Raw genomic sequence first — 57,085 nt, 5'->3', positions numbered from 1 at the left:
CCGCCCTCGTGTGGCAGATACAGCGGCAGGACGCCCGCTCCGAAGGCCTCCTGGCACGCCGCGATCGCGGCATCGACATCCGCACGGGGTTGATCGAGACGGGAGAGCACCACGGCCCGGGGCATGGCCACGCGTGCGCACTCGTGCCAGAGGGTTCGCGTGGCGGCATCGATGCCCTCGGCGGCGGCGATGACGAACAGGGCCGCATCCGCCGCGCGCAGCCCGGCCCGGACCTCACCGATGAAGTCGGCATATCCGGGGGTGTCGATCAGGTTGATCTTGGTGGTGTCGTGCTGCAGCGGCGCCACCCCGATGCAGACCGACCGCTGTTGCTCGATCGCCGCGGGCTCGTGGTCGCAGACCGTGGTGCCCTCGGTGACCGAGCCACGCCTGCCGGTTGTCGCCGTGGCCGCAAGCAGTGCTTCGACCAGGGTGGTCTTGCCCGAAGCGGAAGGGCCGACGAGTGCGACATTGCGAATGGCGGTCGGGTCCGCGGGAGCCGGTGCCGCGTGGTTTCCGCCGCCGTTGCTGCTGTGCTTGCTGCCCATGAGTGCCCCCGACCCGGTCCCGCTGTCCACCAGGATTGTGCCACCGATCACACACCGCTCGGGCGAGTCGTGCAAGAGCGTTCCTCGCCGGAAGTGGGCAAGTGTTCCCGGTGAGGCCGGTGCGGACCGTGCTCGATGCCCAAGTGGCCTACTCGAAAACCCCCGCAGTGGACCGTGGGAAAGGGCCACTTCGCTCGTAAGCTGGTCATGCGGCAGAGATGCGCTGCTCTGCTCGGCAGCGCCGATGCCCGCGATCTCGATGACTGCGCCACCAGTGCGCTACCGGTGACTGCGTCGCCAGTGACCGGCTACCGATGACGGAGAGGAAAGGTCGAACGTGACTACCGGCCCCACCCCAGCCAACAACACCGCCCGCGGCGCTGTGACCGGCACCGATGGGGTGAAACGCGGCATGGCCGAGATGCTCAAGGGCGGAGTGATCATGGATGTGGTGACTCCGCAGCAGGCCGCGATCGCCGAAGAAGCCGGCGCTGTGGCCGTGATGGCTCTGGAGCGGGTGCCCGCCGACATCCGGTCACAGGGTGGTGTGGCGCGCATGTCGGATCCGGACATGATCGAGCGCATCGTGGAGTCCGTGTCGATCCCGGTGATGGCCAAGGCCCGCATCGGGCATTTCGTCGAGGCCCAGGTGCTGCAGTCGGTCGGTGTCGACTACATCGACGAGTCCGAGGTGCTCACGCCCGCCGACGAGGCCAACCACATCGACAAGTGGCCGTTCACCGTGCCGTTCGTGTGCGGCGCCACCAATCTCGGTGAGGCGCTGCGGCGCATCTCCGAAGGTGCGGCCATGATCCGCTCCAAGGGTGAGGCGGGCACCGGTAACGTCGTCGAGGCCACCCGGCACATGCGCCGGATCCGCGCGGAGATGCGGCAGTTGTCGGTGCTGGAAAGCGACGAGTTGTATGCGGCGGCCAAGGAGCACCGGGTGCCGGTGGAGCTCGTGCGGGAGGTTGCCGAAACGGGCAAGCTGCCGGTCGTGCTGTTCACCGCCGGCGGTATCGCCACCCCGGCCGATGCGGCGATGATGCGCAGGCTCGGAGCCGAGGGCGTGTTCGTGGGGTCCGGGATCTTCAAGTCCGGCGACCCGGCGCGCCGTGCCGAGGCCATCGTCAAGGCCACCACCTTCTACGACGACCCGGACGTGGTCGCCAAGGTCTCGCGCGGACTCGGTGAGGCCATGGTCGGGATCAACGTCGAGGATCTGCCGGAGGGGCAGCACTACGCCCAACGCGGATGGTGATTCAGCGCGGCCGGTGATGCGAGCGGGCGTTCGCGGGCGACATGTTCGTCCGGGCGCCCGCTGCTCGGCTCGGGAATCGCGCGGTCGGGTCGTCGGTCAGTTCGCCGAGCGGAGTTCGCCCTTCGCCTGGTGGCCGTTCGATCCGGCAGGAATGAAGTCCGAGCGGGCTCAGGCGTGCTCCATGACCAGGACGGCCGTGGTGCCGGGCTCCAGCGCCTCGTACAGGTGCGGCACGTTGCCGGAGAAGGAGACGTAGTCGCCCGGGCCGAGTTCGACGGGGTTCTCCTCCGGACCGGTGCGCATCCTTCCCGCGGTGACGATCGTGTGCTCGACGGTCCCGGGAAGGTGTGCCGTGGCATGCCGGACGCCTCCGGGTTCCAGCGTCAGCAGGTGCAGATCCCGCCGCGCGCCCGAGGGGCATGCCGAAAGCAACGCTGCGGCGAACGGGGACTGCTCCGACCGGACCAGAGACGCCTGACCGGAGCGGATGACCCGCACCTGGGGCGTGGGTGGATCGACGAGCCTGCTGAAGGGAACGCCGAGTGCCACTCCCAGCGCCCACAGGGTCTCGATACTGGGGTTGCCGCTGCCGGCCTCGAGCTGGGACAGGGTCGACTTGGCCACCCCGGCTCGTTTGGCCAGTTCGGACAGGGACACCCCGGCGCGGTCGCGCTCCCGGCGTAGCGACTCGGCGATGATGTCCAGCGGGGCGGATCTGCCGGGATCCGCGTCGGCTTCGCTCATCACTGCTCGACCATCGTTCGGTTTAGCGATCAATTCGTTCGACTTGACGAACGATCCTGTGCTGTTCAGAATAGTGAACCATGGGTTCGTCAAACCGAACACATGGGGGCTTGGACGGTGCTTTCCTGGGGAAAGTGCTGTCGATGGGAACGGCGCTGGCCGTCGTCGGCTGTTCGCTCGGCGCCATCGCGGTGGGCAAGGGAGTTCCGCTGTGGCTGGTGACTCTCATGGGGCTGCTGGTGTTCGCGGGCGGTTCCGAATTCATGGCGGTCGGCCTGATCTCCGCGGGTGCGGCACCGGTCACTGCGGTCGTGGGTGGCCTGATGCTCAACGCCCGACACTTCCCGTTCGGTCTGGCGGTCGGCGACGTGCTGGGGCGCAGCCGGCTCGCCCGGCTGTTCGGCAGCCACATCATGGTCGACGAGGCGGTCGCGTTCGCGCTGGCCGAGCAGGAGCCGCAGCGCAGGAGACGTGCCTACTGGATCGCCGGGCTCACCGTGTACGGCGTCTGGGCTCCCTCGATTCTTCTCGGCGGGTTGCTCGGCGGGCAGATCGGCGATCCGGCCACTTTCGGGCTCGACGCGGCCCTGCCCGCCGCGCTGCTGGCACTGGTGATGCCCTCGCTGCGGGACCGTCCGACCCTGCGCGCCGTCGTGATCGGCGCGGTCATCGCGGTGGTGGCCACGCCGGTACTGCCGGAAGGGCTGCCCGTGATGGCCGCTCTGCTCGGCGTGGCCGCCGCCCTGCCGACACCGAAACGGACATCGAAAGCCGGGACATCGAAGACCGGGGAGCCGACGACCGTGCAGCCGGCGGAGACCTCGGGGAGGGGGAATTCGTGACCCTCGGTGTGGTGTTGATGCTGGCGGCCGGCACCTACGCACTACGAGCGGCCGGGCCGCTGTTGCGGGGTCGGGTGCGGTTGTCCGAGCGGTGGGAGCGACTGCTGTCGATCGCCGCGATCACCTTGCTCGGTGCTTTCGTGGTGACCAGTGCCCTGATCGAGTCCGGTGATTTCGCAGGATGGGCGCGCGTGTCCGGAGTTGCCGTCGGCGGCGTGCTGGCATGGTGTCGAGCTCCCTTCGTCGTCGTCGTGCTCGCGGCGGCTGCGACCACCGGGTGCCTGCGCCTCCTCCTGCCGGGATGAACCCACCGTGCACCGTCGAGTCGGGTGGATCCGGGACAATGGTGGTGTGACCACGACTCGACCGGTAATCGGTGTGCTCGCTCTGCAGGGAGGTGTGGCCGAGCACCTGGCGGCGTTGGAGCGCGGTGGTGCGGTGCCCAGACCCGTCCGCCGCCCGGAGGAACTCGCCGGCGTGCACGGTCTCGTCCTGCCCGGTGGCGAGTCCACGACAATGACACGCCTGCTCGACGGTTTCGAACTCTTCGAACCGGTCCGCCGGCGCCTGGCGGCCGGGATGCCCGCATACGGATCGTGCGCGGGTATGGTGCTGCTGGGCAGTCGGGTTCTCGACGACCACCGGGGCCGGGGCGGTGCCGACAGCGCCACTCCGGCTGTCGGCGTTCGGCCCCTGGCAGCGCTCGATGTCGTGGTGCGGCGCAACGCTTTCGGCAGGCAGGCGGACTCGTTCGAGGCCGATCTGGACGTCGAGGGGATCGACGGCGGCCCGGTGCACGCCGTGTTCATTCGGGCTCCCCTGGTCGAGAAGGTCGGCTCGGACGTGCAGGTGCTGGCCACCGTGGAACCGGTGGGGCAGGGCCCGGCGGAGCCGGGCGGGCGAGAGCCGCACCGGCCCGACCCGGACGGCGCACCGGCGGAGGCATCCGTCGGTACGATCGTCGCGGTGCGGCAGGGGCCGGTGCTCGCCACCGCCTTCCATCCGGAACTGGTCGGCGGCGACGAGCGTGTGCACCGCCAATTCGTGCAGATGGTCCGCGCGTGCTGAGGTCACTCACCTGTGGCGCGGAGTCGTGCGGTCGTAGAAAGACGGAGGAGAGATGAGCGGCCACTCCAAGTGGGCCACCACCAAACACAAGAAGGCCGCCCTCGATGCCAAGCGCGGCAAGCTTTTCGCGAAGCTGATCAAAAACGTCGAGGTTGCCGCGCGCACCGGCGGGGGAGACCCGGAAGCGAACCCGACTCTGTACGACGCCATGCAGAAGGCGCGCAAGAATTCGGTGCCGCAGGACAACATCGAACGGGCGCGCAGGCGTGGGGCCGGCGAGGAAGCCGGTGGCTCCGACTGGCAGACGGTGATGTACGAGGGGTACGCACCGAACGGTGTCGCCGTGCTGATCGAGTGCCTGACCGACAACCGCAACCGCGCGAGCAGTGAGGTACGCACCGCGATGAACCGCCACGGCGGTTCCATGGCCGACGCGGGGTCGGTGGCCTACCTGTTCACCCGCCGTGGTGTGGTGATCCTGCCGAAGAACGGGCTGAGCGAGGAGGACGTGCTCGGTGCCGTGCTCGATGCGGGTGCCGAGGAGATCAACGACCTCGGCGAGAGCTACGAGGTGTTGTCCGAGCCGGGCAACCTCGTCGACGTGCGCAAGGCACTGCAGGCCGAGGGTATCGAGTACGACTCGGCGGACACCAATTTCCTGGCCTCGGTCAACGTGCCGCTGGACGCCGAGGGGGCGCGCAAGCTGTTCAAGCTCATCGACGCGCTGGAGGATTGCGACGACGTGCAGAACGTCTTCGCGAACTTCGACGTGAGCGATGACGTCATGGCCGAGGTCGGCTGAGGTCGGTCGCATACCACCGGTTGCCTGCTCGGGAGTCGATCCCGAGCAGGCTCTCGGAGAGAGTGCCTGCGCGGCGGCTCCCGGTCGCAAGGCGTGTCGATGCAGGCATGTGATCGCCGGGCCGATAGGGTTCGAACGAATGTTCACGAACTCCGGCGGGAGGGAACGGCGGCGTGCGCGTACTCGGAGTCGATCCCGGGCTGACCCGGTGCGGGGTCGGCGTGATCGAGAGCGGCCGGGCACACGAGGTGACGTGCCTGGCGGTGGGCGTCGTGCGTACTCCCGCAGGCAGTGAGCTGCCCGCCAGGCTGATGACGGTGGCCGACACGGTCGAGCAGTGGATGCACACGCACCAGCCCGACGTCGTCGCCATCGAGCGGGTCTTCAGTCAGCAGAACGTGCGCACCGTGATGGGGACCGCCCAGGTGTCCGGCGTCGTCGCGCTCGCGGCGGCACGCCGGGACGTGCCCGTCGCCTTCCACACGCCCAGCGCGGTCAAGGCGGCGATCAGCGGATCGGGCACCGCGAACAAGAAGCAGGTCACCGCGATGATCACGAAGATCCTCGGACTCGAGTCCCCGCCCAGGCCCGCCGATGCCGCGGATGCCCTGGCGCTGGCGGTGTGCCACCTGTGGCGCTCCCCGATGGCCGGGCGTCTCGCCGAGGCCGAAGCCAAGGCCGCCGAACTGGCGCGTCACCATCGTGCACGATTGAAAGAGGCGGGGCGGTCCCGCTCGGCCCGGCAAGCAGGAGGATCGTCACGATGATCGCATCGGTCCGGGGCACCGTCCTCTCGGTCAGCTTGGACCACGCCGTGGTCGAAGTCGGCGGGGTGGGCTTCGCGGTGTACGCGACGCCGGCGACCCTGGCCGGTCTGCGTCGCGGCGAGGAGACGCACCTGGCGACGTCGCTGGTGGTCCGCGAGGACTCGTTGACGCTGTACGGCTTTGCCACGGCGGAGGCACAGGAGCTGTTCGGCCTGTTGCAGAGCGCCTCCGGAGTCGGGCCGAGGCTGGCGCTGGCCACGCTCGCGGTCCTGGACCCGGAACAACTGCGCCACGCGCTCGCCGATGGCAATCTGACCTTGCTCACCCAGGTTCCCGGCATCGGCAAGAAGAGCGCCGAACGGTTGACCCTGGAACTGCGGGACAAGGTCGGTGCGCCTGGCGGATCCGTCCCGGAGAACGGACAGATCGGTGCTGCAGGCGGCGGGCGGCTGCGCTCGGAGGTGTGCGATGCCCTCGTCGGACTGGGCTTCTCCGCCAAGCAGGCCGAACAGAGCGTGGAATCGGTACTGGCCGCGGACGGGACGGAAACCGACACCTCGGCGGTACTGCGGAAGGCTCTGGCGAAGCTGGGGCCGCAATGACGGACGTGAGTGTCGCGGGGCCGCGCTCGTGCCGCTGCGAACGACGGTACTGGTGACGAGATGCACGACGATTCGCCCGCAACGGGCGCGGGAGACGGCGCGGACGTGACGCTGTCGCCGCACCAGGTGTCCTCCGAGCAGGACGTCGAGAACAGCCTGCGACCGCGCAAGCTCGACGACTTCGTCGGCCAGCCCAGAGTCCGCGAGCAGCTGCAACTCGTCCTGCACGGCGCGCTCGGGCGCGGCGAGCAGCCCGACCACGTGCTGTTCTCCGGGCCTCCGGGGCTGGGAAAGACGAGCCTGGCCATGATCATCGCGGCCGAGCTGGGAGCTGCCATCCGGGTGACCTCGGGACCCGCGCTGGAGCGTCCGGGTGACCTCGCCGCAATGCTGTCCAACCTCACCGAAGGCGACGTGCTGTTCATCGACGAGATCCACCGCATCGCTCGTCCGGCCGAGGAAATGCTCTATCTGGCGATGGAGGACTACCGCGTCGACGTCGTCGTCGGCAAGGGGCCCGGTGCGACCAGTATCCCGCTGGAGATCGCACCGTTCACCCTGGTGGGGGCGACCACACGTTCCGGTTCGCTGACCGGCCCGCTCCGGGACCGGTTCGGTTTCACCGCGCACATGGAGTTCTACGCCCCTTCCGAGCTCGAAGAGGTCATCCGGCGCTCGGCGGGCATTCTGCACGTGGACCTGCGCGACGACGGGGCGCGGGAGATCGCGCGGCGTTGCCGGGGAACTCCGCGCATCGCCAACCGCCTGTTGCGCCGCGTCCGCGACTATGCCGAGGTCCGGGCCGACGGCGTGGTCACCCTGGAGGTCGCACGGGCCGCGCTCGAGGTTTACGACGTCGACGAGTTCGGCCTCGACCGCCTCGATCGTGCCGTGCTCGGCGCTCTGGTGCGTTCGTTCAACGGAGGCCCGGTCGGCATCTCGACGTTGGCGGTGGCCGTGGGCGAGGAACCCACCACGGTCGAGGAGGTGTGTGAGCCGTACCTGGTCAGGGCGGGAATGCTCGCACGGACCCCGCGAGGCCGGGTGGCCACCGTGGCCGCCTGGCACCATCTCGGTGCCGTGCCACCGCCCGACACCCCCGGTGAAGCCACCCCGAGTCTGTTCGACGCGTGATCGTCGGTAGTAGGGTTCCCGCCACTGCCGGTGAAGCTGGCACACTGTTGGTGAAACATCCGAACAATCCGGACGTCGGATGGCTCGGCGAAGCCGGGGCCGTGGAGCCGCGGTTTTCGCATACATGACGGCGTCCGCCGGACGGAGCACGATGGAACAGCTGATTTTTCCCATTCTTCTCATCGGCATCGCCCTGATGCTGTTCTTCCAGATCCGCAAGCAGAAGCGGTCGATGCAGGAGCAGCAGAAGCTGCAGAACTCGCTGGTCGAGGGTGATCGCGTCATGACCACCTCCGGCCTGTTCGGCACCATCGTGGAAACCTCGGACGATTCCATCGAACTGGAGATCGCACCGGGTGTGACCACGACTTGGCTGCGCCAGGCCATTCGCGAGAAGGCGAACACGGCAGGCGATGCCGAGGACGCCTCCGCCGACGAGGACCACGACCCGGCGGCCGACGAGGCCGTGAACGGCGACGCCTCGGCTGAGCAGGCGGAACGGCAGGACACGGAATCGGTCGAGAAGCAGAAGGCCAACTGAGGCTTCCGCATGCGGGCGGCGAGTGACCACAGCGTTGCGGTCGTCACCGGGCTGCGGGCACGTTCGCTCGCCGCGTGATCAATGTCGGCCATGCAGGCACCGGGCATGCCGTGCGAGGCAGGCATGTCCCGGTGGCTTCGCATGCCGCTTCTTTCGGCGCCGTAGCGGCGGTGAGGATTGTCGGCGAGAAGTCGCCATCGTTCCTCCCGGCGCAGTGGGCCCCGCCTGCGCCCTGTCAGACTGGGTGGTGCAGCATGCTGGGGCCGCTGCGCCCGCTGTGGCGGTCGAGCCAGAACACCCGCTTGTGCGCCGGCCGGGTCTCCGGTCGGTTGCCGAGCTTCGACACAGACTTCGATGAGGAGACGGACGCACCGTGGCACCTCCGGCCGGGCAGATCCGCCCAGGGCGTTATCTCGCGGCTTTTGCGCTGATTCTGCTGGGTATCTACGCCCTCGTCTTTTTCACCGGGGACCGGAAACCGACCCCGGAATTGGGTATCGATCTGCAAGGGGGGACTCGGGTCACCCTGACCGCCCGGACGCCCAGCGGACAGCCTCCCAGCCAGCAGTCGCTGCAGCAGGCTCGCCAGATCATCGAGCAGCGCGTCAACGGCCTCGGCGTCAGCGGCTCCGAGGTCACCATCGACGGGCAGAACCTGATCATCACGGTGCCCGGCCAGAACGGTGAGCAGGCCAAGCGACTGGGGCAGACCGCCGAGCTGAACTTCCGCAAGGTTGTGCAGGTCGTCCCGGCCGGCTCCGCACCACCGGGGCAGGGACAGGCACCACCGGGACAGGGACAGGCACCGGCGCCCGGGGCGGGCCCCTCGAACACGGCGCCGCAGTCCTCGGGTGCAGACGGCGCTCCTGCGCAGCAGCCACCATCCGGGGAACCTGATCCCGACTCGCAAGCCGCGGCCATCGAGCAGGCGAAGAAGCTGCGGCAGAGCACGAAGCCCCAGGTGCAGATGCAGGCCCTCCAGGCACTGGACTGCAGTGCTCCGGACCCGCTGCGCGGCAATGCCGACCCGGAAAAACCGCTGGTGACCTGTAACCAGGACGGTACCAAGAAGTACGTCCTCGGCCCGGTGTTCCTCGAGGGCGAGCAGGTCCAGACCGCCAATGCGGTACCGCCGAACCAGCAGTACACCGGCTGGACGGTCAACCTGCAGTTCAAGAGCCAGGGCGCGCAGAAGTGGGCCGACTTCACCTCGGCCAACGTCGGCAAGCAGGCCGCTTTCGTCCTGGACACCCAGGTGGTCTCCGCGCCACAGATCCAAGACGCCCTGCTGGGCGGCCAAGCCACCATCAGTGGCGACTTCACCCAGCAGAGCGCGACCAACCTGGCCAACACCCTCAAGTACGGCTCGCTGCCCCTGGCTTTCGACCAGTCCACGGCCGAAACGGTCTCGCCCACGCTCGGCATCGCCTCCATGGAGGCGGCCCTGCTGGCAGGCGGCCTCGGCCTGCTGCTGGTGGCCGTCTACTGCCTGATCTACTACCGCGTTCTCGGTCTGCTGACGATCCTGTCCCTGGTGCTGTCCGGCGCGGTGGTCTACGGCGTGCTGGTGCTGTTCGGCCGTTGGATCGGCTTCACGCTGGACCTGCCCGGCATGGCCGGCTTCATCATCGCGATCGGGATCACCGCGGACTCGTTCATCGTCTTCTTCGAACGGCTCAAGGACGAGATCCGGGAGGGCCGGACTTTCCGATCGGCGGTTCCGCGCTCCTGGGCGCGAGCGCGCCGGACGATCCTGTCCGCGGATGCGGTGAGCTTTCTGGCCGCTGCCGTGCTGTACATCCTCGCGGTCGGCCAGGTGAAGGGCTTCGCGTTCACGCTCGGGATGTCCACGGTGCTGGATCTGATCGTGGTCTTCCTCGTCACACACCCGCTGGTGGCGCTGGCCTCGAGGAGCAGGCTCCTGGCCAATCCCGCGTTGTCCGGGCTGGGTGCGGTGCAGCGCATGGGCGAGCAGGCGCGTGCCGCTCGTAAGCGGGTTTCCCGGAAGGATTCCTCGGCCACTCCGAAGGAGGCGTGAGGCGTGAGCACTCCCGACAGCCACAGCAGCAACGGCACGTCCTCGAGTGCCACGGAGAGCACGGCAGCGCGCAGCACCGTGCTGCATCGCCTCTACACCGGCACCGGGGCTTTCGACATCGTCGGCAAGCGCAAGCGCTGGTACATCGCCCTGGGCCTGCTCGTGCTCGTCTGTGTTGCCTCGATCGGGTTCAAGGGCTTCAACCTCGGCATCGAGTTCACCGGCGGTACCAAGGTCTCGATGCCCGCTGCGGGGGCGCAGGGTCAGATCACCGCCGACGAAGCCGAAGAGGCGTTCCGGGACGCCCTGGGCCACCCGGCGGACTCCGTGCAGCTGGTGGGCAGTGGCGACAGCCGGACGATCCAGATCCGCACCGACAAGCTCAGCGTCGACGAGCTCACCACACTCAAGCAGGGTTTGGTCGAGGATCTGCAGCCGCTGGGCACCAACGGTCAGCCGACGGTGGACGCGATCAGTGACAGCGCCGTCAGCGGGACCTGGGGCGGAGAGATCACTCAGCAGGCCCTGATCGCCCTCGGAGTCTTCCTGGCTCTGGTCGCGGTGTTCCTCGCGTTCTACTTCGAGCGCTGGATGGCCGTGGCCGCCCTGATCGCGTTGCTGCACGACGTGGTGGTCACGGCCGGGATTTACTCGCTCATCGGTTTCGAGGTCAGCCCGAGCACGGTGATCGGCCTGCTGACCATCCTCGGGTTCTCGCTCTACGACACGGTGGTCGTGTTCGACAAGGTCAAGGAGAACACCCGCGGCATCCTCGGGCTGACACGCAGGACCTATCCCGAGGCGGCCAACCTGGCGCTCAACCAGACCCTGATGCGCTCGATCAACACCACGGTGATCGCACTGCTGCCGGTGCTGGGGCTGCTGATCATCGGTGCGGGCGTGCTGGGTGTCGGCGTGCTGCGCGACCTCGCCCTGGTTCAGGGAATCGGCATGCTCGCCGGTGTCGTCTCGTCGATCCTGCTGGCGACCCCGTTGCTGGTGGACTTCAAGATGCGCAATCCGAAGTACCGGGCCCAGGCCGGGAAGGTGCGCCAACGACGGGCGCGAAGGAGTGCGGAGACGTCCTCCGACGCGGAACGAGCAGCAGCGGACACCGAGGAGCCGCTGGACGAGAGCGTCGACGCCGTCTCGCGACGCGAGCGCACGATGGCCGCCGCGATCAGCGCCTCGGCACGCACCGGTAAGGGACCGGCCGAGCGCGGCAGCGGCGGTCGTCCCTCGGGCAAGTCCGGCCACCCCACCGGGAAGAAACGGCGCTGAGGTACCGATGACCACGAACGATTCCTTTCACGTGAGTGCCGACCTCGACGCCGAGCTCGGTCGTGCTGCCGGGTTGGTGCGTGAGGTTCCGGACTTCCCCGAGCCCGGGGTGCTGTTTCGCGATATCGGTCCGGTGCTGGCCGATCGGGATGCCTTCCGCGTGGTCGTGGACGCGCTCGGCCGGAGCCACACCTTCGACGTGGTCGTCGGTATCGAGGCGCGGGGATTCCTGCTGGGCGCGGCCGTGGCTCATGCCTACGGAACGGGCTTCGTCGGTCTGCGCAAACCGGGCAAGCTCCCGGCCGTGGCCGACCGCGTGGACTATGCGCTGGAATACGGGACGGCGGCGCTGGAACTGCCCGCCGAGTCGCTGATCGCCGGGCAGCGGGCGCTGGTCGTCGACGACGTGCTCGCCACGGGAGGAACGCTGGCCGCGTCCCGGAAGCTGGTGGAGCGGGCCGGCGCCGAGGCCGTGGGGGCCTCGCTGGTGCTGGAGCTGTCCCCGCTGGATGGTCGCCAGGCCGTGTCAGACTGGAACGTGCGAACCCTGTTCACCACCTGAAGCCGGGGCATGACCGGCTTCCGGGCCTGCGAGTGACCCTCCCGGGAAGGGTTCGCGGTCACGTGGCGTTATGCTCGGTGTCCGGGTCCTGGCGTCAGGACTCCTCGGCGGCAGCTCCACGATGGCACCGGACCCGACGGACGGACAGTTTCCCCAGTGCCCGGGAGCGTGTGGTGAGCCAAGAAGTCGAGTCTCCTGCTTCGGCGACCGAGGCGTTTTCCACGCCCCGCCCGGCCTCGGCGACCCGGCGGGTCCGTGCGCGCCTGGCCCGCCGGATCACGGCCCAACGTCCCGCGCAGGTCAAGCAGGTTCTCGAGCCCCTGGCCGCAGTACATCGGGAGATGCATCCGCAGGCCGACCTCGGGTTGCTGCAGCGGGCCTACGACGTCGCCGAGGACAAGCATCACCATCAGCAGCGCAAGTCCGGCGACCCCTACATCACGCACCCGCTGGCGGTGGCCACGATCCTCGGTGAGCTCGGGATGGACACCACCACCCTGGTGGCCGCGCTCCTGCACGACACGGTCGAGGACACCGAGTACTCGCTCCAGCGTCTGGAAGGGGACTTCGGCGAGGAGATCTCGCACCTCGTCGACGGGGTCACGAAGCTGGACAAGGTCAAGCTGGGGGCCGCGGCGGAGGCCGAGACCATCCGCAAGATGATCATCGCGATGGCCCGGGACCCGCGGGTGCTCGTCATCAAGCTGGCCGACCGGCTGCACAACATGCGCACCATGCGGTTCCTGCCGCCGGAGAAGCAGGCCCGCAAGGCGAAGGAGACCCTGGAGGTGCTCGCCCCCCTGGCACACCGTCTGGGGATGGCCACGATCAAGTGGGAACTGGAGGATCTGGCCTTCGCCATCCTGCAGCCCAAGAAGTACGACGAGATCGTCCGCCTCGTGGCCAACCGTGCCCCCTCGCGGGACACGTACTTGCGCACCGTGGTCGACGAGCTGTCCGGTCAGCTCAATACCGCGCACCTGTCGGCCAAGGTGGAGGGCAGGCCCAAGCACTACTACTCGATCCACCAGAAGATGATCGTCCGTGGCCGCGACTTCGACGACATTCACGACCTGGTGGGTGTGCGCATCCTGGTCGACGAGGTGCGGGACTGCTACGCGGCGATGGGGGTCGTGCACGCGCTGTGGCAGCCGATGCCCGGCCGGTTCAAGGACTACATCGCCCAACCCCGGTTCGGGGTGTACCAATCCCTGCACACCACCGTGATCGGGCCGGAGGGCAAGCCGCTCGAAGTCCAGATTCGCACCGAGGAGATGCACCGTACCGCCGAGTACGGTATTGCCGCGCACTGGCGCTACAAGGAGACCAAGGGTCGCAACGGCGCAGGCGGCGGGGTCGAGGTCGACGAAATGGCCTGGATGCGCCAGTTGCTGGACTGGCAGCGCGAAGCCGCCGACCCCGGCGAGTTCCTGGAATCGCTGCGCTACGACCTGAACACCCGGGAAATCTTCGTGTTCACTCCCAAGGGGGACGTGATCACGCTGCCGTCCGGTTCGACCCCGGTGGACTTCGCCTACAGCGTGCACACCGAGGTCGGGAACCGCTGTATCGGGGCCCGGGTCAACGGCCGGCTGGTCGCGCTGGAGCGCAAGCTGGAAAACGGCGAGGTCGTCGAGATCTTCACCTCCAAGGCCGAAGGATCCGGACCGAGCCGCGACTGGCTGTCGTTCGTCGCTTCCCCGCGGGCCAAGGCCAAGATCAAGCAGTGGTTCGCCAAGGAACGTCGCGAGGAATCGATCGAGTCCGGCAAGCAGGCGATCGCCAAGGAGGTCCGCAGGCTCGGGCTGCCGGTCCAGCGCCTGATCTCGGCCGATTCCATCGGCGCGGTGGCCAAGGAACTGCACTACGCCGACGTGACGGCGCTGTACGCGGCGGTGGGGGAGCGCCAGGTTTCGTCCCACCACGTGGTGCAACGGCTGGTCGCCTCGATCGGCGGAGTGGAGCAGGCCGAGGACGAGATCGCCGAACGGGCCACGCCTTCCACGGTGGAGCGCAGGCGCAGCACCGGGGATTCCGGGGTGATCGTCGGGGACACCGCCAACGTCTGGTCGAAGCTGGCGAAGTGCTGTACCCCGGTACCCGGTGACGAGATCCTCGGGTTCGTCACCAGAGGTGGTGGTGTCAGCGTGCACCGCACCGACTGCACCAACGCCGACGACCTGCGCACATCACCGGAGCGGTTGGTGGAGGTCCACTGGGCGCCGTCGAACTCCTCGGTGTTCCTGGTGGCCATCCAGGTCGAGGCACTGGACCGGCACCGGCTGCTGTCGGACGTGACCAAGGTGCTGGCCGACGAGCGGGTCAACATCCTCTCGGCATCGGTGACCACCTCCAACGACCGGGTGGCGGTCAGCCGGTTCTCGTTCGAGATGGGTGAACCCAAGCACCTCGGCCACGTGCTCAAGGCCGTCCGCAACATCGAGGGCGTCTACGACGTCTACCGCGTCACCTCGGCGGCCTGAGTTCCCGCCGTGCAGTGGCCGCACGGAGGCATCCCCGTGCGGCCACCGTGGCTCATGTCCTGACCGTGACCTGCTTGAAGGTGATCTTCTTGTTCGGGTGGCCGCCGCCCGCCCGCTTGAAGGCGCCGTCGTGGCCGGCGCGGGCGACCTCGTCGACGACCTTCAGGCCTTCTTGGGAGATCGTGCCGAACACGGTGTATTTGGGCGGCAGTTTCGCCGTGCCGTAGACCATGAAGAACTGGCTGCCATTGGTGTCCGGACCGGAATTGGCCATGGCGAGGTACCCGCGCCCGTACTTCAACTGCGAGAAGGTCTCATCATCGAATTCGTAGCCGGGGCCTCCGGTGCCTTTGCCGGTGGGGTCGCCGCACTGCAGCATCTGCAAGCCCTCGGTGGAGAGCCGATGGCACGAGGTGTCGTCGTAGAAACTCTGCTCGGCGAGGTGGATGAAGCTGTTCACCGTGCACGGGGCCAGCGACCGATCCAGAGTGATCGGGATGTTGCCGAGGTTGGTCTCGATGGTGGCCTGCACGGTTCCGGTGGAGGACACCTCGCCATCAGCGGGCGGCTGCACCGGTTTGGCCGGTTCGCCACCGGGCCGGTACTCACAGGAAACCGGATCGGCAAGCGGCGTGGGTCGGGATGGTGACGGTGCCATCGTGCTCGGAATGGTGATGTCGGCCTGCTTCTGCTGCTGCGCTGCGGCCTGCTGCCCGTCCCCACCGCCGCGGGTGACGTAGAAGGCGCCCACCACGGCCGCGATCACCACGGCGATGGTCGTGCTCACCGCGATGGTTCTGCGCCGCTTCACCCGTTCCGCCCGGCGTGCCAGCTGTCGCTCGAGCTTGCTCTTGGCGGCCTGGCGACGCTGTTCGTTGCTGGACACTGGCTCCCTCCTCGGAGTCCGCGATCACGGCGGTGCGTCCGCGCCGACCGGATGTGCGGTCGTGCCGACCGTGGTTGACATTCGTCGCCGGGAGTCTAAACGGGCCCTGTGTGCCGAAATCGAGTGACCGCACGGCTAAGCTGGACGTGCTGAAGTGATCCGGCCACGCGGCCGGATCACGCTCGTGTTCCCGGTAGGAAAGGTAACGCTCCCGTGCTTGTCGTCGGGTTCCCGGTCGGACAGCTGCAGGCGAACTGCTACGTGCTCGCCCCGGCCGAGGGAGGGCGGTGCGTCGTGGTCGACCCGGGCCAGGACGCCGTGGAAGCCGTGGAGGAGCGGCTCCGCAAGCATCAGCTCACTCCGGAGGGAGTGCTGCTCACCCACGGGCATTTCGACCACGTCTTCTCGGCGGCGGACCTGTGCCGCAACCACGGGATCCCGGCGTGGGTGCATCCCGATGACAGCTACATGCTCACCGATCCCGGGGCCGCCCTCGGCCCGCAGGGCCGCCAGCTCTTCGAGGGAGTGGCCGTGAGCGCTCCGCCCGACATTCGCGAACTGGCCGACGGAGACCGGCTGGACCTGGCCGGGATCCGCTTCGAGGCCGTCCACGCCCCCGGCCATACCGGCGGGTCGATGCTGTTCGGCGCCGAGAGCGACGAGGGCGGCCGGCTGCTGCTGTCCGGTGACACCCTCTTCGCCGGAGCCATCGGACGCACCGACCTGCCCGGTGGTGACCACGAGCGCATGCTGGAAACGCTGCGCAGCAGCGTGTTGACGCTCGAGGACGAGACAGTGGTACTGCCGGGCCACGGACCAACCACCACCATCGGTCGCGAGCGCGCGGGCAACCCGTTCCTGCAGGGCCTCGGCGAGGCCTCCGCGAGCACGGGTCCCGTTCCGGGCGACTCCGGCCACGGCCTGTGACGAGGACTGTGAAACACCACTGATGAGTACCTTCAACGCCCCCAAGGGGATTCCCGAGTACTACCCCCCGGATTCGGCCGGGTTCGTCGCGGTGCGCGAGACACTCGCCGAGGCGGTGCGCCGCGCCGGCTACGGCTACATCGAGCTGCCCCTGTTCGAAGACACCGCACTGTTCGCCCGGGGCGTCGGCGAGTCGACCGATGTCGTCAGCAAGGAGATGTACACCTTCGCCGACCAGGGCGGGCGTTCGATCACGCTGCGCCCGGAGGGTACGGCAGGTGTGATCCGCTCGGTGATCGAACACGGCCTCGACCGCGGGCAGCTCCCGCTCAAGCTCTACTACAGCGGTGCGTTCTTCCGGTACGAGCGGCCCCAGGCCGGCCGGTACCGGCAACTGCAGCAGCTCGGTGTCGAGGCGATCGGTGTCGACGACCCCGCCCTCGACGCCGAGGTGATCGCGATCGCCGACGAGGGCTACCGCAGGCTCGGCATCACCGGGCACCGCATCGAACTCACCTCGCTCGGAGACAGCAGCTGCCGTCCCGAGTACCGGAGCAGGCTGCAGGAGTTCCTGCGTGGTCTGCCGCTGGACGAGGAAACGCGCCAGCGTGCGGAACTCAATCCGCTGCGAGTGCTGGACGACAAGCGTCCCGAGGTCCGGGAGATGGTGGCCGACGCGCCGCTCATGGCCGATCACCTCTCGGCGGCGGCCAAGGACCACTACGAGCAGGTCAAGGCGCACCTGAACGACCTGGGAGTGCCGTTCACCGAGAATCCGTGGCTGGTGCGCGGCCTCGACTACTACACCAAGACCACCTTCGAGTTCGTCCACGACGGGCTCGGCGCGCAGTCCGGCATCGGCGGGGGTGGTCGCTACGACGGGCTCATGGCCGAGCTGGGAGGCGCCGAACTGTCCGGCGTGGGATTCGGCCTCGGTCTGGACCGCACCCTGCTGGCCTGCCAGGTCGAGGGAGTGACGCCCGGGGATCCGGCTCGCTGCGATGTCTACTGCGTCCCGCTCGGAGAGACCGCCAAGCGGCGGTTGGTCGAGACTGCCGGGCAGCTGCGGCGCTCGGGCGTGCGTGTCGAGGTGGCCTACGGCGGCAAGGGGCTCAAGGGAGCGATGAAAGCCGCCGACCGCTCCGGGGCGCGGGTGGCGCTCGTGCTCGGCGATCGGGACCTGGCTTCCGGTACGGCGCAGCTCAAGGAGCTGGCCGGCGGGCAGCAGCGCACGGTGGGCCTGGACTCGGTCGTGGACGAGGCGCGGGCGGAACTCGGGCGATGAGCGACGAGAGTTCCGTCCCGCTCGACCTGCTGGAGCGCAGTGCGCTGCGCAAGCGTGCTCGCAACGTCGGCATCGCCGCCGTGATCGTCGGTGCCGCCTGCGGCGGGATCGTCGGCGTGCTCCTCGGACCGCTCGGTTTCTTCGTCACCACCGGCGTGCTCGCCCTGCCGTTGCTGCTGTTGGCCTACGGTGAGTCCCGCAAGACCTACTGGTTGCAGGGCACCGAGGTCGCAGCTCGTGCCTTCGGCACCCGAGTGGTCGACCTGCGTGCCGCGGAGAAGCTGGACGTGCTGGTCACCGACCTGCGCGGGATGCGCACGATAAGCCTGCTGGTCAGTGGTCCGCCGAAGGGCAAGACACTCAACATCGCCGTGGCCATGTACGCCGGAACCGGGGGCAAGGAGCTGGGAGTCCACTCGTTGCGACGGCTGGCCGACACGCTGGCGAGCACCGGCGATACTCGTGCGCTGGTGCTGTCGGACCTGCTGGTGGCGCAGTTGAAGGCGGAGGCGCGGGGTGAGGCGGCTGCCGGGAGGCCGCTGTATCGGCTCGCCTCGCTGGCTCCGCAGGGCAGGATGGCTCAGAGGCTCAGGTCCGAGGATGTGGCCAAGTTCGTGACCACCCTGGACTGATCCACGGCCGGTCGTGGGTGGGCTGCGCGCCCCGGCACGGTGGTCCCGACACGCCGAGAAGCCACCTGGACAGCCTCTCGAATCCGTGTTCGAATGAGTGCATGCGCTGGGAAGGTCAACGGGTCACCGGCGTGCATGCCGGTGGGGTACCGGAGTTGCCTCTGGACCTCCCCGAGGAGCGGGACTCGGAACGGGGCACCGGCCGGGCGGGCCTGCGGCTGCCGGATCCCGTGCCGATCGAGGCGGGCACCGCGGAGACCTACGCCATCGAGATCACCGCGAAGTCGATCATCAACCGTGTTCCGGGGTCCTCCGGAGTACCTTTCGAATGGACGCTGAACCCGTACCGGGGCTGCGGGCACGCGTGCCGGTACTGCTTCGCCAGGAACACGCACACGTACCTGGATCTCGACAGCGGGCACGACTTCGACAGCAAGGTCGTGGTGAAGGTCAATGCGGGCAGCTTGCTGCGGCGGGAACTCGCCGCCCCGCGCTGGACGGGGGAGTCCATCGCGATGGGCACCAACACGGATCCCTACCAGCGTGCGGAAGGGCACTACCGGCTGATGCGCGAGATTCTCGCGGCACTGCGGGATGCGGCCAACCCGTTCTCCATCCTGACCAAGGGTACGCTGATCCTGCGTGATCTGGACCTGTTGCGAGAAGCGGCCGAGCGGACCCGTGTCTCGGTGGCGGTGTCGGTGGGCTCGATCGACGAAGCCCTGTGGCGGACGGTGGAGCCGGGCGCGCCGTCGCCGTTGCGGCGCCTCGACGTGGTGCGCCGCTTCGCCGAGGTCGGCATCGGCTGCACGGTGCTGATGGCGCCGATACTGCCGGGCTTGAGCGACTCGGCCGAGCGGATCGAGCACACCGTCGCAGCCATCGCCCGAGCCGGTGCCGAGTCCGTGACACCGCTGGTGCTGCATCTGCGCCCGGGTGCGCGGGAGTGGTATCACGCCTGGCTGCAGCGGGAGCATCCCGAGCTGCTGCCGCTGTACGAGCGGCTCTACCGCCACGGCGCCTACGCGCCGAAGGCGTATCAGCGACGTGTCGCCGAAATGGTCCGCTCGGCAGAGCAACGGCATGGCTTGGGAACGGCGGCTGCGGCGAATTTCCGGGAAGGTTCTCCGGAAGAGCAACGATCCGATACCGGGACCGGTACTCGGAACGAGTGTGCGCGGTCATCCGAGCAGTTGACTCTGTTTTGAACCACGGAAGCGGTCCTCGCACCGGGCTTTCGTGGCCGATACTGACAGCTACCGATTCCGTTACGGGCGCTGGTGAAGGAGTGTTCGTTGTCCAGGACCGACCAGGAAACCGGGGACCGATATCGCCGCGGCCTGATGACCTCGATTGTCAACAATAGTTCCGCGTTCGGCTTTTCCGTGATGATCACCACGACCTACGGGATGTTGGGGACGTTTCACGGCAGTCCCTCGGCGTTCGAGGTGACGCTGTTCGCATTGGGTGCCGTGGTTGCCGTCTCGCTGATCGAGGCCGTGGCCTCGAACGGCTTCCGTCGCAGGCCGAGCACCCATCCCGCGGAGGTCATGCTGCTGGGTACGGCGGCCAATCTCGTCTCGGTGGCTACCTCGCTCGCAGTCGCCTACGCCGCGGGCAGCTGGCTTGTCGAGCCGCTCGTGTGGCCGGTGGCCCCGTTGCTCGCCGCGGCGGTGTACGTACTGGTGGAGTCCGCGGAGCTGGCGATCGCCGAAGGTGTTCAGCAGCGGGTGTTCGGCGACCGGGATGCCGAGTCCGAGGAGTAGCACCGCCTTCGGACCGGTTCGTGCGGAGGAGCAGGTCCGCGGTCCATGGTCGAAGAAGAAGTCCACGGAGGTCAGAGGTCGAGTTGGTGACGTCCGTACTTGACGATGAAGGCCCCGACATTGCCGATCAGCATCCCCAGTGAGCCGATGATGAACAGCCACACGCCGACGAGTTGAAGAGGATCCTTCCACAGGAAGAAGATACTGCCGATGAAGAACGTGAGACTGCCGAAAATCCCGATGCCCTGATGAACCCATTGGAAGTCGGTGGCGAGCCGCTGAAACCGTGCGGCTTTCATGGCCATCTCGTGACTCCTGAGTCGGGGTACAGGCTCGACCGGATCAAGCTGATTGCCGCATTGCGACACGAGCATTGTGGCCCGTTCGGGAGAACTCGGCAATCGGCACTGCTGTGGCAGTGTGCTTTCGGCTCGGTTCACCGAGCACTGCCGCATCGTCGAAGGGGTCAGTGGGGGCGTACTCCCGGCCCGGTCAACTGCGGCGCAGCCGCGGCGGCATCGGCCCAGCGGCCGGGCACTCCGCCCGGGGCGGGTTCCCACCGGGCACAGAAGGAGGCCAGGCCGAGGTCGAGTGCCACGGCGTGCGTGCGGCCGTACCGGTCGATCGTGAGCGGCTTGGGGGGCTCGGTTTCCTGACCGTCCGGGTGTGCCACATAGCTCTCGCAGTTCAACGGTGGCCGGTCGGGGTCGAACTGCAGTTCCAGCACGTATTCCCGGATGGGGAGGCGGAACCGCCGGGAGTAGGTGTGGTCCCGGTTCCTGAGATGCCTGGTCTCGGGTGCGGGCACCACTTCGTACTCCATGAGTACCGTCTCACCGCGTTCGAGCGTGCGATCGAACAGCAGTTCCGCGACCACGACGCCCTGGGTGTGGTCGGTGCGGACCCGGCCGAGCCGGCACGAGCGCAGCGCACGGACGGTCGGTGGTGCCACGTCGGTTCCCTCGCTGTCGAAGACCGTCACCCAGCGGTCGACCCCGTTGCGCTCGGCCTGCACGAGCTGGCGCATGCGAGCCTTCACCTGGGCGCCGTCACCGTCGACGTGCACCACATCGTGCTGGCTGAGTCGGGTGAGGTTGCTGTCGTGACTGGTGTCCACCTGCGCCAGCAGCTCCACCGCGGAAGTGCTGTCCGACCACAGGCTGCTCAGCGGCGGAGCATCGCCGGCTGCGCGGATGCGTCCGCGTGGGCGTGGAGGGCCGAGCAGGGCGGAAAGCGAACCCTCGGCGACGTTGAGCACCTTCTCCAGTTCTTGCAGTGCCCGCAGGGAGTCCGGCCGTTCGGGCCGCCTGCGGCCGGATTGCCAGTAGCTCAATGCGGTGATGCTGACCGGAGTGCCACGGGCGTTCAGGCGATGCTGGATGCGTTCGAGGCTGAGCCGGCTGGCTCTGATGGCGGCGCGGAGCGCCTCGTCGAACGGCCCGGTGCGCAGGAGTCTCGCGAGTTCGGGAGGATTGTGCTGTACCCGTGCGGGACCCGCGCTCGATGGCGCAGTCGTCGGTACCCCTGATTCCGGACCGGCCATTGTTGCTCCTCGTGTCCGCCTGTTTCGTCACGGACATTAAATGAATCAATCTCGGATGTGCAACGACTGCGGTGGAATTCTGGCGATTTCCGGACACGGTGCTCGCCGCTCGGTCGGGTCCGTGCCGGGCTCTGCGCTCCGCGGGTTCCGGCGCGCAATTCGCTGCCGCCCCGACCCGTTCGCCTCGCTTTCGGGGAGGAAAGGAGCCGGAGCCCGCATCGGATTGCCGGCAACCGCGAAATCGTGGTTCGTGGCTCGAGGAGTCGCCCGTGTGCGTTCGAGCGGGGGTGTGCGGCCACCGTCCGGCGGGAAGGAAACCTGGTGAAGGGTGTGCCTGCGACATTGGCTAACCTGGATGGGCTCCATACCGGAAGGCGCACTGGCAGGTCCCTTCCCCGACACTTCCATCGAAGAGGAGATCAATACCCGTGATGCGCACGCACGAGGCCGGATCACTCCGGGCCGGTCACGCCGGGCAGTCCGTCACTCTGAGTGGGTGGGTGGCGCGTCGCCGTGATCACGGGGGAGTGATCTTCATCGATCTGCGGGACGCCTCGGGTGTGGCGCAGGTGGTCTTCCGTGAGGGGGAGATGGCCGAACGCGCGCACCGGTTGCGCGCCGAGTTCTGCGTCCGCATCGTCGGGGAGGTCGTGCGCAGGCCCGAGGGCAACGAGAACCCGGAGATCGGTACGGGCGAGATCGAGATCACCGCCACCGACCTGGAGGTGCTGTCGGAATCGGCACCGTTGCCGTTCCCGCTGGACGAGCATCTGGAGACCGGGGAAGAGGTCCGGCTGCGGTACCGCTACCTCGACCTGCGGCGTTCGGGTCCCGCCCGAACGATTCGGATGCGCAGCGAAGTCAACCGGATCGCACGGAAGGTGCTCCAGGACCGCGAGTTCGTCGAGGTGGAGACCCCGACGATGACCCGCTCCACTCCGGAGGGCGCACGCGACTTCCTGATTCCGGCACGACTGCAGCCGGGCAGCTGGTACGCGTTGCCGCAGTCACCGCAACTGTTCAAGCAGTTGCTGATGGTCGGTGGGCTGGAGCGCTATTTCCAGATCGCGCGTTGCTACCGGGACGAGGACTTCCGCGCCGACCGGCAGCCGGAGTTCACCCAGCTCGATCTCGAGATGAGCTTCGTCGACCAGGAGGACGTCATCGAGGTGAGCGAGCAGGTCATCACCTCCCTGTGGCGTGAACTCGCCGACCACGAGATTCCCCGGCCGATCCCGCGGATCGGCTATGCCGACGCGATCGCCCGGTACGGGACGGACAAGCCCGATCTGCGCTTCGGCGTCGAGCTCACCGAACTCACCGACTACTTCCGGGACACCCCCTTCCGGGTGTTCCAATCTCCGTATGTCGGCGCGGTGGTCATGCCCGGCGGTGCCGATCAGCCGCGGCGGCAGCTCGATGCGTGGCAGGAGTGGGCCAAGCAGCGCGGAGCCAAGGGTCTTGCCTACGTGCTCGTGGGCACGGACGGCACGTTGTCCGGCCCGGTGGCCAAGAACCTGTCCGACAGCGAGCGCGAAGGCCTTGCCAAGGCCGTGGGGGCCGCTCCCGGAGACTGCGTGTTCTTCGCCGCGGGCCGGCGTTCGGCCTCGCAGGCGCTGCTGGGTGCGGTACGGCTGGAGATCGCCGAGTACTGCGGCCTGATCGATCACGACGCCTGGTCCTTCGTGTGGGTCGTGGACGCTCCGATGTTCGAACCGGCGAACGAGACCGACGATGTGGCGGTGGGAACCGGGCGCTGGACGGCGGTGCACCACCCGTTCACCGCTCCGAAACCCGAGTGGTCCGAGGACTTCGACCAGGATCCCGAAAACGCGCTCGCCAACGCTTACGACCTCGTGTGCAACGGCAACGAGATCGGTGGCGGCTCGATTCGTATCCACCGGCCCGAGACGCAGGAGCGGGTCTTCAACGTGCTGGGGATCTCGGACGAGCAGGCCCGGGACAAGTTCGGGTTCCTGCTGGAGGCCTTCAAGTACGGGCCGCCGCCGCACGGTGGTGTCGCCTTCGGTTGGGACCGGATCTGCATGCTGCTTGCCGGAGCCGGTTCGTTGCGCGATGTCATCGCGTTCCCCAAGAGCGGTGGGGGCTTCGACCCGCTGACCGGGGCACCCGCGCCGATCACGGCCGAACAGCGCAAGGAAGCCGGTGTGGATGCCAAGCCCGCTGCCGGTCCGGCGGACAGTATCTCGGTCCAGCCTCAGGGCATGGTGGAAAAGCAAGGTTGAGCCGAGGGTGAAGCAGCCGTACGCGCGGCTGCCCCGGCGGGTGAGACCCGAACGGGGCAGAAGGAGGCGCCGATTCGGTGCATGGTGTGCCCGTTCGGAGGTTGCCGAGCCGTCCTCGTCGGCGTACCGGTGGGAAGGGGACGGCGCCCGGACCGTCGCCCCCGAGAATGTGCGGAATCCGGTTGTCGTGCGTCACTTAACCGATGAGGTCGCTTTAGATGTCAGGTGAGAGCGGTAGGGTCTGGAGACGATGAGCGTGGAAATCACCACCGGCTCGCCGGAGGCTCGTGTCCCCGCGAGTTCGGGAGTGACCGATACCGTCGGCACTGCGGAATCCGTGCTCACCAGTAGGACGGGTGCGCCGGTCCGGCTCGCCGACCCCGAGGATCTCGGTGGTAGCGACCGTTCGGTCGTGATGCGGGTGCGGGTCGCCGAAACCCCGTTCGAGCTCCCACGCACACTCGTGGTCAAGCATTACGGGGCACCCTCCGGTACGGAACGTTCCGACCCCTTCGCGCACGAGGCCGCGAGCTGCCAGTTGGCCACCGCCCTTCCGCCCGAGATCCGTGTCGGTCCGGAACTGATCGCCCAGGACAGCGACCGTCGGCTGCTGGTCCTGGAGGACCTCGGACGGGGTTCCACACTGGCCGATGTGCTCTTTGCCGACGATCCCCGGGCGGCAGAGCGGGCGCTGCTGGCGTGGGCGCGGTCCCTGGGTCGGTTGCACACGACGATGGCCGGTCGCGAGGCCGACTTCGACGCGCTGATGCGCAGGCTCGGGGCGACCTCCTGGACGGATCCGGTTGCCGAGGACATCCGGCAGGCGCTGACGGAACTGCCGGAGGTGATCGAGCAGACCCTCGGCGTGGCGATACCGCAAGCGGTGACCGAGCGGCTGGACAGGGCGGCGCAGCTCCTTGCAGCCAGCAAGTACCGCTCGTTCAGTCCCTCCGACATCTGCCCGGACAACAGCTTGGTGACCGGCAACGGAGCGCGTTTTCTGGACTTCGAGTGGGCGTGCGTGCGCGATATCGCTCTCGACGCGGCTTATCTCCAGTTTCCGTTCCCGTCGTCGTGGTGCTCGTATGCGATGCCGGAGCATCTGGCCGAGAGCATGCTCGCGACCTGGCGCTCGGAAGTCGTGGAAGTCTGGCCGGACCTGGATCAGGACGAGGTGCTCCGGCCGAGGCTCTTCGAGGCTCAGATGTTGTGGGTATGGGTGTCGACGTGGTGGTTCCTGCCCCGCGCCGGGCAGGCCGACACGCCGATCGCCGCCCACATGCCCTCACCTCGGCGTAGTACTGCCCTCGCCGAGCGGTGGAAGCGGCTCTGCACCGATGCCGAAACTTCGGGGAACTCCGAGGTCGCCGAGTACGCGAACCGGGTGGTGGATGCGCTCGTGGAGCGTTTCGGTTCCGGGGCGCTCGAACTGCGTACCTATCCGGCTTTTCGCTGATGTCCCGGCAGCGCGCCCTCGGCGGGCTTCCGCGCCCGTCCGCGGCCGCCGAGCGGCGAGGACGTGCCGCTCGAATCGGAGTCGCTGGTTGCGCTCGATCCGGCCCGCTCGTCCGGGTTGGCCGGTGTCTTCGTCGTGTCGGGACCGGCGGGTAGCGTCGGGACCGTGAGTGACGGCCTGTTCGACAGCGACCTGTTCGGTGGGGAATCGTCCGCGAGGGACCTGTTCGGCGCCGAGGCCGATGATCGTGCGGGAGAGCGGCTCGCCGAGAACGCGCCCCTGCCGGTGCGGATGCGGCCACGGTCGCTGGACGAAGTGGTCGGCCAGGACGAGTTGCTCGGCCCCGGCGCGCCGTTGCGCAGACTGGTGGAAGGTGCGGCCCCGGCCTCGGTCCTGCTCCACGGGCCGCCCGGCACGGGCAAGACGACGCTGGCCGGGCTGGTGTCCCGGGCCACCGGGCGGCGTTTCGTCGCGCTGTCGGCCCTGTCGTCCGGAGTCAAGGAAGTCCGTGCGGTCATCGAGGAAGCCCGGCGGCGGCTCGGCCGTTCCGGCGAGGCCACGGTGCTGTTCATCGACGAAGTGCACCGCTTTTCCAAGACCCAGCAGGACGCGTTGCTCGGCGCGGTGGAGGACCGCACCGTGCTGCTGGTCGCGGCCACCACCGAGAACCCGTTCTTTTCCGTGGTCTCCCCCTTGTTGTCGCGATCGCTGGTGCTGCAGCTGCGCAGCCTGGACGACGAGGATGTCCGCGAGCTGGTGCGCCGGGCGGTGACCGAGGAGCGTGGCCTCGGCGGAGCTTTCCGGCTCGCCGAGGACGCCGAGGCGCATCTGGTCGCGCTCGCCGGCGGCGACGCCCGCCGTGCTCTGACGGCACTGGAGGCGGCGGCGGAGGCCGCGGGATCCACCGGGGCCGAGGTGATCGACCTGGCCACGGTCGAAGCCACGGTCGACAGGGCGGCCGTGCGCTACGACCGGGACGGGGACCAGCATTACGACGTGGTCAGCGCGTTCATCAAGTCGATTCGCGGCTCGGATGTGGACGCGGCGCTGCACTATCTGGCGCGCATGGTCGAAGCGGGGGAGGACCCGCGGTTCATCGCCCGGCGCCTCGTGGTCCACGCCAGCGAGGACGTGGGCATGGCCGATCCCACGGCACTGCAGAGTGCGGTGGCGGCGAGTCAGGCCGTGCAGTTCATCGGCATGCCCGAGGGGCGGTTGGCGCTGGCCCAGGCGACGATTCATCTGGCCACGGCACCCAAGTCGAATGCCGTGATCGCGGCGATGGACGCGGCGCTGGAGGACGTGCGTGCGGGCAAGGCGGGGGCGGTGCCCGCGCATCTGCGGGACGGCCATTACGCGGGTGCGAGCAGGTTGGGCAACGCGCAGGGCTACCGGTACCCGCACGGCAAGTCCGAGGGGGTGCTGGAGCAGCAGTACCCACCGGACGAGCTGGTGGACCGCGAGTACTACGCACCGACCCGGCACGGTGCCGAGCGCACGCTGGCCGACCGTGTCCCGAAACTGCGCGGCATCGTGCGCGGGCAGACTCCGGACGATGGGTGAGTTCGGGCGCGGCCGACCCGGCGGCTGTGGCAGCCCGCGAGAGATGTGATGGTGTGGTCGCTCCTCGATGCGGAAGCCCTGCACGAGGGTGTTCGACAGCAAGGGAGGCAAGTGGTGCAGTGGCGGATCGTGGTGACCCGGTCGATTCCCGAAGCGGCGCTGGAAGAGCTGCGCTCGGTGGGTGAGGTCCACGTCTGCGAGCAGGACCGGCCGCTTCGGGCCGAGGAGTTGCACGAAGCCGTCCGGGGAGCGCACGCGATCGTGTCGATGGTGCACGATCGCATCGACGGCGCTGTGGTCGACGCGGCGGGGCCTCAACTGCGGGTCGTGGCCAACGTCGCGGTCGGCTACGACAACGTCGATGTCGATGCCCTGGCGCAGCGGGACATCGCGGTCACCAACACCCCGGGTGTGCTCGCCGACGCGACCGCCGACCTGGCCTTCGGTCTGCTGCTGATGCTCACGCGCCGCCTCGGTGAGGGTGAGCGGCTGCTGCGTTCGCGGACGCCCTGGTCGTGGCACATGTCGTTCATGCTCGGCACCGGCCTGCAGGGCAAGACACTGGGCGTCGTCGGGCTCGGCCGGATCGGGCAGGCAGTGGCACACCGGGCCCGCGCATTCGGCATGGAGATCACCTATACCGGCCGCAACCGCGTGGACCCCGATGTGGAGACCGCGCTCGGGGCTCGCTACGTGTCCCTGGAGCAGCTCCTGGACGAGGCCGATGCGGTGTCCCTGCACTGTCCGCTGACCGAGGCCACCCGCCATCTCGTCGACGAGACGGCCCTGGAGCGGATGAAGTCCTCGGCGGTGCTGGTCAACACCAGCCGTGGTCCCGTGGTCGACGAGCAGGCCCTCGCCCGCGCCCTGGGGAGGCGGTCCATCGCCGGTGCGGCGCTGGACGTCTTCGAGCACGAGCCGACGGTTCAACCGGATCTGCTCGACCTGGACAACGTGGTGGTGGTGCCGCACCTGGGGTCGGCCACGACCGAGACACGCACCGCCATGGCCGTGTTGGCCGCCCGCAACGTCACCGGCGTGCTCGCGGGTGCGGGTGCGCACACGCCGATCGGTGCCTGACGACGGGACGGTTGCGCGGCTTCCCCATCCGGAAACCGTCCTTTCCGCCGGATGAGCAACCGCACTCGGTGCGTGCCCGTCGAACACTCAGCCAGCCGTGCACGTCACTCCGTCGGGGGCGCGGTAACCTGAGCCGGATCATCAGCACTGAGGCCGGCGCGCCCGGTGTCAGTGGCTCAACAACCATGTGGAACCCGGGAGGGCACGTGACGCCCACGCAGATCGCCGCGCTGATCGCAGCGGGCGCATTCGTGCTGCTGGTCGTACTGTTGGCGATTCCGCTGGTCAAACTCGGCCGTACGCTGGATGAGGCGACCAATGCGATCCGTAAGGCGCACGAGAACTCCGACCCGCTGTTCACCGGCGCGAACACCACATTGACCCATGTCAACACGCAGTTGGAGCGGGTTGACGGCATCACGGCGAACGCCAAGTCGGTCAGTGGCAACGTCTCCGCTCTGTCCTCGCTGTTCACCGCTACACTGGGTGGCCCGTTGGTGAAGGCAGCCGCGTTCTCGTACGGCGTGACCAAGGCCCTGCGCGCTCGCCGCACACGCAGGGAAGAGCCTGCGGGCAGGCATTCTCGCCGAGGGAAAAGGGGGCGCAAGTGAGGCGCTTGTTCTGGTTCGGTGCCGGCGTTGCCGCCGGAGTCGCTCTGAGCCGCAAGGCCGGCGAGACAGCTCGCCGAGCAACGCCGGTCGGAGTGGCCGACCAGCTCGGTGGTGCGGTGCGGGAGCTGGCCGGAGCGGTCGGTTCTTTCGGCGCCGAGGTGCGCGCCGGGATGGCCGAACGAGAGCGTGAGCTTCACGAGACCGTCACCGAACGTAGTGGCGTGGACGCCGACCGCCGCAGGCTGCGGGGGGAGATCGGCGACACGCCTCGACCCGGCGGGGCCGCTTCGAGCGAAGCGCGGCCGGGCGGCGACGGAGAGCGCCCGGCGGCTCGGCGAGCTCGCCGGGCGGGGCGCTGAGGCTTCCGCGAGGAACTCCCACAGGCGCCTCGCCGACAACCGCGACCGGCCGCCCGCATTCGTGCGTAAAGGACACCACCGTGCAGACCCACGAGATCATCAACCGCTTCACCGAGCACTTCCGCGCCGCCGGGCACACCGTCGTCCCGAGCGCCTCGCTGATCCTGGACGACCCGAACCTGCTGTTCGTCAACGCCGGGATGGTGCAGTTCAAACCGTACTTCCTGGGCGACGCCCCCGCCCCGTACCCGCGCGCGACGAGCATCCAGAAGTGCCTGCGCACCGGCGACATCGACGAGGTCGGCAAGACGACCAGGCACCTGACCTTCTTCCAGATGGCGGGCAACTTCTCCTTCGGCGACTACTTCAAGGAAGGCGCCATCCGCCACGCCTGGAGCCTCGTCACCGGGCCGCAGGACCAGGGCGGCTACGGTTTCGAACCCGAGCGCATCTGGGCCACCGTCTACGAGACCGACGACGACGCCGCTCGCCTGTGGCACGAGGTCGCGGGCCTGCCGTGGGAACGCATCCAGCGCAGGGGTGTGGAGGACAACTCCTGGGACATGGGGGTGCCCGGGCCGTCCGGCCCCTGCTCGGAGATCTTCTACGACCGGGGGCCGGAGTACGGCGCCGAGGGCGGCCCGATCGTCGACGAGAACCGCTACACCGAGATCTGGAACCTGGTTTTCATGGAGAACCAGCGCGGTGAGAGCACCGGCCCCAACAAGGGGGACTATCCCGTTCTCGGTCCGCTGCCGCAGCAGAACATCGACACCGGCATGGGCGTGGAGCGCATCGCGTGTCTGCTGCAGGGCGTCGAGAACGTCTACGAGACGGACCTGCTGCGCTCGGTGATCGACAAGGCCGAGGAGGTCTCCGGGCGTCGTTACGGCGACGACCACGACGACGACGTCCGCTTCCGCGTGATTGCCGACCACGCGCGCTCCGGCGTGATGCTCGTCGGCGACGGCGTCACCCCGGGCAACGAGGGCCGTGGCTACGTGCTGCGCCGCCTGCTGCGCCGCATCGTGCGCTCGGCGCGTCTGCTGGGGGTGCACGAGCCGGTGCTCGGCGAGTTCGCCAAGGTCGTCCGCGACGCCATGTCGCCGAGCTATCCCGAGCTGGTCACCGAGTTCGACCGCATCGACTCGGTGCTGCGCAACGAGGAGGAGGCCTTCCTGGCCACCCTCTCGACCGGCTCGAAGATCTTCGACACGGCCGCGGCCGAGACCCGCAAGGCGGGCGGCACGCAGCTTCCCGGCTCCAAGGCCTTCCAGTTGCACGACACCTACGGCTTCCCGATCGATCTGACCCTGGAGATGGCCGCCGAACAGGGCCTGTCGGTGGACGAGCAGGGCTTCCGGGAGCTGATGAGCGAGCAGCGCAGGCGGGCCAAGGAGGACGCCAAGGCGCGCAAGACCGCCCACGGCGACCTGTCCACCTACCGCTCGCTGCTGGATTCCCACGGCACCACCGAGTTCATCGGCTACACCGACCTGCAGTCCACGTCCCGGGTGCTGGGACTGCTGGTCGACGGCGCCCCGGTCCCGGTCGCCGGGCAGGGCAGCGAGGTCGAGCTGGTGCTGGACCGCACCCCGTTCTACGCCGAGGGCGGTGGCCAGATCGCCGACACCGGCAAGCTCGTCGGCGAGGGTGTCGAACTGCAGGTCACCGACGTGCAGCGGGCCGTTCCGGGGCTGTTCGTGCACACCGCCACGGTGCTCGGCGGTGAGGTCGGTCTGGACACCGAGCTCGAGGCCGCCGTCGACGTCGACCGCCGCAGCGCCATCGCCCGCTCGCACTCGGCCACGCACCTGGTGCACGCGGCCGTGCGCAGCGCCTACGGCAAGCGGGCCGCCCAGGCGGGGTCGCTGAACTCGCCCGGCCGGATGCGCTTCGACTTCACCGCCCCCTCGGGGGTGTCGTCCTCGGTGCTCGGCGGCGTCGAGGAGGAGGTCAACGAGTACCTGCAGAACGATGTCGAGGTGCAGGCCTACAACACCAGCATGGACCGGGCCATGGAGCTCGGCGCGATCGCGCTGTTCGGCGAGAAGTACGGCGATCAGGTGCGGGTGGTCGACATGGGCGACTACTCGCGCGAGCTGTGCGGGGGCACCCACGTCGGCAGCATCGCCCAGCTCGGCGTGGTCAAGCTGGTCTCGAGCTCCTCGGTGGGCTCCGGCGTGCAACGCGTGGAGGCCCTGGTCGGCATGGACGCGATGCGCCGCATCAGCAAGGAACACATGCTGGTCAACCAGCTCGCCGAGCAGTTCAAGGCTCCGGCCGAGGAGCTGCCCGAGCGGGTGGAGAGCATGGTCACCCGGTTGCGCAACGCCGAGAAGGAGCTGCAGCAGCTGCGCGTGAGTCAGGTGCTGCAGTCGGCGGGTGAGCTGGCCGGCCGGGCCGCCGATGTCAGCGGTGTGAGCCTGGTGGCCGAGCAGGTGCCCGACGGCGTGGACGGCAACTCGCTGCGCGCGCTGGCCTCGGAGATCCGGGGCCGCTTCGGCTCGCGGCCCTCGGTGGTGGCCGTGTTCTCCTCCGATCCGGAGACCTCGAAGGTTTCCTTCGTGGTGGCCGTCAGCCGGGACGCGCAGGATCGCGGCTTCGCGGCGGGCAAGCTCGTGCCCGCCTTCGCCTCCCACGTCGGCGGCCGCGGCGGCGGCAAGGCCGACATGGCCCAGGGCGGCGGCTCCGACCCGTCCGGGATCACCGCGGCGATCGGCGCGCTGCGCAAGGAGGTCGAGCAGGTGGTGTCGCGCGGGTGAGCGACCACAATCAGGAGCAGGCGAGACCCGGGTGTCCGGAGGGTTCGGCCGATCCGGGCCCCGGGCGACGGCTGGCCGTGGACGTGGGAGCGGTACGTGTGGGAATCGCCGTGAGCGATCCGGCCCCCATGCTGGCCACCCCGCTGGTTACCCTGAAGCGGGACGAGGCGGGGAGCACGGATCTGATCCGGCTTGCCGAACTCGTCGTCGAATACGAGATTGTCGAGATCGTGGTCGGCCTGCCGAAGACACTGGCGGACAGGCACGGGAGCGCTGCCGAGGCGGCGCAGTCCTACGCCGAGGCGCTCGCACCGCGCGTGGCACCGGTTCCGGTCCGGTTCAGCGATGAGCGGCTCACCACCGTCACCGCCAGCCGCATGCTCACCGAACGGGGTGTGCGCGGCAAGCGGAAGCGGGCCGTGGTCGACCAGGCGGCTGCGGTGGAGATCCTGCAGGGATGGCTGGACGCCCGTGGCCGGACCGGACGAGAGGATCTTGCGTGAGCGATGATCTCGGTCTGTTCGCCGAGGAATCCGGTGATCCACAGCAGCGTGGCCGCAGGCAGGAGCGGGATCGCCTGCGCCGCAGGCGGCGTCGCCGTGTCGTCACCGCCGTCGCGGGCCTGTTCGCGCTGCTGATCGTGGGCGGCGGTGCGGTCTACGGGGTGAGCCAACTGCTGCGGATCGGCAGCTACGAGGACTACGATGGCTCCGGCAGTGGCGAAGTGGTGATCGAGGTCGAACGCGGCGACACCACCAGTGCGATCGGGCGGACGCTGGTCGACAAGGATGTCGTGGCCAGTGCCGCGGCATTCATCGAGGCGGCCAAGGGGAATTCGGAGATCGCCGGTATCCAGCCCGGCTTCTACCTGATGAAGCAGCGGATGTCCGGAGAAGCCGCCGTGCGTCGAATCCTGGCCGACGAGGCCAGAGCGGGCCGGGTGGAAATCCGCGGCGGTATGCGGCTGGAGGACCAGACGAGGCCGAACGGTGAGGTCGTGCCGGGAATCCTGTCCCTGCTGGCCGAGGCCACCTGTGCCGGATCGGGCGGGCCGGACACGTGCGTGAGCAGCGAGGAGATGCGCACGACCGCGGCGCAAGCCGATCTGGCCGCGCTGGGCGTGCCGAAGTGGGCCGTCGAGTCGGCCTCGTCGGCGGAGGCGGAGCGCCGGCTGGAAGGGCTGATCATGCCCGGCATCTACCACGTCCAGCCCGGTAGCAGTGCCGAAGAAGTGTTGAGCTCGGTACTGCAGGCCTCGGCGGCGAAGCTGCAGGCGGCAGGGATGCCCGCCATCGCCGAGGGAACCGGGTTCTCGCCGTACGAGGTCCTCACGATAGCCTCGTTGATCCAGAGTGAGGCCATCAAGAAGGACTTCGGCAAGGTCTCGCGGGTGATCCGCAACCGGCTCGACACCGGTATGCCATTGCAGTTCGACTCGACGATCAACTACCCGCTGGACAAGCCGACGCTGCTGACCGACCCCAGCGACCGCGAACGTCCCGGCCCGTACAACACGTATCAGAACACCGGGTTGCCCCCCACCCCGATCTCCTCGCCGAGCAAGGCGGCCCTCGACGCGGCCGTGAACCCGACGCCCGGCGAATGGCGATACTTCGTGCGGTGCTACAAGGACGGCACGTCGTGCTTCTCCGAGACCAACGAGCAGCACAATGCCGCTCGGCAGAAGGCGGAGGAACGTGGTGCCATCTGACGGCGTGTTCTCCGATCCGGCACCGGCCACAGTCGTTCGTGCGGGTGTGGTCGGTTCACCCGTCGGACACTCGTTGTCACCGGTTCTGCACGGTGCCGCCTACACCGCTCTGGACCTGGAACACTGGACCTACGAGCGCATCGAACGGGATGCGGACGGCCTGACCGAGCTGGCCGGTGAACTGGGCCCCGAGTGGGTGGGGCTGTCGGTGACGATGCCGGGCAAGCGTGCGGCGCTGGAGCTGGCTTCGGAGGTCACCGATCGAGCGGTGGCGGTCGGAGCGGCCAATACCCTGGTGCGGCGCCCCGGCGGCTGGGCCGCGGACTGTACGGACGTCGACGGGGTGACCGGGGCACTGCGCTCGGCAGCCGGATTCTCCTCCGGGCACAGCGGCTTGCTGCTCGGGGCGGGGGGTACAGCCGCTGCCGCACTCGCGGCCTTCGCCGAACTCGGGATCGGCGAGGTGACGCTGGCCGTACGCGAACCTGCCCGGGCCGCCGAAGCCCTGCAGACCGCTGAGCGGGTCGGCTTGCGAACCCGCACCGAGCGGCTCGACTCCCTGGACTTGGCCAGAGCCTCCTCGTCGGTCGACGTCGTGGTCTCCACCCTGCCTGCCGGTGCTGTGGATGTGCATGCCCGGGAGTTGGCAGGGGCGGCGTGCTTGCTCGACGTGATCTATCACCCCTGGCCGACTCCGCTGGCCACTGCGGTGCAGCAAGCGGGTGGGCGGCTGGCGACCGGTCTGGACATGCTGCTGCATCAGGCGTTCGGCCAGGTCGAGCAGTTCACCGGGTGTGCTGCGCCGCGGGAGGCGATGCGCGATGCGATGAGCGCGGCGACGGGTGCTGTGGTGCCCCTGCCGCTGTGACGGGACAGGTGGGGCACCTGCGGGTGGCCCGGGCCGTGGCCCTCGGACGGCTACTCGTCGCCGAGTTCGGTGCCGACGAGTTCGGCGAGCCGGTCCAGAGCCGCGTCGGCACCCTCGCCTTCGGCGGCGAGGACGATTTCGTCACCGTGGGCCGCACCGAGCGTCATCAGCCCCAGAATGCTCCCGGCCTCGACCGGGGGGCATCCGTCCTTGCTGATGGTGATGGTGACCGGCTGTGCTGCTGCGCTCTTGGCCAGCACGGCGGCCGGACGTGCGTGCAGGCCCACCTTGCTGGCCACGATGACCCGTCGTTCGGGCATGGTTGTCCATTCTCGGGGATATGTCGTCGACAGGCGATGGTTCCGGCAGGAGCGGCCGGGGAAATAACCGCCGGAACGGGAAGTACCCACTGGGGCGCTGTCATGCGCGGCCCGTGTCCTCGGCATGTGTTCCGGTGGACCCGGCGTCGGTCTCCTCGGCCGAGGAGCTTGCACTCGATGCCCGCGTTCTTTCCGGGACACCGCCACCCGCGGTGGTGTCGTCGTCCTCGCGCCCCGGAGTGGGCAGGTTCCACCGGGTGATGACGAACCGGAAGAGGACGTAGTAGAGGACCGCGTACCCGAGCCCGATCGGGATCAACCACAGCGGTTTCTGGGAGATCCCGAAGTTGAGCACGTAGTCGATCGCTCCGGCCGAAAAGGCGAAACCGGAATGGATGTCCAGGGCATTGACCAGTGCCATCGACGTTCCGGTCAGGACGGCGTGGATGAGCAGCAACGGCCAGGCCACGAAGAGGAACGAGAACTCCAGGGGCTCGGTCACGCCGGTGAGGAAGGCGGTCAGCGCGGTGGAGAACATGATCCCGCCGACGATCTTGCGCTGTGCGGGTTTGGCACAGTGGTAAATGGCCAGAGCGGCTGCGGGCAGGGCGAACATGAAGATGGGAAAGAAGCCGGTCATGAAGGTACCCGCCGTGGGGTCCCCGGCGAAGAAGCGATTGATGTCACCATGCGCGCCCTGGTACTCCCCGGTGAGGAACCAGACCACGGAGTTGGGGATGTGGTGCAGCCCGAAGGGGATCAACAGGCGGTTGACCACGCCGTAGATGCCGCCGCCGATGATCGCGTTGCCGGTGACGGCATTGCCGAAGGCCGTCAATCCCGCATCGAAGACCGGGTAGACGAGTCCGAGGAGCACGCCGATGGCCAGCATGGCCACCGAGGTGATGATGGGCACGAACCGGCGCCCACCGAAGAAGGCGAGGTAGTCGGGAAGTTTGATCCGGTGGTAACGCTGCCACAGGAAGGCTGCGGTCAAACCGGCGATGATGCCGCCCAGAACGCCGTAGGGGCCCCCGTTGTAGGCGGTGCCCGCCTCGGTGCCGGTCATTTCCCAGAGCACACCTGCCAGCACCAGATAGCCGATCGCCCCCGCCAGTGCGGTCGATCCGTCGGCTCTCCTGGCGATGCCGATGGCCACACCGACCGCGAACAACAGGGGGAGGTTGTCGAACAGTGCGCCCCCGGCGGCACCGATCACCCCTGCCACTGCTTCGAGCCCGGCAATGGCGCCGAGCAAATCGTCCTGCCCCAGCCGGAGCAGCAGCGCGGCGGCGGGCAGAACCGCGATGGGCAACATCAGGCTCCGCCCGAATCGCTGTAGCAGCGCGAAACTCCTGCTGGAGCTGCCCGTTGTCGCTGTGGGGTCGCCGGTGTTCAACAGATCCCTCCCGGAGCCGGTCGGTCGCCTCGACACCCGTGTGGCCCGTCCTGCTGTCGCAGGTCCGTCGGTACTCGGCGGTGAGGACGGCCCCGTACCGTCGGCTCGGCTCCCATACCGCCTCCCGTTGGAAAGATTCCTCGGGCCTGTGCCCGTGTTTGGTACGGTCCGGTCCATACCGGTCGATGGGGAACCATGCGCCGCGGATGATCCGGTGTCAAGCGAATATGCGTCTTTGCCGCGATGAACTCCGCGATCACCGGGACCGCGTCCGTCGGGCACGGCCACGCGGGATGCCGTGCGTGCACGAGGTCTCCGAGACGCCGTGGAGATGAAGGAGGCAGGGTGGCCGAGGACAAAGCCGCCGCGATCCTGGCCGCGCTCGGCGGGGGGAACAACGTGGTCGACATCGAGCCGTGCATCACACGGTTGCGTTGCGAGGTCGAGGACGATTCCCGGGTCGACGAGGCCGCGTTGAAGTCGGCGGGCGCCCACGGGGTCATGCGCCAGGGATCGGTTGTGCAAGTGGTGGTGGGGCCGGAAGCCGACACCCTTGCCGGCGATATCGAGGACCTGCTGTGAGCGTCGAGGTCGTCAGCCCGGTCAGCGGCTTGACGGCGCCGCTCGGCGAGGTGCCCGATCCGGTGTTCTCGCAGGCGATGGTGGGCCCCGGGATGGCGGTCAAACCCCGGGGCGGGCGCGGTGATGCGGTGGCTCCGGTCGCGGGCACCGTGGCCACGCTGCACCCGCACGCTTTCGTGATCACGACACCGGAGGGCTTCGCCGTCCTGGTGCATCTGGGGCTGGACACGGTCAAGCTCGGCGGTGAGGGATTCACGGCGCACGTGACGCAGGGCGAGACCGTTCGGGTGGGGCAGCGGATCATCACCTGGGACCCGACCGGGATCGAAGCCCACGGGTTCAGTTCGATATGTCCTGTCGTGGTGCTGGAGATCGGCGCCGACGCGCTCGGTGATCTGCGTGAGGATGACCAGGTTCTGGCCGGCGAGGCCGTGTTCACGGTGCAGAGGTGAGGCCGGTCGGTGTCCGACACGCGGGGATCCGCGTGGTGCATGAGCGAGCGAGCCGGATGCGCGCGCCATCCTGCGGACATGCTCGATACGGGGATCGTGACCACCGTGGCTTGCGGCATCGCAGGTCTCGGAGCCGGTCGGCTCGGAAGGTGCCTGCTGCGGAGACTCCGGCGCGGGGTGCGGCCACCGAAGCTGTGGTGCGAAGTGGGCGTTGCGCTGCTGTGGACGACCGCGGCGGCCGGGAATCTGGCGGGGGCCTTCCCCTTGTGGTGGATGCCGGTGCCGCTGCTGCTCGGCTGGCTCGCCATGATGCTCACCGTCTGTGATCTGTTCGCCGGGCGCCTGCCGGACGCGCTGACACTGACCGCCTACCCGGTCGCGGCCGGGGTGCTGGCTCTGGCGGCCTGTGCGGGCCGGGACCCCGAGATGGCCCTTCGAGCCCTGTCCGGTGCGATCCTGTTCGCGGGTTCGTACGCGTGTGTACGGCTGCTGTCGCCGACGGCGATGGGCGCAGGCGATGTGAAACTGGCGGGCAGTCTCGGTGCCGCCGTCGGTGCCGTGTCCCCGGTCGCGGTCATGGTGACCATGGTCGCCGCCGCCGTTCTCACCCTCGCGGCGGCATGCGTGGCGCGGGCGACAACCGTTCCGCACGGTCCCGCCATGCTCCTGCCGGCATGGCTGGCCACGACTTTCCCGGCGGCGATGTCGGTGCAGACCGCTCTGTGACGGCCCGGTGTCGCAGGCGTGCCGAGCCGACCCCGGCAGGTACCGCACCGAGCCGACCGTGACAAGATGCCTGGTGTGCTGCGCTGGATGACCGCCGGAGAATCACATGGGCCCGCGCTGGTGGCAATGCTGGAAGGCATGGTGGCCGGAGTCGAGGTCACCACGTCCGATATCGCCACCCAGCTGCAGCGCCGCAAGCTCGGTTTCGGCCGCAGTCCGCGGATGAACTTCGAAGCCGACGAGTTGGAGATCATCGGCGGTGTCCGGCACGGTCTGACGCAGGGCGGGCCGATCGCGGTGCGGATCGGCAACACCGAGTGGCCCAAGTGGGAACAGGTCATGGCCGCGGATCCGGTCGATCCGGACACACTGGCGTCTCAGGCACGCAGCGAGCCGCTGACCCGGCCGCGCCCGGGCCATGCCGATCTGCCCGGGATGCAGAAGTACGGTTTCGACGAGTCGCGGCCCGTGCTGGAACGTGCCAGCGCCCGCGAGACCGCCGCGCGGGTGGCTGTCGGCACTGTGGCGCGACTTTTCCTGCGTCAGGCGCTCGGGGTGGAGCTGGTCAGTCATGTGGTCGGTCTCGGCGATGTGGACGCCGAGACCGACAGGCTTCCCACGCCGGAGGACCTGCCTGCCATCGACGACAACCCGGTACGTGCTTTCGGGGACTCCGCCACCGACCGGATGATGGCCGAGGTCGATGCGGCGAAAGCCGACGGCGACACGCTCGGGGGGGTGGTCGAGGTGATCGCCTACGGGGTGCCGCCGGGCGTGGGGTCGCACGTGCACTGGGACCGCAAGCTCGATGCGCGATTGGCCGCGGCGCTGATGAGCATCCAGGCGATCAAGGGCGTGGAGATCGGCGAGGGATTCGCCAACGCGCGCCGTCGCGGTAGCCGTGCGCATGACGAGATGTACCCGTCCGGCGGGGCGAACTGGGTCAGTCGTGGAAGCAACCGTGCGGGTGGGCTCGAAGGCGGCATGACCAACGGTGAACCCCTCATCGTGCGCGCGGCCAAGAAGCCGATATCCAGCCTGCCCCGCGCACTGGCTACCGTGGACGTGAGCACCGGTGAGCCCGCCAGGGCGATGCACCAGCGTTCCGATGTCACCGCCGTTCCGCGTGCCGCCGTGGTCGCCGAGACGATGGTCGCTCTCGTGCTGGCGCAGGCCGTGCTGGAGAAGTTCGGTGGGGATTCGCTGGCCGAGACCCGGCGCAATGTCGATGGGTACCTGGCCGGACTGGCCGAGCGTACCGATGAGCGAAAGGTGCGGTGATGAGCCCGCGCGCCGTGCTGGTGGGACCACCCGGAGCGGGAAAGACGGTGGTCGGTCGTTTGCTGGCGGACCGGCTCGGTGCGGATTTCCGGGATACCGACGCCGACGTCGAGCGGCTCGCGGGCAAGCCCATCCCGGAGATCTTCACCAACGACGGGGAGCCTGCGTTCCGGGAGCGGGAGGAGGAGGCGATCGCCGTGGCGCTGGCCGAGCACTCCGGTGTGCTGTCCCTGGGGGGTGGCGCTGTGCTGTCGGAACGTACCCGCGAGCGCTTGGTGGATCAGCCGGTTGCGTTCCTGAGTGTCGGGTTGGCCGAGGGAGCACGCCGGACCGGCTTGTCCACCGCCCGTCCCCTGCTGGCCGGGGTCAATCCCCGCGCCACTTTCAAGGCGTTGCTGCAGGCGCGGTTGCCGCTGTATCGCCAGGTGGCCACCTGGGAGGTGGACACGGACGAGATCGAGCCGCCGGCCGTGGTCGATCGGATCGTCGCGGGCCTGCAGGCAGCGCGCACGAGCTAGGACGTGCTTCGGAAATGCTTGTGTGGCCTTCAACGCAGCAAGACGCCCTCTGAGACGGCGGTTCAGCGACCACCAGGGGTTGACAAGACAGGCCGTAGTACGGCGAATGGTGCCGGGTCAGCACCGGTGAACGCGGTGCCACGGATCGGGAAAGGATGATGATGACCGAGCCAGTGCGGATCCGCGTCGAGGGTGGGCAACCTTATGACGTGGTGGTCGGTCGGGGCCTGCTCGGCGAACTCGTGGACCAGCTGCGCGGGACCTCCGTGGTCGCTCTGGTGCACCAGCCCAGCATCACGGCGACCGTGGAAGCAGTGCGCGAAGAGCTCGGCGAGGCCGGTGTGGACGCGCACCGCGTGGAGGTTCCGGATGCCGAGGAGGGCAAGAGCCTCGCGGTCGCGGGCTTCTGCTGGGAAGTGCTCGGCAAGATGGGCATGGACCGCGAGGGGGTTGTTGTCTCGTTCGGTGGCGGCGCCGTGACCGATCTGGCCGGCTTCGTCGCCGCGACCTGGATGCGCGGTGTGCGCGTGATGCATGTCCCGACCACGTTGCTGGGCATGGTCGACGCGGCCATCGGAGGCAAGACCGGCATCAACACCGATGCGGGCAAGAACCTCGTGGGACTGTTCCACGAACCGGGTTCGGTCGTGGTCGACCTGGCCACCCTGGAGGGATTGCCCGCCAACGAGCTCATCGCGGGAATGGCCGAGATCGTCAAGTGCGGTTTCGTCGCGGATCCGCAGATCCTAGATCTGATCGAGTCGGATCCGCAGGCGGCCGTGGACCCCTCCGGCGATGTGCTCACCGAGCTGGTCAGCCGGGCCATCCGGGTCAAGGCCGATGTGGTCTCGGCGGACCTGCGGGAGTCGCATCTGCGGGAGGTCCTCAATTACGGGCACACGCTCGCCCATGCGATCGAGCGGCGTGAGCGGTACCGCTGGCGGCACGGTGCCGCGGTGAGTATCGGTCTCGTGTTCGCCGCCGAACTGGCACGGCTGGCCGGGCGGCTCGACGACGAAACCGCCGACCGGCACCGGCGGATACTGGACCTGCTCGGTTTGCCCACCACGTATGACCCGGACGCTCTCAATCAGCTCCTGGAGCTGATGCAGTCGGACAAGAAGACCCGCTCGGGGGTGCTGCGCTTCGTGGTGCTCGACGGGCCGGCCAAACCCGGTCGTCTGGAGGGCCCGGATCCCTCGCTGGTGGCGGCGGCCTACTCGGCACTGGCCGGGGGCGGTGGCAGGCAGGACTCGGGACAGGAGGTTTTCCTGTGAAGGTGCTCGTGCTCAACGGTCCCAATCTGGGGCGGTTGGGGAGTCGGGAGCCCGATATCTACGGCAGCTCCACGTATGCCGATCTGGTGGCGCTGTGCGAGCGCACTGCCGGGGATCTCGGCATCGAGGTCGACGTGCGCCAGACCGATCACGAGGGTGAGATGCTGGAGTGGCTGCACGAGGCCGCCGACCGGCGCCTGCCGGTGGTGCTCAATGCGGCAGCGTGGACGCATTACTCCGTGGCCGTTCGGGACGCGAGTGCCCAGTTGACCGAATCTCTGCTCGAGTTGCACCTGTCGAACGTGCACCGGCGTGAGGGATTCCGGCACCACAGCTATCTCTCCGACATCGCCACCGGAGTCATCGCCGGGCTGGGGGTGCGCGGCTACGCGCTGGCTCTGCGCTGGCTGGCCGAGCTCGATGCCTGAACTCCGGCGGGTCACTGCGCCCGGCTCGATCACCCGAGCGAAGAACACACCACAGCGCATGTCCACCGCTGCGGAGCTACTCGTTTAGGCTGCGGTGCATGCCGGAATCCCACGTCCACCGACGTACTGCCCTGCGTGCCCACCTTCGCGAACACGAGGTGGACGCGATGCTCGTCACGGACCTGCTCAACATCAGGTACCTGACCGGTTTCACCGGGTCGAACGCGGCGCTGCTGGTGCACGCGGCCGATGAGGCGGGAAGCGAACGACGCACCGTCTTCTGCACCGACGGCCGATACCAGACCCAGGCGGGTGAGCAGGTTCCCGATCTCGAGCTGCTCATCGACAGGGGCAGTGCATCGGCGCTCGCGCGGCGCATCGAATCCGGAGTCGCGCAGCACCGGCGGGTCGGTTTCGAGAGCGGGCATGTCACCGTCGACGGGTGGGACGCGCTGGCCGGCGCCGCCCCTTCCGCCGAGCTGGTCCGCACTCCCGGATTGGTCGAGCAGCTGCGTCTGTTCAAGGACGAGGCCGAAGTCGAGGCGCTCCGCGCTGCGTGTGCCGCCGCCGACCGGGCGCTGGCCGAGCTGCTCGAGCAGGGAGGTCTGCGTCCCGGCCGGACCGAACTGGAGGTCGCCAGGGATCTGGAGGCCCGGATGCTGGACAACGGTGCGGCGGGCCCCTCGTTCGACACGATCGTGGCCGCGGGGGCGAACTCGGCCGTTCCGCACCACCGGCCCGACGGCACGGTCCTGGCGAACGGTGACTTCGTGAAGATGGACTTCGGAGCCCTGGTCGACGGTTACCACTCGGATATGACCAGGACCGTCGTGCTGGGTTCGCCTGCCGAGTGGCAGCGCGAGATCTACGAGCTCGTCGCCGCGTCCCAGGCTGCCGGGCGCGAGGCCGTGCGGGTCGACGCCGACGTGCGCACGGTGGACAGCGTCGCGCGCAAGGTGATCACCGATGCCGGATATGGCGAGCGGTTCCTGCACGGACTCGGGCACGGTGTCGGCTTGCAGATCCATGAGGCACCGGCCCTGTCCCAGCGCGGGGACGGTACGATCGGGGCCGGGATGGCAGTGACCGTCGAGCCCGGCGTGTACCTGCCGGGGCGTGGCGGAGTCCGTATCGAGGACACGCTGATCGTGCGTCCGAGCACGCCGGAACTGCTCACTCTGACGACGAAGGAGCTCGTCGCCATTTAGGCGGCAGCACGCGTGCCCCGAGCGCCGGCGAGCGGCGCGCGCCGGCTTCGTGGCCGGCGACACACATCTGCAGTCATCACCACAGGAGAGACCTCGACCGTGGCCACCACGAACGACCTCAAGAACGGAATGGTGCTCAACATCGACGGCCAGCTCTGGTCCGTGACGAGTTTCCAGCACGTCAAGCCCGGCAAAGGCGCGGCTTTCGTGCGCACCACCCTGAAGAACGTGCTGTCCGGCAAGGTGGTGGACAAGACCTTCAACGCAGGCGTGAAGGTGGAGACCGCCAACGTCGACCGCAGCGAGGTGACGTACCTCTACAACGACGGCACCGACTACGTGTTCATGGATCCCGACACCTACGACCAGATCGGGGTCGCGCCGAAGGTGATCGGTACCGCGGCCGATTACATGCTGGAGAACAGCACCGTGGTTCTCGCCCGCCACGAGGGTGAGCCACTCTACGTCGAGCTGCCCGCCTCCGTGGAGTTGCAGATCTCACACACGGATCCGGGTGTGCAGGGCGATCGCTCCACGGGCGGGAGCAAGCCCGCCACCCTGGAAACGGGTGCCGAGGTGCAGGTCCCGCTGTTCATCGAGACCGGCGAGAAGATCAAGGTCGACCCACGCGACGGTCGCTACCTCGGCCGCGTCAAGTGATGGCTCACGGGAGCGCACTGGCGAACCGGGGTCGCGCAGCCGGAAAGAGGGTGTGAGTTGGGTACGCGGAACAAGGCCCGCAAGCGCGCGGTGGAGGTGCTCTACGAGGCCGATCTGCGCGAACTCGATCCTCAACAGCTTCTGTCCGAGCGGGTCGGTTCCACCGAGGTTCCACCCGTGAAGGATTACACGATCGCTCTCGTCTCGGGGATCACGGAGCATCGCAGGCGCATCGACGAGCTCCTCGTCGAACACGCCGAGGGATGGACGCTGGCACGCATGCCCGTCGTGGACCGGGCCGTGCTGCGTCTGGGGCTGTTCGAGCTGCTGTGGGGGTCCGATGTGCCACCCGCCGTGGCCATCGACGAGGCCGTGGAACTGGCCAAGGCATTGTCGACCGATGATTCGCCCCGCTTCGTCAACGGTGTTCTCGGCCGCTTGGCGGGGCTCAGGGACCAGATGCGTCGCTCGTTGCACGGCGAGGAGAGCGAGCAGGCCACCGACCGGGACGGTACCGAGCAGAGCGCCGACCGGAGTTGAGCGGGCGGGAGGCGACCGGCCGCACCGGAGTGCCTCTCTCGCCGTCTTCCGGCTGTCGCGGGCAACCGGGACAGCGCATCGGCGCCGGATCCCCGCATCCCCCCGAGGGCGGATGCGGGGACGGGTCGTCACTCCTCCCGTGCCGGTCGGGCTTCGGGCGGCAGCACTCCCCAGTCGATGAGCTGCTCGGTGAGCTCACCCGGGGTCATGTCGTAGATGATGGCCAGCGATCGCAGGTCCTCGGTGCGGATCGACAGCACCTTGCCGTTGTAGTCACCGCGCTGGCTCTGGATGGTGGCCGCGTAGCGGGCCAGTGGCCCCACCTTCTCCGCAGGGAGCTGCTGCAGCCGTTCCAGGTTGATGACGACTTTCGTGGCCGGTTCGGCGCCGGAGGAGATCCGGCCCTCCGGAAGGAGTTCGGCCACCGGCACACCGTAGAAGTCGGCCAGTTCGGCGAGCTTCTGTACGGTCACCGCGCGGTCGCCACGCTCATAGGACCCGACGACCACGGCCTTCCACCGTCCGCCTGATTTCTGTTCGACACCGTGCAGCGAGAGACCCTGCTGTTGGCGGATAGCGCGGAGTTTGTTGCCCAGCGCCTTGGCGTAGTCGCCCATGTGGCGTTTCTCCGTTTCATTCGCCCCGTCAGCCTAGTGTAGTTGCCGGGGAAAAACGCTCAGTAGTGATACGGAGAGTAATGTTCGCTCTTGTGCGTCACCAGGTCAAGTTGGTCTTGGCGGAAGCGTGGTACGAGTCGCACCACACCTGCCGTCGGAGTGCCCCTTCGATGCTGGTAGCGTACAGGTCAAGCCCGGCTGCCGCCGGGCTCCAGACGTCCTTTAAGGACCCGTCCGGTGAGGCGGGGAAGGAGGTCCACCGTGGCGTCACGCCAACAGGCGGGCGCGGCGGCCCCGGCGGGGCAGCGGGAGCTGCTCTCCGCCGGTGACGTTGCGCGCACGATCGCCAGAATCGCACATCAGATCATCGAAAAGACCGCCCTCGACACCGGCAACGACCATGTCGTTCTGCTCGGTGTGCCGACCCGGGGAGCACCCCTGGCCAGGCGCCTGGGCGCCTGTATTGCCGAGTTCAGCGGTGTGACCGTGCCCACCGGGGTACTCGACATCACACTCTACCGCGACGATCTCAGGAAGCAACCGAATCGCCCGCTGGAACCCAGCAGCCTTCCGGCCGAGGGCGTGGACGGTGCTCTCGTGGTGCTCGTCGACGACGTGCTGTTCTCCGGCCGCACCGTCCGTTCCGCGCTCGACGCGCTGCGTGATCAGGGCCGCCCGCGTGCTGTCCAGTTGGCTGTGCTGGTCGATCGCGGGCATCGGGAACTGCCGATCCGGGCCGATTACGTGGGCAAGAACGTGCCGACATCGCGCAGCGAGGACGTTGCCGTGCGGCTGACCGAGACCGACGGCGCGGACAGTGTGCTGCTGCGCCGCCAGGAGACGCCGACAGCCGGGAGGGAAACGCGGTGATCCGGCATCTGCTGTCCGCCGAAAGCCTCGATGCCGACACCGCGACCGGGGTGCTGGACACCGCGGACGCTCTCAAGCAGACGCTGCTCGGGCGTGAGGTTCGCAAGCTGCCGACCCTGCGCGGGCGCACCGTGGTGACCATGTTCTACGAGAACTCCACCCGGACGCGGGTGTCGTTCGAGGTCGCCGGTAAGTGGATGAGCGCGGACGTGATCAACGTGTCGGCCACCGGCTCGTCGACGAGCAAGGGCGAGTCGCTGCGCGACACCGCGCTGACGCTGTCCGCCGCGGGGGCCGACTGCGTGATCGTGCGTCACCCCGCTTCCGGTGCCGCTCACCGGCTTGCCGGATGGCTCGACGAAGCGGGGACCCAGGTGGTCAACGCGGGTGACGGGATGCACGAACATCCCACTCAGGCGCTGCTGGACGCGGCGACGCTGCGGGAGCGGCTGGGCGAGCTGACCGGGCGGCGGGTCGCGATCGTCGGTGACCTCCTGCACAGCAGGGTCGCCCGCTCCAATGTTCACCTGCTGCGCACGCTCGGCGCGGAGGTGGTGCTCGTCGCCCCGCCGACGCTGGTGCCCAGCGGTGTGCAGCACTGGGGGGCCGAGGTCCGGCACGAGCTCGATCCGGTACTCGCCGGTGTGGACGCGGTGATGATGCTGCGGGTGCAGGCCGAGCGGATGCACGGCGGGTTCTTCCCCTCGGCCCGTGAGTACTCGATCGCCTACGGCATGAACGAGACCAGACTCGGGTTGCTGCCGGAGCATGCCGTGGTGCTGCACCCCGGACCGATGCTGCGGGGCATGGAGATCGCACCGGATGTGGCCGACTCCCCCCGCGCGGCCGTGAACGAGCAGGTCCGCAACGGGGTTCACGTCCGTATGGCGGTGCTCTACCACCTGCTGGCCGGAGAGGAGGTCGCGGCGTGAACCGCGCGAAGGAAACGAGCAACCTGTCCGGTGGCGGCATGTCCGGTATCGGAGGGCCCGGTGAGCGGATCCTGCTGAAGGACGTGCGGCCCTATGGCGAGGGCGAGCCGGTCGACGTTCTGGTCGCGGGCGGGGTCATCGCCGAGATCGGCAGCGGGCTGACGGCCGATGCCGACGAGATCCTCCACGCGGACGGGGCCGTCGTCCTGCCCGGATTCGTGGACCTGCACACGCATCTGCGCGAACCCGGCCGGGAGGACGCCGAGACCGTCGAGACGGGCTCGGCGGCTGCGGCGCTCGGTGGTTACACCGCGGTGTTCGCCATGGCCAACACCGACCCGGTGGCCGACAACGCCGTGATCGTCGAACACGTGTGGCGCCGGGGACGTGAGGTCGGTCTGGTCGACGTACACCCGGTCGGTGCGGTGACCGCGGGGCTGCGGGGTTCCGAGCTGGCGGAGCTGGGCACGATGGCGCGCTCGGCGGCGAAGGTGCGGGTGTTCTCGGATGACGGGCGCTGCGTCGACGATCCGCTGCTGATGCGCCGCGCGCTGGAGTACACCGGGGCGTTCGGCGCGGTCGTGGCCCAGCATGCCGAGGATCCGCGGCTGACCGTGCAGGCACAGGCGCACGAGGGCGCCAACGCCGCGCGGCTGGGGCTGGCGGGGTGGCCCGCTCCGGCGGAGGAGTCGATCGTGGCTCGTGACTGCATGCTCGCCGGGCACACCGGGGGCAGGCTGCACGTCTGCCACGTCTCCACCTCGGGAACGGCCGAGTTCCTCCGGTGGTGGCGTTCGCAGGACGGTGCCACGGCGGTCTCGGCCGAGGTCACACCGCACCACCTGCTGTTGACCGATGACGTGCTCGGCAACTACGACCCCGTGCACAAGGTCAATCCGCCCCTGCGCGCGGACGCCGACGTGCACGCTCTCCGGCGGGCCCTGGCCGACGGGACGCTCGACTGCGTGGCCACCGACCACGCGCCACACGCCGCGCAGGACAAGGACTGCGAGTGGTCGGCTGCCCGACCGGGCATGCTCGGGCTGCAGACCGCATTGGGCGTGGTGCTGCACACCATGCTCGAGCCGGGACTGCTGGACTGGCGCGGTGTGGCGCGGGTGATGAGCGAACACCCCGCCCGGATCGCGGGGCTTGCCGACCAGGGCCGCCCGGTGGCCGAGGGAGAACCGGCGAACCTCGTGCTGGTCGATCCCGAGACGCGCTGGACGGTGCGGGGCGCCGAGCTGGCCAGCGTGTCGGCGAATACACCGTTCGAAGGTATGGAACTTCCCGGCCGAGTCATGGCGACGATGCTGCGCGGGCGCATCACCGCCCACGAGGGCAAGATCGCTCGCGCGGAAGGGGAACGCTGATGGCACGTACGCTGTGGGTGCTGGCACTGGTTGTCCTGGCCGTACTGGTGCTGTACGGGATGCGCCGGGGCTGGCTGCGCCGGGCACGACACCAGGCCGAGCGGCTCGCGGAATTCCCTTCCGAGCCGGACGGGCTCTCCGCCGAGCCCGAACTGCTGCCCGCTGCCGACGGTCTCTACGTGGGAACGACGCAGGCGGGCGACTGGCAGGACCGCATCGTGATGGGCGATATCGGCCACCGGGCGAGCGCCACGGCCCGGTTGCGGCGTTCCGGGCTGCTGCTGGAGCGATCCGGGGCCGGTTCGCTGTGGATCCCGGCCGCGTCGCTGCGCGGGGCCCGGGTGGACCACAAGCTCGCCAACAAGGTGGTTCCCGGAGCGGGCCTGCTGGTGGTGACCTGGCAGCTCGGGCAGCAGTGGCTCGATACCGGATTCCGCGCGCAGGACAAGACAGTGCAGACCGAGTGGGCCGCGGCGGTGCGGAACATGGTGCCCTCCGACGGGTGGCCCCAGTCGGCACAGGCCCAGACCGAACAGGACAAGACCGAACAGGCTCAGACCGAACAGGCTCAGACCGAACAAGACGAGACCGCGGGTACGCGGCAGGAGGCACAATGACCGCGGCAGCTCTGGTGCTCGAGGACGGCCGGATTTTCCGGGGTGAGGCATTCGGCAGTGTGGGTGGCTGCCTGGGAGAGGTCGTGTTCAGCACGGGGATGACGGGATATCAGGAGACCCTGACCGACCCGTCGTATCACCGCCAGATCGTGGTGTCCACGGCACCGCAGATCGGCAACACCGGCTGGAACGACGAGGACGACGAGTCGCAGCGCATCTGGGTGGCCGGTTACGCGGTGCGCGATCCGGCGCGGGTGCCGTCGAACTGGCGGTCGCGCCGCTCGCTCGCCGAGGAGCTGGACCGTCAGGGCGTGGTGGGCATCGCCGGCCTGGACACGCGCACGCTGACCCGCCACATCCGGGAGCGCGGTGCGATGCGTGCCGGCATCTTCTCCGGTGACCGGTTGCGCCCGGACGAGGAGCTGGTTGCCGAGGTGTCCGCGAGTGCGGAGATGACCGGGGCGGATCTGGCCGGAGATGTCACCACGGCCGAGTCGTACGTGGTCCCCGCGGCCGGTGCGAAGCGGTTCACGGTGGCGGCGCTGGATCTGGGGATCAAGACGAACACGCCGCGGATGCTGGCCGAACGGGGTATCGAGACGCACGTGCTGCCGATGTCGGCGTCGATGGACGATCTGCTGGCGGTGCACCCGGACGGGGTGTTCCTGTCGAACGGCCCCGGGGACCCGGCCACGGCCGACCATGCCGTCGAGCTGACCCGGCAGGTCCTGGACCGCAAGCTGCCGTTGTTCGGAATCTGCTTCGGCAACCAGATCCTGGGGCGTGCGCTCGGGCGGGAGACCTACAAACTGCCCTACGGGCATCGGGGGATCAACATCCCGGTGATCGATGCCGAGACCGGCCGGGTGGCGATCACCGCGCAGAACCACGGTTTCGCCGTGGCAGGCGAGCCGGGCGAGCGGTTCGACACCGACTTCGGCCGGGCGACGGTCAGCCACCACTGCGCCAACGACGGTGCGGTGGAGGGACTGCGCCTGCTGGACACCCCGGCGTTCAGCGTGCAGTACCACCCCGAGGCGGCTGCGGGACCGCACGACGCCGCTCCCCTGTTCGATTCGTTCGCGCAACTGATGAGTGAGGCACGCTGATGCCGAAGAGAACCGACATTCGCCACGTCCTGGTCATCGGCTCCGGCCCGATCGTGATCGGCCAGGCGTGTGAGTTCGACTATTCCGGTACGCAGGCCTGCCGGATCCTGCGCGAGGAGGGCCTGCGGGTCAGCCTGGTCAATTCCAATCCCGCCACGATCATGACGGACCCGGAGTTCGCCGACGCCACGTATGTCGAGCCGATCACTCCGGAGTTCGTGGAGAAGGTCATCGCCGCCGAACGGCCGGATGCGCTGCTGGCCACCCTCGGCGGGCAGACCGCCTTGAACACGGCGATGGCCCTGGACGAGCGCGGGGTGCTGGAAGCCTACGGCGTCGAGCTGATCGGTGCCGACATCGCCGCGATCCAGCGCGGTGAGGACCGGCAGCGGTTCAAGGACATCGTGCGCTCGATCGGTGGCGGAGTCCCCGAGAGCAGGGTGTGCACCTCGATGGACGAGGTCCGCGACTTCGTCGCCGAGCACAGCCTGCCGGTGGTCATCCGCCCGAGCTTCACGATGGGCGGGTTGGGCTCGGGGATGGCCCACACCCACGAGGAACTGGAGCGGATGGCCTCGTTCGGGCTGACCGAATCCCCGGTGCACGAGGTGCTCATCGAGGAGAGCGTGCTCGGCTGGAAGGAGTACGAGCTGGAGCTGATGCGCGACCACGCCGACAACGTGGTGGTCGTGTGCTCCATCGAGAACGTCGATCCCATGGGCGTGCACACCGGTGACTCGGTGACGGTGGCCCCGGCGATGACGCTGACCGACCGCGAGTACCAGCACATGCGCAATGTCGGCATCGACGTGCTGCGCGAGGTCGGAGTCGACACCGGCGGCTGCAACATCCAGTTCGCGATCCACCCGGAAACCGGGCGGATGGTGGTCATCGAGATGAATCCGCGGGTGTCGCGGTCCTCGGCACTGGCGTCGAAAGCCACGGGCTTTCCGATCGCCAAGATCGCCGCGAAGCTGGCCATCGGGTATCGGCTGGACGAGATCCGCAACGACATCACCCGCGAGACGCCGGCGAGCTTCGAACCGACGCTGGACTACGTGGTGGTCAAGGCGCCGCGTTTCGCGTTCGAGAAGTTCCCCGGCGCGGACACGCGGCTGACCACGACGATGAAGAGCGTCGGCGAGGCGATGGCGCTCGGCCGCAACTTCACCGAGGCGCTCGGCAAGGCGCTGCGCTCGATGGAAACCTCCCGGATCGGGTTCTGGACCGGTCCGGGGGACGGCGACGCCACCCTGGAGTCCGTTCTGGACGAGCTCGGCGCGGGCCACGACGGCCGGCTCTACACCGTGGAGCGGGCGCTGCGACTGGGCGCGAGCGTGCAGCAGGTCCACGAGGCCTCCGGCATCGACCCGTGGTTCGTCGACCAGATCGCTTCCCTGGTCGAGTTGCGGGCCGACCTGGTCGAGGCCTCGGTGCTCGACGCCGACCTGCTGCGCCGGGCCAAGCGTGCCGGGGCGTCGGACCGGCAGATCGCCGCGTTGCGCCCGGAATTGGCCGGTGAGGACGGTGTCCGCGCATTGCGGCACCGGCTGGGGGTGCGCCCGGTGTTCAAGACCGTGGACACCTGCGCGGCCGAGTTCGCCGCTCGCACGCCGTATCACTACTCGGCCTACGAGTCGGATCCGGCGGCCGAGTCGGAGGTGGTCGAGCAGCACGATCGTCCCAAGGTGCTCATCCTCGGCTCGGGGCCCAACCGGATCGGGCAGGGCATCGAGTTCGACTACTCGTGCGTGCACGCTGCGATGGCGCTGCGTGAGGCCGGTTTCGAGACGGTCATGGTCAACTGCAACCCGGAGACCGTCTCGACCGACTACGACACCTCGGACCGGCTGTACTTCGAGCCGTTGACCTTCGAGGACGTTCTCGAGGTCGTGCATGCCGAGCAGACCTCCGGCACCGTGGCAGGAGTGATCGTGCAGCTCGGTGGGCAGACCCCGCTCGGGCTGGCCCAGCGCCTGTCCGATGCGGGGGTGCCGATCGTGGGCACCCCGCCGGAGGCCATTCACCATGCCGAGGAGCGCGGCGCCTTCGGTGACGTGCTGAACACGGCCGGGCTGCCCGCGCCGAGCTACGGCACCGCGACCTCGTTCGAAGGGGCCAAGCGCATCGCCGACGACATCGGCTACCCCGTGCTGGTGCGTCCCTCCTACGTGCTCGGCGGGCGCGGTATGGAGATCGTCTACGACGAGCCTTCCCTGGAGAACTACATCGCCCGCGCCACCCAGGTCACTCCGGAACACCCGGTGCTGGTGGACAACTTCCTCGACGACGCGATCGAGATCGACGTCGACGCGCTGGCCGACGGCACCGATGTCTACCTCGGTGGCGTGATGGAGCACATCGAGGAAGCCGGTATCCACTCCGGCGACTCCGCCTGTGCGCTGCCGCCGATCACCCTGGGTCGCCAGGAGATCGAGGAGGTGCGGCGGTGCACCGAGGCTCTCGCCCAGGGTCTCGGCGTGCGCGGGTTGCTCAACGTGCAGTACGCGCTCAAGGACGACGTGCTCTACGTCCTGGAGGCCAACCCCCGCGCCTCGCGTACCGTGCCGTTCGTGTCCAAGGCCGCCGCGGCGCCGCTGGCCAAGGCCGCCGCACGTGTCATGCTCGGTGCCAAGATCGCCGATCTGCGCGGCGAGGGCATGCTGCCCGCCGTCGGCGACGGTGCCGACCTGCCCACCGACGCTCCCGTCGCGGTCAAGGAGGCCGTCCTGCCGTTCCACCGCTTCCGCACTCCGGAGGGGCACGGCATCGACTCCCTGCTCGGTCCGGAGATGAAGTCCACCGGTGAGGTCATGGGCATCGACACGTCCTTCGGGCAGGCTTTCGCCAAGTCCCAGACCGGTGCCTACGGCTCCTTGCCCACGTCCGGGCGGGCGTTCGTCTCGGTGGCCAACCGCGACAAGCGCTCGATGGTCTTTCCCATCAAGCGCCTGGCCGACCTCGGCTTCGACATCCTCGCCACCGTCGGCACCGCCGATGTGCTGCACCGCAACGGCATCCCGTGCACCGTGGTCCGCAAGCACAACGAGACGGCGGCCGGCGGCGAGCGCGACGTGATCGACCTGATCAAGGCGGGTGAGGTCGACATGGTGTTCAACACGCCCTACGGCAACCCGGGGCCGCGCGTCGACGGCTACGAGATCCGCACCGCCGCCGTTTCCCGGGACATCCCCTGCATCACGACCGTGCAGGGCGCGGCAGCCGCCGTCCAGGGCATCGAAGCCGCCATCCGGGGCAGCATCGGGGTACGGCCGCTGCAGGCTCTGCAGGCGTCGCTGTGGGCGAACCAGAGCGGTGGTGTGTGATGACGACGGTGCAGGCGGGCTTCGGTCGCCGTCTCGGCGATGCCGTGGTGGAACGGGGCCCGCTGTGTGTCGGCATCGACCCGCATCCCGCGTTGCTGCACGCCTGGGGGCTGGACGAGACACCGGCCTCGTTGGAGCGTTTCGCGATGACCGTGGTCGAGGCGCTGGCGGGCGAGGTGGCGGTTCTCAAACCGCAGTCGGCGTTTTTCGAGGCGTACGGCTCACGGGGGATCGCCGTCCTGGAGCGTGTGGTCGCCGAGTCCCGCCGGGCCGGTGCGCTGGTGCTGCACGACGCCAAGCGCGGTGACATCGGCTCGACCATGACCGCCTATGCCAACGCCTACCTGGACGAGCACTCGCCGTTGGCCGCCGACGCGATGACCGTCTCGCCCTACCTGGGGTTCGGCTCGCTGGCGCCCGCGCTCGGTATCGCCGAGCAGACCGGGCGCGGGGTGTTCGTGCTGGCCCGGACGTCGAACCCGGAAGGGGCCGGGCTGCAGCGCTCGGCGAGCCCGGAGGGGCGCTCGGTCGCGCAGTCCATTGTCGACGCGGCGGCGGAGAACAACGCGGACGCGGAACCGATGGGCCACGTCGGTGTGGTGGCCGGGGCCACCATCCGCAGTGGTGAACTGGATCTGTCCACTCTGAACGGTCCGATCCTGGCGCCGGGGCTCGGCGCCCAGGGCGGCACCGTGCAGGGGCTGCGGGCGGTGTTCGGACCCGCTCTGCCGAACGTCCTTCCGGCCGCGGCCCGCGAGGTCCTGCGTCACGGGCCCGATGTCGACGAGCTGCGGCGTGCCGCCCGCGGCCTGCGCGAGGACTTCGCCGCGCTGTTGGCGCGGTAGGGCGGTTTCGGAGTGAGTCACCCGCCGTAGCGCGCCCCGACTGCGAGCGCGTTACGGCGGGTGCACGGTGTGCTCCGGCGTGCGGCTCGACACCGCCACGGCGGCGGCAGCGCAATGTGAGCAACGTGACCACGGTCCGGGTTGTCCATGATGAGGGGCCTGCGGAGGTCACGATCCACCGTGAAAGCCTCACCGCAGGACGTGTGCAGACGTGTGACCCGTCGGACTTCCCGGCATCGATCAGGCGGAGGGCACCGGGTCACTTCGACGACCGTATCGGTCAAGTTCGCATTCGCGGGCGGGGATTTCCGTTGTCGTGCCCGGTTGTCACCGTACTCACGGTGAGGGTTTGCTCACGGCCCGAGTGCCGATTCCGTGGCGGCGGATGACCTGCGATAGGGCACGATGATCCGCTGAGCATGGCTCAACCGCCCGGAAATCGGACAGTTCGAAAGAGTTTTGGTCCGGGTTAGTGCACTTCAGCGCCGTTGTTGGTAGTACTTGCAGCGACCGGAGTGTTCGTGCACGCCTTGTACGGGCCCTTTCGGCACGTTCGGCGACGGGAGACGCGACGAATTCGGCTCACAAAAGTCGGACCCCCCGTTGTAGCGGCCTGACCAGGGCCGGTACTGTCGCCGCACCGATCAAGAGAAACCCACATCACGGAGGACATGGTGGCCCTTCCCCAGCTGACCGAGGAGCAGCGGGCAGCGGCACTGGAAAAGGCGGCTGCCGCCCGTCGCGCTCGAGCTGAGCTCAAGGAGCGCCTGAAGCGCGGTGGGACCAGCCTTGCCGAGGTTCTGGACAGTGCCGACAACGACGAGACCCTCGGCAAGATGAAGGTCTCCGCGTTGCTCGAGGCTCTCCCCGGCGTGGGCAAAGTCCGCGCTCAGCAGATCATGGAGCGGCTGGAGATCGCCAACAGCCGCCGGCTCCGCGGACTGGGCGAGCGCCAGCGCAAGGCGCTGCTCGCCGAGTTCAACGGCGCGTGATCGACACGAAATCCGGCGTGGAGCCGGGACCCACCCATCCGGGTGAGTCCCGGCTCACCGTCGTCTCCGGTCCCTCCGGGGTCGGCAAGTCGAGCGTGATCGACGAGTTGCGCAGGCAGGCCCCGGACATCTACTTCAGTGTGTCGGTGACAACCCGCCCCCCTCGTGCGGGCGAGGTGGACGGCGTGCACTACTACTTCGTCGACACCGACGAGTTCCGGCGCATGGCCGATGCCGGGCAGATGCTGGAGTACGCCCACTACGCGGGCAATGACTACGGCACGCCCCGCAAACCGGTCGAACAGGCGCTGGCGGCGGGCCGCCCCGCTGTGCTGGAGATCGAACTGCAGGGCGCACGTCAGGTCCGCGAGAGCATGCCGCAGGCACAACTCGTCATGCTGCTTCCCCCCTCCTGGGAGGACCTGGTGGAGCGGCTGACCGGTCGTCGCACCGAGGACTCGGACATCGTCCGGCAACGGCTCGACACGGCACGCCGGGAGCTCGCGGCTCGAACCGAGTTCGACGCGACCGTGGTCAACGCCGATGTGCAGTCGGCGGCCGGTGAGTTGGTACGATTGATAACCGGTCACGGTGCGAAGTAGGTGCCTCGCCGTTTCGGGTTCGCCGTTCCACGCCGGTTGTTCGAAGTAGCGGTGTGGCCCGGTCCGGACCGGTTGTTGCACCCTGCCCGCACCGAATCGCCGCCCGAGTCTGCGGTGCGGTATGGACGGGTTCCGAGGCGCCCACGCCGTCACTGCACCCCTTGTCGTGACCACCCGAGAGCAGGAGCCACGCACGTGAGCACGCCCAACCCGCTGGCTGCGTTCAACAGCAGCCAGCCGACGGACAGCCAGCCGCGCAGCGCGCCGGAGGGCATCACGAACCCTCCGATCGACGATCTGCTGGAACAGGTCAGTTCGAAGTACGCCCTGGCGATCTACTCCGCCAGGCGCGCGCGGCAGATTCAGGACTATTACGCGCAGCTCGGTGAGGGCCTTCTGGAGTACGTGGGCCCGCTGGTGGAGCCGGGTCCGCGCGAGAAGCCGCTGTCGATCGCGCTGCGTGAGATTCACGCCGGCGTGCTTCAGCACACCGAAGGCGAGTGAAACCGGAATTTCCCGGGGGCCGACCGCCCCGGGTGGTTCTCGGGGTCAGTGGTGGCATCGCCGCCTACAAGGCGTGTGATGTGTTGCGGAGACTGACCGAGTCCGGTCACGAGGTGCGCGTGGTGCCGACCGAGTCCGCGCTGCGCTTCGTCGGCTCGGCCACCTTCGAAGCCCTGTCCGGACAACCGGTGGCCACCGGCGTGTTCACCGACGTCGAGGATGTGCCGCACGTGCGCCTCGGCCAGGAGGCCGACCTTGTCGTCGTGGTTCCCGCCACCGCCGACCTGCTGGGCCGAGCGGCACACGGTCTCGCCGACGACCTGTTGACCTCGACGCTGCTCACCGCGCGGTGTCCGGTGCTGATGGTGCCTGCGATGCACACGGAAATGTGGGAGCACGCGGCCACGCAGCACAACATCGCGCTGCTCCGGGACAGGGGAGTGGTCGTCGCCGAGCCCGCCAGTGGCCGTTTGACCGGGGCGGACACCGGTAAGGGACGCCTGCCGGATCCGGAGGAGATCGTCGACCTCGCCCGGTTGCTGCTGGTCAAGCGCACCGCGCTGCCGCACGATCTCGAAGGTCGTCGCGTGGTGATCTCGGCCGGGGGGACCCGGGAACCGATGGATCCGGTGCGCTACCTCGGAAACCGCTCCTCGGGGCGTCAGGGATACGCCCTGGCGCGGGTGGCGGCTCATCGTGGAGCACACGTCACGCTGGTCTCCGCACATACCGCGGACCTCGTCGAACCCTCCGGTGTGCGCGTGGTGCACGCCGGTACGGCCGAACGGATGCGGTCGCTGATGCTGGCCGAGTCCGAAGGGGCCGACGTGGTGGTGATGGCCGCTGCCGTGGCCGATTTCCGCCCGGTGGACCGGCCCGACCACAAGGTCAAGAAAACCGATCGCGACCCCGATCCGCTCCAGCTCACCCGCAATCCCGACATTCTCGCCGAGCTCGTCGAGACCCGAGAGGCCGGTCGTCTGGATGCCGAGGTGATCGTCGGCTTCGCCGCGGAAACCGGTGATCCCGATACGACCGTGCTGGAACACGGCAGAACCAAGCTGACCCGGAAGCGGTGTGACCTGTTGGTGGTCAACGCCGTCGGTGACGGTGCGGCGTTCGAGGTGGAGGACAACGCCGGTTGGCTGTTGGGCGCCGACGGTGTCGAGCACCCGATTCCGCACGGTTCGAAATCCCATCTTGCGTCCGCATTGTGGGACGCCGTGTCCGGGCAGTTCGCGCGGAACGAGACCCCGTCCGTAGGCTGATATCCCTGGGCTCCGGGTGTCCGGAGCAAGCGGCGAACCACGGTGGGCGAGAAGTGGCCAGTGCGAGAACTCGACGCTCGGTGGGAACCGGGCACGGCGATCGTCGGTTGTTCACGAGTGAGTCGGTGACCGAGGGTCACCCGGACAAGATGGCCGACTCGATCAGTGATGCCATCCTGGACGCGATGCTGGCGCAGGACCCGCGCAGCCGCGTGGCCATGGAGACGATGATCACCACCGGTCAGGTGCACTTGGCCGGTGAGGTCAC

At 68.7% G+C, this 57,085-nt stretch carries 58 protein-coding genes (1 of these 58 cut by a window edge); 50 read left to right on the top strand and 8 right to left on the bottom strand.

Features of this window, described 5'->3' with window-relative positions:
- Positions 1-548: the 5' end (the start) of an elongation factor G-like protein EF-G2 gene (locus tag DFQ14_RS09915; RefSeq protein ID WP_114453092.1), read on the bottom strand. 1,573 nt of this gene lie to the left of the window's left edge; the window shows 548 of its 2,121 coding nt (coding positions 1-548); the start codon lies at positions 546-548; the stop codon falls past the left edge of the window.
- A gap of 337 nt (positions 549-885) precedes the next feature.
- On the opposite strand from DFQ14_RS09915, the gene pdxS reads away from it, so the two are divergent.
- Complete coding sequence (gene pdxS / locus DFQ14_RS09910) at positions 886-1,809, top strand: pyridoxal 5'-phosphate synthase lyase subunit PdxS (protein WP_114452929.1); 924 nt, start codon at positions 886-888, stop codon at positions 1,807-1,809.
- A gap of 168 nt (positions 1,810-1,977) precedes the next feature.
- Here the strand turns inward: pdxS and DFQ14_RS09905 are convergent, their stop codons facing one another.
- Positions 1,978-2,553 (bottom strand): helix-turn-helix domain-containing protein, encoded by a 576-nt coding sequence (locus tag DFQ14_RS09905; protein ID WP_114452928.1) that lies wholly within the window; start codon positions 2,551-2,553, stop codon positions 1,978-1,980.
- Positions 2,554-2,696: 143 nt separating this feature from the next.
- Between DFQ14_RS09905 and DFQ14_RS09900 the strand changes: the two genes are divergently transcribed.
- The 12 genes from DFQ14_RS09900 to DFQ14_RS09845 all read left to right on the top strand — a co-directional run bounded on the left by DFQ14_RS09900 (position 2,697) and on the right by DFQ14_RS09845 (position 14,673).
- Positions 2,697-3,395 carry an AzlC family ABC transporter permease gene (locus DFQ14_RS09900; protein WP_257233626.1) on the top strand — a complete coding sequence of 233 codons (699 nt, stop codon included), beginning with the start codon at positions 2,697-2,699 and terminating at the stop codon, positions 3,393-3,395.
- Complete coding sequence (locus tag DFQ14_RS09895; RefSeq protein ID WP_114452927.1) at positions 3,392-3,700, top strand: AzlD domain-containing protein; 309 nt, start codon at positions 3,392-3,394, stop codon at positions 3,698-3,700. Before DFQ14_RS09900 ends, DFQ14_RS09895 begins: the two co-directional genes overlap by 4 nt.
- A 46-nt stretch (positions 3,701-3,746) precedes the next feature.
- Positions 3,747-4,463: a pyridoxal 5'-phosphate synthase glutaminase subunit PdxT gene (pdxT, locus tag DFQ14_RS09890; RefSeq protein WP_114453090.1), complete on the top strand. Its 717-nt coding sequence runs from the start codon at positions 3,747-3,749 to the stop codon at positions 4,461-4,463.
- Positions 4,464-4,515: 52 nt separating this feature from the next.
- On the top strand, positions 4,516-5,265 hold the full coding sequence (locus DFQ14_RS09885; RefSeq protein WP_114452926.1) for a YebC/PmpR family DNA-binding transcriptional regulator: 750 nt from the start codon (positions 4,516-4,518) through the stop codon (positions 5,263-5,265).
- Between the two features lie 173 nt (positions 5,266-5,438).
- Positions 5,439-6,032, top strand: coding sequence for a crossover junction endodeoxyribonuclease RuvC (gene ruvC / locus DFQ14_RS09880; RefSeq protein WP_114452925.1), 594 nt, complete (start codon positions 5,439-5,441; stop codon positions 6,030-6,032).
- Positions 6,029-6,634 (top strand): Holliday junction branch migration protein RuvA, encoded by a 606-nt coding sequence (gene ruvA / locus DFQ14_RS09875; RefSeq protein WP_114452924.1) that lies wholly within the window; start codon positions 6,029-6,031, stop codon positions 6,632-6,634. The genes ruvC and ruvA overlap by 4 nt, the downstream gene beginning before the upstream one ends.
- A gap of 60 nt (positions 6,635-6,694) precedes the next feature.
- A complete protein-coding gene (gene ruvB, locus DFQ14_RS09870; RefSeq protein ID WP_114452923.1) occupies positions 6,695-7,768 on the top strand; it encodes a Holliday junction branch migration DNA helicase RuvB in 1,074 nt (357 codons plus the stop codon).
- A gap of 151 nt (positions 7,769-7,919) precedes the next feature.
- Complete coding sequence (gene yajC, locus DFQ14_RS09865) at positions 7,920-8,309, top strand: preprotein translocase subunit YajC (protein ID WP_114452922.1); 390 nt, start codon at positions 7,920-7,922, stop codon at positions 8,307-8,309.
- A 373-nt stretch (positions 8,310-8,682) separates the two neighbouring features.
- Positions 8,683-10,347, top strand: a complete 1,665-nt coding sequence (gene secD, locus DFQ14_RS09860; RefSeq protein WP_114452921.1) for a protein translocase subunit SecD — start codon at positions 8,683-8,685, stop codon at positions 10,345-10,347.
- Positions 10,348-10,350: 3 nt separating this feature from the next.
- A complete protein-coding gene (secF, locus tag DFQ14_RS09855) occupies positions 10,351-11,628 on the top strand; it encodes a protein translocase subunit SecF (RefSeq protein ID WP_114452920.1) in 1,278 nt (425 codons plus the stop codon).
- 7 nt (positions 11,629-11,635) lie between these two features.
- Entirely contained in the window at positions 11,636-12,190 is a 555-nt protein-coding gene (locus DFQ14_RS09850; protein WP_114452919.1) for an adenine phosphoribosyltransferase, read from the top strand.
- Positions 12,191-12,363: 173 nt separating this feature from the next.
- Positions 12,364-14,673, top strand: a complete 2,310-nt coding sequence (locus DFQ14_RS09845; RefSeq protein WP_114452918.1) for a RelA/SpoT family protein — start codon at positions 12,364-12,366, stop codon at positions 14,671-14,673.
- A 52-nt stretch (positions 14,674-14,725) separates the two neighbouring features.
- Here DFQ14_RS09845 and DFQ14_RS09840 read toward each other — a convergent pair whose 3' ends face one another.
- Complete coding sequence (locus DFQ14_RS09840) at positions 14,726-15,559, bottom strand: peptidylprolyl isomerase (RefSeq protein ID WP_114452917.1); 834 nt, start codon at positions 15,557-15,559, stop codon at positions 14,726-14,728.
- Between the two features lie 213 nt (positions 15,560-15,772).
- Between DFQ14_RS09840 and DFQ14_RS09835 the strand changes: the two genes are divergently transcribed.
- From DFQ14_RS09835 to DFQ14_RS09815, 5 genes are all read left to right on the top strand, one after another.
- Positions 15,773-16,486 carry an MBL fold metallo-hydrolase gene (locus DFQ14_RS09835; RefSeq protein ID WP_114452916.1) on the top strand — a complete coding sequence of 238 codons (714 nt, stop codon included), beginning with the start codon at positions 15,773-15,775 and terminating at the stop codon, positions 16,484-16,486.
- A gap of 22 nt (positions 16,487-16,508) precedes the next feature.
- On the top strand, positions 16,509-17,771 hold the full coding sequence (gene hisS, locus DFQ14_RS09830) for a histidine--tRNA ligase (RefSeq protein WP_114452915.1): 1,263 nt from the start codon (positions 16,509-16,511) through the stop codon (positions 17,769-17,771).
- The gene (locus DFQ14_RS09825) at positions 17,768-18,403 is read left to right on the top strand and encodes a hypothetical protein (RefSeq protein WP_114452914.1); all 636 of its coding nucleotides are present in this window, start codon (positions 17,768-17,770) and stop codon (positions 18,401-18,403) included. Before hisS ends, DFQ14_RS09825 begins: the two co-directional genes overlap by 4 nt.
- A 101-nt stretch (positions 18,404-18,504) precedes the next feature.
- The gene (locus DFQ14_RS09820; RefSeq protein WP_114452913.1) at positions 18,505-19,611 is read left to right on the top strand and encodes an Rv2578c family radical SAM protein; all 1,107 of its coding nucleotides are present in this window, start codon (positions 18,505-18,507) and stop codon (positions 19,609-19,611) included.
- An 87-nt stretch (positions 19,612-19,698) separates the two neighbouring features.
- Positions 19,699-20,169: a hypothetical protein gene (locus DFQ14_RS09815; protein WP_114452912.1), complete on the top strand. Its 471-nt coding sequence runs from the start codon at positions 19,699-19,701 to the stop codon at positions 20,167-20,169.
- A gap of 71 nt (positions 20,170-20,240) precedes the next feature.
- Here DFQ14_RS09815 and DFQ14_RS09810 read toward each other — a convergent pair whose 3' ends face one another.
- A complete protein-coding gene (locus DFQ14_RS09810) occupies positions 20,241-20,474 on the bottom strand; it encodes a YrhK family protein (RefSeq protein WP_246195595.1) in 234 nt (77 codons plus the stop codon).
- Between the two features lie 161 nt (positions 20,475-20,635).
- Positions 20,636-21,712 carry a helix-turn-helix domain-containing protein gene (locus DFQ14_RS09805; RefSeq protein ID WP_114452911.1) on the bottom strand — a complete coding sequence of 359 codons (1,077 nt, stop codon included), beginning with the start codon at positions 21,710-21,712 and terminating at the stop codon, positions 20,636-20,638.
- 428 nt (positions 21,713-22,140) lie between these two features.
- Between DFQ14_RS09805 and aspS the strand changes: the two genes are divergently transcribed.
- From aspS to DFQ14_RS09755, 10 genes are all read left to right on the top strand, one after another.
- Complete coding sequence (gene aspS / locus DFQ14_RS09800) at positions 22,141-23,958, top strand: aspartate--tRNA ligase (protein ID WP_114452910.1); 1,818 nt, start codon at positions 22,141-22,143, stop codon at positions 23,956-23,958.
- 250 nt (positions 23,959-24,208) lie between these two features.
- Positions 24,209-25,414, top strand: a complete 1,206-nt coding sequence (locus DFQ14_RS09795) for a phosphotransferase (RefSeq protein WP_114452909.1) — start codon at positions 24,209-24,211, stop codon at positions 25,412-25,414.
- Between the two features lie 165 nt (positions 25,415-25,579).
- The gene (locus DFQ14_RS09790) at positions 25,580-26,977 is read left to right on the top strand and encodes a replication-associated recombination protein A (RefSeq protein ID WP_179951531.1); all 1,398 of its coding nucleotides are present in this window, start codon (positions 25,580-25,582) and stop codon (positions 26,975-26,977) included.
- A gap of 114 nt (positions 26,978-27,091) precedes the next feature.
- Positions 27,092-28,057, top strand: coding sequence for a 2-hydroxyacid dehydrogenase (locus DFQ14_RS09785; protein WP_114453087.1), 966 nt, complete (start codon positions 27,092-27,094; stop codon positions 28,055-28,057).
- A gap of 206 nt (positions 28,058-28,263) precedes the next feature.
- Positions 28,264-28,668 carry a DUF948 domain-containing protein gene (locus tag DFQ14_RS09780; RefSeq protein ID WP_114452908.1) on the top strand — a complete coding sequence of 135 codons (405 nt, stop codon included), beginning with the start codon at positions 28,264-28,266 and terminating at the stop codon, positions 28,666-28,668.
- On the top strand, positions 28,665-29,027 hold the full coding sequence (locus DFQ14_RS09775) for a hypothetical protein (protein ID WP_114452907.1): 363 nt from the start codon (positions 28,665-28,667) through the stop codon (positions 29,025-29,027). Before DFQ14_RS09780 ends, DFQ14_RS09775 begins: the two co-directional genes overlap by 4 nt.
- Positions 29,028-29,107: 80 nt before the next feature.
- Positions 29,108-31,792, top strand: a complete 2,685-nt coding sequence (alaS, locus tag DFQ14_RS09770) for an alanine--tRNA ligase (RefSeq protein WP_114452906.1) — start codon at positions 29,108-29,110, stop codon at positions 31,790-31,792.
- A complete protein-coding gene (ruvX, locus tag DFQ14_RS09765; protein ID WP_114452905.1) occupies positions 31,789-32,295 on the top strand; it encodes a Holliday junction resolvase RuvX in 507 nt (168 codons plus the stop codon). Before alaS ends, ruvX begins: the two co-directional genes overlap by 4 nt.
- A complete protein-coding gene (mltG, locus tag DFQ14_RS09760) occupies positions 32,292-33,503 on the top strand; it encodes an endolytic transglycosylase MltG (protein WP_114452904.1) in 1,212 nt (403 codons plus the stop codon). The genes ruvX and mltG overlap by 4 nt, the downstream gene beginning before the upstream one ends.
- Positions 33,504-33,549: 46 nt before the next feature.
- Positions 33,550-34,371 (top strand): shikimate dehydrogenase, encoded by an 822-nt coding sequence (locus tag DFQ14_RS09755; RefSeq protein ID WP_420810150.1) that lies wholly within the window; start codon positions 33,550-33,552, stop codon positions 34,369-34,371.
- A 50-nt stretch (positions 34,372-34,421) separates the two neighbouring features.
- Here the strand turns inward: DFQ14_RS09755 and DFQ14_RS09750 are convergent, their stop codons facing one another.
- Positions 34,422-34,691 (bottom strand): HPr family phosphocarrier protein, encoded by a 270-nt coding sequence (locus tag DFQ14_RS09750; RefSeq protein WP_114452902.1) that lies wholly within the window; start codon positions 34,689-34,691, stop codon positions 34,422-34,424.
- A gap of 100 nt (positions 34,692-34,791) precedes the next feature.
- Positions 34,792-36,009: a PTS transporter subunit EIIC gene (locus DFQ14_RS09745; RefSeq protein WP_114452901.1), complete on the bottom strand. Its 1,218-nt coding sequence runs from the start codon at positions 36,007-36,009 to the stop codon at positions 34,792-34,794.
- A 426-nt stretch (positions 36,010-36,435) separates the two neighbouring features.
- On the opposite strand from DFQ14_RS09745, the gene DFQ14_RS09740 reads away from it, so the two are divergent.
- From DFQ14_RS09740 to nusB, 10 genes are all read left to right on the top strand, one after another.
- Complete coding sequence (locus DFQ14_RS09740; RefSeq protein WP_114452900.1) at positions 36,436-36,672, top strand: PTS sugar transporter subunit IIB; 237 nt, start codon at positions 36,436-36,438, stop codon at positions 36,670-36,672.
- Positions 36,669-37,124: a PTS sugar transporter subunit IIA gene (locus tag DFQ14_RS09735; protein WP_114452899.1), complete on the top strand. Its 456-nt coding sequence runs from the start codon at positions 36,669-36,671 to the stop codon at positions 37,122-37,124. The genes DFQ14_RS09740 and DFQ14_RS09735 overlap by 4 nt, the downstream gene beginning before the upstream one ends.
- A 39-nt stretch (positions 37,125-37,163) precedes the next feature.
- Positions 37,164-37,850 (top strand): prepilin peptidase, encoded by a 687-nt coding sequence (locus DFQ14_RS09730; RefSeq protein ID WP_246195597.1) that lies wholly within the window; start codon positions 37,164-37,166, stop codon positions 37,848-37,850.
- A gap of 75 nt (positions 37,851-37,925) precedes the next feature.
- Entirely contained in the window at positions 37,926-39,131 is a 1,206-nt protein-coding gene (gene aroC, locus DFQ14_RS09725; protein ID WP_114452897.1) for a chorismate synthase, read from the top strand.
- Entirely contained in the window at positions 39,131-39,649 is a 519-nt protein-coding gene (locus DFQ14_RS09720; protein ID WP_114452896.1) for a shikimate kinase, read from the top strand. Before aroC ends, DFQ14_RS09720 begins: the two co-directional genes overlap by 1 nt.
- 161 nt (positions 39,650-39,810) lie before the next feature.
- Entirely contained in the window at positions 39,811-40,926 is a 1,116-nt protein-coding gene (gene aroB / locus DFQ14_RS09715) for a 3-dehydroquinate synthase (RefSeq protein WP_114453086.1), read from the top strand.
- Positions 40,923-41,354 carry a type II 3-dehydroquinate dehydratase gene (aroQ, locus tag DFQ14_RS09710; protein ID WP_114452895.1) on the top strand — a complete coding sequence of 144 codons (432 nt, stop codon included), beginning with the start codon at positions 40,923-40,925 and terminating at the stop codon, positions 41,352-41,354. Before aroB ends, aroQ begins: the two co-directional genes overlap by 4 nt.
- 98 nt (positions 41,355-41,452) lie before the next feature.
- Positions 41,453-42,562: an aminopeptidase P family protein gene (locus DFQ14_RS09705; protein WP_114452894.1), complete on the top strand. Its 1,110-nt coding sequence runs from the start codon at positions 41,453-41,455 to the stop codon at positions 42,560-42,562.
- Positions 42,563-42,661: 99 nt separating this feature from the next.
- Positions 42,662-43,222 carry an elongation factor P gene (efp, locus tag DFQ14_RS09700; RefSeq protein ID WP_114452893.1) on the top strand — a complete coding sequence of 187 codons (561 nt, stop codon included), beginning with the start codon at positions 42,662-42,664 and terminating at the stop codon, positions 43,220-43,222.
- Between the two features lie 57 nt (positions 43,223-43,279).
- Positions 43,280-43,762 (top strand): transcription antitermination factor NusB, encoded by a 483-nt coding sequence (nusB, locus tag DFQ14_RS09695; protein WP_114452892.1) that lies wholly within the window; start codon positions 43,280-43,282, stop codon positions 43,760-43,762.
- A gap of 128 nt (positions 43,763-43,890) precedes the next feature.
- On the opposite strand, the gene bldD is transcribed toward nusB, so the two are convergent.
- Positions 43,891-44,379 carry a transcriptional regulator BldD gene (gene bldD / locus DFQ14_RS09690; protein ID WP_114452891.1) on the bottom strand — a complete coding sequence of 163 codons (489 nt, stop codon included), beginning with the start codon at positions 44,377-44,379 and terminating at the stop codon, positions 43,891-43,893.
- 261 nt (positions 44,380-44,640) lie between these two features.
- Here bldD and pyrR point away from each other — a divergent pair, with 261 nt between their 5' ends.
- From pyrR to DFQ14_RS09630, 12 genes are all read left to right on the top strand, one after another.
- Positions 44,641-45,249 carry a bifunctional pyr operon transcriptional regulator/uracil phosphoribosyltransferase PyrR gene (gene pyrR / locus DFQ14_RS09685; RefSeq protein ID WP_114452890.1) on the top strand — a complete coding sequence of 203 codons (609 nt, stop codon included), beginning with the start codon at positions 44,641-44,643 and terminating at the stop codon, positions 45,247-45,249.
- Positions 45,249-46,181: an aspartate carbamoyltransferase catalytic subunit gene (locus DFQ14_RS09680; protein WP_114453085.1), complete on the top strand. Its 933-nt coding sequence runs from the start codon at positions 45,249-45,251 to the stop codon at positions 46,179-46,181. The genes pyrR and DFQ14_RS09680 overlap by 1 nt, the downstream gene beginning before the upstream one ends.
- 38 nt (positions 46,182-46,219) lie before the next feature.
- The gene (locus DFQ14_RS09675) at positions 46,220-47,554 is read left to right on the top strand and encodes a dihydroorotase (RefSeq protein ID WP_114453084.1); all 1,335 of its coding nucleotides are present in this window, start codon (positions 46,220-46,222) and stop codon (positions 47,552-47,554) included.
- Entirely contained in the window at positions 47,554-48,171 is a 618-nt protein-coding gene (locus tag DFQ14_RS09670) for a PH-like domain-containing protein (RefSeq protein ID WP_246195598.1), read from the top strand. Before DFQ14_RS09675 ends, DFQ14_RS09670 begins: the two co-directional genes overlap by 1 nt.
- The gene (gene carA, locus DFQ14_RS09665) at positions 48,168-49,280 is read left to right on the top strand and encodes a glutamine-hydrolyzing carbamoyl-phosphate synthase small subunit (protein WP_114452889.1); all 1,113 of its coding nucleotides are present in this window, start codon (positions 48,168-48,170) and stop codon (positions 49,278-49,280) included. The genes DFQ14_RS09670 and carA overlap by 4 nt, the downstream gene beginning before the upstream one ends.
- On the top strand, positions 49,280-52,606 hold the full coding sequence (gene carB / locus DFQ14_RS09660; protein ID WP_114452888.1) for a carbamoyl-phosphate synthase large subunit: 3,327 nt from the start codon (positions 49,280-49,282) through the stop codon (positions 52,604-52,606). The genes carA and carB overlap by 1 nt, the downstream gene beginning before the upstream one ends.
- Positions 52,606-53,451 (top strand): orotidine-5'-phosphate decarboxylase, encoded by an 846-nt coding sequence (gene pyrF / locus DFQ14_RS09655; RefSeq protein ID WP_114452887.1) that lies wholly within the window; start codon positions 52,606-52,608, stop codon positions 53,449-53,451. Before carB ends, pyrF begins: the two co-directional genes overlap by 1 nt.
- Before the next feature lie 674 nt (positions 53,452-54,125).
- Entirely contained in the window at positions 54,126-54,443 is a 318-nt protein-coding gene (gene mihF / locus DFQ14_RS09650) for an integration host factor, actinobacterial type (RefSeq protein ID WP_043575279.1), read from the top strand.
- Positions 54,440-55,045 carry a guanylate kinase gene (gmk, locus tag DFQ14_RS09645; RefSeq protein WP_114452886.1) on the top strand — a complete coding sequence of 202 codons (606 nt, stop codon included), beginning with the start codon at positions 54,440-54,442 and terminating at the stop codon, positions 55,043-55,045. The genes mihF and gmk overlap by 4 nt, the downstream gene beginning before the upstream one ends.
- A 195-nt stretch (positions 55,046-55,240) precedes the next feature.
- On the top strand, positions 55,241-55,549 hold the full coding sequence (gene rpoZ, locus DFQ14_RS09640; RefSeq protein WP_179951530.1) for a DNA-directed RNA polymerase subunit omega: 309 nt from the start codon (positions 55,241-55,243) through the stop codon (positions 55,547-55,549).
- Positions 55,546-56,817, top strand: a complete 1,272-nt coding sequence (coaBC, locus tag DFQ14_RS09635) for a bifunctional phosphopantothenoylcysteine decarboxylase/phosphopantothenate--cysteine ligase CoaBC (protein ID WP_246195599.1) — start codon at positions 55,546-55,548, stop codon at positions 56,815-56,817. Before rpoZ ends, coaBC begins: the two co-directional genes overlap by 4 nt.
- A gap of 80 nt (positions 56,818-56,897) precedes the next feature.
- Positions 56,898-57,085, top strand: a 188-nt coding sequence (locus tag DFQ14_RS09630) for an S-adenosylmethionine synthetase N-terminal domain-containing protein (protein ID WP_257233642.1), incomplete at its 3' end; no start/stop codon positions are given.

Source organism: Halopolyspora algeriensis (assembly GCF_003337235.1).
In the GTDB taxonomy this organism is placed as follows: Bacteria; Actinomycetota; Actinomycetes; order Mycobacteriales; family Pseudonocardiaceae; genus Haloactinomyces; species Haloactinomyces algeriensis.
The sequence above is the reverse complement of the archived record's forward strand: the minus strand, read 5'-3'. Positions and strand labels throughout refer to the sequence as shown.

Bases quoted from the DNA above. Each gene is read 5' to 3' on its own strand.
- DFQ14_RS09730 (WP_246195597.1), top strand. From the start codon at position 37,164: ATGAGCGAGCGAGCCGGATGCGCGCGCCATCCTGCGGACATGCTCGAT.
- DFQ14_RS09705 (WP_114452894.1), top strand. From the start codon at position 41,453: ATGCCGGAATCCCACGTCCACCGACGTACTGCCCTGCGTGCCCACCTT.
- DFQ14_RS09810 (WP_246195595.1), bottom strand. From the start codon at position 20,474: ATGGCCATGAAAGCCGCACGGTTTCAGCGGCTCGCCACCGACTTCCAA.
- hisS (WP_114452915.1), top strand. From the start codon at position 16,509: ATGAGTACCTTCAACGCCCCCAAGGGGATTCCCGAGTACTACCCCCCG.
- DFQ14_RS09885 (WP_114452926.1), top strand. From the start codon at position 4,516: ATGAGCGGCCACTCCAAGTGGGCCACCACCAAACACAAGAAGGCCGCC.
- DFQ14_RS09850 (WP_114452919.1), top strand. From the start codon at position 11,636: ATGACCACGAACGATTCCTTTCACGTGAGTGCCGACCTCGACGCCGAG.
- bldD (WP_114452891.1), bottom strand. From the start codon at position 44,379: ATGGGCGACTACGCCAAGGCGCTGGGCAACAAACTCCGCGCTATCCGC.
- ruvB (WP_114452923.1), top strand. From the start codon at position 6,695: ATGCACGACGATTCGCCCGCAACGGGCGCGGGAGACGGCGCGGACGTG.
- yajC (WP_114452922.1), top strand. From the start codon at position 7,920: ATGGAACAGCTGATTTTTCCCATTCTTCTCATCGGCATCGCCCTGATG.
- DFQ14_RS09825 (WP_114452914.1), top strand. From the start codon at position 17,768: ATGAGCGACGAGAGTTCCGTCCCGCTCGACCTGCTGGAGCGCAGTGCG.
- DFQ14_RS09900 (WP_257233626.1), top strand. From the start codon at position 2,697: ATGGGAACGGCGCTGGCCGTCGTCGGCTGTTCGCTCGGCGCCATCGCG.
- DFQ14_RS09805 (WP_114452911.1), bottom strand. From the start codon at position 21,712: ATGGCCGGTCCGGAATCAGGGGTACCGACGACTGCGCCATCGAGCGCG.
- carA (WP_114452889.1), top strand. From the start codon at position 48,168: ATGACCGCGGCAGCTCTGGTGCTCGAGGACGGCCGGATTTTCCGGGGT.
- ruvA (WP_114452924.1), top strand. From the start codon at position 6,029: ATGATCGCATCGGTCCGGGGCACCGTCCTCTCGGTCAGCTTGGACCAC.
- pyrF (WP_114452887.1), top strand. From the start codon at position 52,606: ATGACGACGGTGCAGGCGGGCTTCGGTCGCCGTCTCGGCGATGCCGTG.
- DFQ14_RS09675 (WP_114453084.1), top strand. From the start codon at position 46,220: ATGTCCGGTATCGGAGGGCCCGGTGAGCGGATCCTGCTGAAGGACGTG.
- aroB (WP_114453086.1), top strand. From the start codon at position 39,811: ATGACCGAGCCAGTGCGGATCCGCGTCGAGGGTGGGCAACCTTATGAC.
- carB (WP_114452888.1), top strand. From the start codon at position 49,280: ATGCCGAAGAGAACCGACATTCGCCACGTCCTGGTCATCGGCTCCGGC.
- DFQ14_RS09720 (WP_114452896.1), top strand. From the start codon at position 39,131: ATGAGCCCGCGCGCCGTGCTGGTGGGACCACCCGGAGCGGGAAAGACG.
- DFQ14_RS09750 (WP_114452902.1), bottom strand. From the start codon at position 34,691: ATGCCCGAACGACGGGTCATCGTGGCCAGCAAGGTGGGCCTGCACGCA.
- DFQ14_RS09820 (WP_114452913.1), top strand. From the start codon at position 18,505: ATGCGCTGGGAAGGTCAACGGGTCACCGGCGTGCATGCCGGTGGGGTA.
- DFQ14_RS09795 (WP_114452909.1), top strand. From the start codon at position 24,209: ATGAGCGTGGAAATCACCACCGGCTCGCCGGAGGCTCGTGTCCCCGCG.
- DFQ14_RS09905 (WP_114452928.1), bottom strand. From the start codon at position 2,553: ATGAGCGAAGCCGACGCGGATCCCGGCAGATCCGCCCCGCTGGACATC.
- DFQ14_RS09745 (WP_114452901.1), bottom strand. From the start codon at position 36,009: ATGTTGCCCATCGCGGTTCTGCCCGCCGCCGCGCTGCTGCTCCGGCTG.
- DFQ14_RS09670 (WP_246195598.1), top strand. From the start codon at position 47,554: ATGGCACGTACGCTGTGGGTGCTGGCACTGGTTGTCCTGGCCGTACTG.